The sequence below is a fragment of the Microcoleus sp. Pol11C2 genome (assembly GCF_036701505.1).
Taxonomy (GTDB): domain Bacteria; phylum Cyanobacteriota; class Cyanobacteriia; order Cyanobacteriales; family Microcoleaceae; genus Microcoleus.
Genome location: NZ_JAUBQX010000027.1, coordinates 1 through 57,671, shown reverse-complemented (window position 1 = coordinate 57,671; position 57,671 = coordinate 1). Strand labels below are relative to the sequence as shown.

Here is a 57,671-nt window from a genome sequence, read left to right as displayed (position 1 = left end):
AGAACTAAAATACTGGGATTGCGAATAGCGGCGCGAGCAAACGCTAATAATTGCTTTTGTCCCCCCGAAAGATTGGTTCCGCGTTCCCGCAATTGCGTATCATAACCTTGAGGCAACTGTTCGATTAAACGGGCAACATTGGTCTTTTCTGCTGCTGCTTGAATTTCCTCAATCGAGTAACTTTCTCCCAGGCTGATATTGCTCTTCACATCACCAGCAAATAAAAAGCCATCTTGGATAATTACGCCTATGTGCCTGCGTAACTCTGCTTGAGGCAAATCCCGAATATCGACATGATTAACCAGAATCCGCCCTCGGCTAGGTTCGTAAAGGCGGCAGAGAAGACGAATAATCGAACTTTTGCCCGCACCGGTGGGGCCAACTAATGCTACTTTTTCGCCGGATTTGATGGTGAAATTGAGGTTTTGCAGGACATATTCGTCTTGTTTGTAAGCAAACCACACGTTGTCAAATTGGATTTCTCCCGATTCAGAATTCTGCGATTTGGCATTTTCTCCCCCCCTTAGCAAGGTGGGGTTGGCGGGGGGTGATTGGGGATTGTTAGGCAATAAACGATATTCTGAACTTGCTGGATTTTGATGATTATCTGCCAATTCTCGATCGAACGGAGACAAGTTATAAGCAGTTGCCTCTGGATGGCCAGTTATCAACAACGGTGAATAACCTGCCCTTCTTCCTTCTTCCCTCTTCCCTCTTCCTTCTTCCTTCTTCCTTCTTCCTTCTTCCTTCTTCGCGCTAGTTGGATCTTTAATTTCGATCGGTTCATTGAGAATATCGCTAATCCGTTCGACGGCGGTAAATCCTGCTTGAATTGCAGTGAATTTCTCAGCAAATTGCCGCAGGGGATCGAAGAGACGCTGAGCAAATAAAATAAATGCCGAGAGAGTACCGAAGTTAAGATTACCGGCTAAAACCCTTTCACCCCCCATCCACAAAACGGCTGCAATCGCTACTAAAGCAATCCATTCTAATGTCGCAGATACGGCTGAGTCGTAAAAAATAGTTTTATCAACCGCTTTAATGTAGCGTTTATTGGTGACGCGAAACAATTCTGAGTTGAATCTTTCGCGGCGGAATAGCTGCACTACGCCAATACCAGTCAGGTTTTCTTGCAGTTGGGCGTTGAGATCGGAAAGTTCTTCTCGGGTAGTGTAATTTGCTATGCGATATTGGTACTGAAAATAAATTATGACTGCGGTAATTGGTATCATCATCAGCACCAACATTAAAGCTAGTTGCCACTGCATGGTAAACATGAAAATGGCAATTACTAAAATTGAAAATAAATCGCTGACAATGCCGATCGCCCCTGAAGAGAAAACCTCTCCCAAAGCTTCTACATCGCTGGTGAGGCGAGTCATCAATTTACCTACAGGAGTGCGATCGAAAAATCTGACTGCTAGCGATGTGACGTGGGCGAACAAATCATTTCTAATATCTGTAGTAATTATTTGCCCTACTTTCGTGACTAAATAGCCTTGAACTGATTGCAGTGCTAATCTAAGTGTTATAGTGAGCATCAGCAAAATAGCCAAAATATTCAATGCTGCAGATAGCGACAATCCTCGCAAGAATTCGTAGGTAGGTTCCGAGCGAATTACCGAAATTGCCTGTCCGATTAGAATGGGTTGAATTGCTCCTGAGACTGCTAGCGGTACTAATAGTGCGATCGAAATAACCAACAAGCGTTTGCTGCGGGTTGCGTAAGATGCCAACCTCAGAAATAACCGCCAGTCTGTTTCCTGGCCGGATTTGTTTTTGGTGTCTGCTACTGGTGAGGAAATGGTCATTGATGGCAAAAACTGTACAATATATCTAATTAATAATTGTAACAAAGAGAATCAATATTTTGCATGAATATCAGTAAACAGTAGGTTGGGTTTCGTTCCTCAACCCAGCCCAAATGTTTGTAGCCAGACAAAAATGGTATTATAATCTACTGGGAGAAGTTATATTATCATCATGCAAGAGATAGAGACAGCCCGATTGTATCTCAGACAATTTACGCCAGATGACTTAGATGAGCTGTACCGCATCTACAGCGATTCAGAAGTGATGAAGTATCTGAGCGAAGGCGTCAGAAATAGAGAAGAAACAGCAGCAGATTTATTTCAAATCATCGCAGATTGGGAAAAACACGCTTTCGGTTTGTGGGCTGTTGTCAATAAAGAAAATAACCAATTGATCGGCGACGGGGGGCTTCGCTTTTTAGGCAAAACACCTGAAGTAGAAGTCGGTTACGTGTTAGCAAAAGCGTATTGGGGCAAAGGTTTAGCATCGGAAGTTGCAGCGGCTAGCCTCAAGTATGGATTTGAAGTATTGAAACTAGAAAAAATTGGAGCTGTTGCCCATGCCAAAAACAGATCCTCGCGGCGGGTCATGGAAAAAGTGGGGATGAGATACCAGCATAGCTTCGGCGATTCCGATCGAGTATATTATTCAATCTCGAGAAAAATCTACCAGTCTAAAGTAGTTGAGTTGAGTTGAGAAAGGAAATCCAACCAAAATGTTTGTAGCAAGACTTATTAAAACTGGTATCATAATTTAGTGATATTAATTATATTAATTATGCCAGAAATAGAGACAGCCCGATTGTATCTTAGACAATTTACACCAGACGACTTAGATGAGCTGTACCGCATCTACAGCGATCCGGAAATCATGAAATACCTCACAGGAGTTAGAAGTAGAGAAGCAACAGAAATCGCTATTCATACCATGCTCAAACGTTGGGAAGAAAACAACTTCGGGATGTGGGCCGTAGTACATAAAATAGACGGTAAAATGATTGGTCGCTGCGGACTTGGTTTTCTGGACAAGACACCGGAAGTTGAGCTAGGGTATACCCTCGACAAAGTTTATTGGAATCAAGGATTGGCGACAGAAGCATCTTTTGCTAGTCTAAATTATGGATTTGAAACATTAAAGTTAGACAGGATAGTTGCGATCGCCCGCCCAGAAAATATCGCCTCTCAGCGGGTGATACAAAAAGTTGGCATGAAATATGAAAAAAATGCTCATTATTACGAAACTGATGTAGTATATTATTCTATTTCGCGAGAAACTTACCAGTCCAAAGTATCTTCGTAGGGTGTGCATTGCACACCTTACTACTTTTAAATTACTCACATTGCAATTTGTCATTATTGCTTGATGACAACTACGAAGTCCTTTGCAATTGCTTGTTAACTTTTTGAATTTTCTTAGCAAAATACTCTTGTCTGTGTCCCAATCTTTTAGACACGTCCAACCCTTTTTGATAGGCTTCCAAAGCCTTGTCGTAAGCCTTCATCTCTTGATAAACTTGACCGATATTGTCGTAAGCGTTCATCAAGCCGTAGAAATTGTAAGCCCGCTCTTCTAACAACAACTGCATTTGATAAATCCGCAAAGTCTGCTCCCACTGCTTTTGCGCTCGATAAAGTAAAGCTAATTTATCCAAAGCTTCGCTAGCTTGGGCATACTGTTGAATGGGGACGGCTAAATTGTATGCTTCTTGATAGTATTGAGCTGCTAAATTGATTTGACCTATGGTTTGATAATCGCTGGCGATCGCAATTTTGATCGGTGGTATAGCACTCGGGTTTTGTAAGTTAAGATACACCGATGCTAGTTTTTCCCTGGCTGCGATCGCCTTTAGGGGTTGTTTCGACTGCTGGTAAACGTAGGCCAACTGTCTCAGAGTATCTACCTCAGTTGGAGGAGTTACAGGTTGCGGCGGCGCACCGTTTCCCGCAACTACAGCAGAATTTTGCACAGCAGAATTAGCAGCAAATAAAGCGCGGTTTTCCTGAATTAAAGTTGCCAATTCCTCATACACCGGAGCCGCTTTATCGTAACTCAACCAATTGATGTGAATTAGCCCGATCGCCTTCAAAATCTGACCTTGAGCCAATATATCTTCGTTTTGGCGCGCATTTTCGAGAATTTCTTGGTAAACTTCTACCGTCGGGCCTTTAGCGCGCACCTGCTGAAAAGCTGCAGCGAAGGCGGGGAGCAACTCAGTATTCAGTGCTACTTGGGATTTGACTCCTTTTTGAATTGCTTGCAACCGTTTGGTAATAAGCTGTAGTTCGAGGTTTTTACCGTTACTCCAAGCAACACTTCCCACCCGACTCAAAGCAGCAATTTCCGCCGCCGGCCCGAGATACCTACGCAGCCGCAATTCTCGGAACCAAATTTCAAAAGCACCAGCGCCGTCTCCAGCTTCCAGTTTAGCCGCTGCTTCTAAGTTTAACTGCTCCAAAGCCGCTGTCAGTTCGTCCCGCTGAGTGCTGCTCAAAGATTCGTTAGCGGGAGCTAGGGGATCGGGTGTGGTAATTTCTAGAGGATTAGGGGAAAATTGATCGAGGCCTGGTGGATTAGTTTGGGCGCTAGCAATAGAACCAGCAGACAGCCACAAGAAAAGCAAGCACCCAATTGGCACAGAACTTCTCATTCTCAAAATTTGGTTGCCGCGATTCGGCATCTCTTCTGGAAACATCAAGTTTTGCATATCTACAAAACGGTATAAATTATGTCACAAAGATGGCACAAAAGCAAACTGTTCAACAAGAGCAACAAAATAAAAATTACCGCACTGAGCAATTATGGGGATTTAAAGACGCTGGGCGATCGCATTTTACGCTTATTTAGTCTAGCCCTAATTCTGTTAACTGTTTGCACAGCTTGCGCCCCCCCTCCCGCAGTTGCTAGAGACCGCTCTTTTCCAGAAATGTCCCTAGAATTTTTGGGCGAGTACCAATTGCCAAAAATGAATTTTGAAGGAGCACCAGTCGGCGGTTTGTCAGGAATTACCTACGACCCCAAAGGTATTAGCGCAGTCACTTCCAAAGCTTATCGCTTTTACGCTCTTTCCGACGACCCCAGCGAAAACGGAGAAGCGAGATTTTACAGTCTCAGACTCGACCTCACATCAAGCGATCCAGCCAATATTCGCCTGAAAAAAGTTACTGTTGAAGGCGTTACATCCCTCAAAAAAGCAGACGGTGAAACCTTCTCTTGGGGTTCCATCAATCCCGAAGGCATCGCCCTTTCTCCCCGCAATTCAGTATTTGTCGCCAACGAAGGCGTTACTCATGCTGGCATCCCTCCTTTTCTCGGAGAATTCGACATCAAAACAGGGCAAATGCGGGGAAAATTGCCGATACCAAAGCGCTATATTCCCGATGCCAGCGATGAAAAACAGCAGCAAGGAGTGGTGGACAATTTAGGTTTTGAATCTTTAACCATCGACCCAGAAACCTTTAGTCCTGGCGGCCTCGATCCGTTTCGTTTGTTTGCAGCTACGGAAGCGCCGTTAATGCAAGACTTAGACCCCGAACAAGCAAGCAAACTCCGTATTTTACATTATATCATCGTCGATAAAACGCCGCAATTAGTCTCAGAAAATCTTTACAAGCTCGACCAAGTTCCCATGACTATTTTGAACGGTTTAACAGAATTAGTAACTGTCGGTGGCGGTCCGATTCTGAGTTTAGAACGTTCTTTTGGGCTGTCGGGATACAGCGCTAGGATTTATCAAGTAGCGGTTGGGGCGGCTACAGATACTTCGAGAATCCAGAGTTTTAAAGGGCCAGTGACAATGGTCGAACCTGTTAAGAAAAAGTTGCTGCTAGACTTAAGCGAACTCGGAATTCCCCTGTACAATTTAGAGGGGATGACCCTCGGCCCGCGCTTGCCAGATGGCAGCCAGAGTCTAGTTTTGGTCAGCGATGACAATTTTGATGAAGCGCAGAAAACTCAGTTTATCTTGTTGAGTTTGAAGGGCAAAGGTTAAGTTAGAAGGGCAGGCGAGAAGCCCACCCCACCCCACAAGAAGATTTATTCTTTGTGAAACAGTGATATTGCCTGTTTATGAAAACAGTAGAAGAAAATTAACTTTTTGTGGAACAGGCATCTTGCCTGTTCATAAAAAAGTTAAATCAAATTTCTCCAACTATAAAACCCCCTAATTATGCCAAGTCGTAACACTTTGCACCTGCCAGGGATGGAACTTTCATACCTAGAATGGAAGCCAGAAACAGGTAAAAAAGTTCCGCGTTTGCTGTTGTTACACGGTTTAGCAGATAGTTCGTGTGTCTGGAATAGCTTGGGCAATTATTTCTCCAACCGCTATCATATTGTAGCGCCAGATATGCGCGGCCACGGAGAGAGTAGCAAACCGAAAACAGGCTATACTTTTGAAAGTGCGATCGCAGATTTAGAAGCTTTGATGGTACATCTCAACTGGCCTGACGCACACATTTTAGGACATTCTTGGACGGGAAAACTAGCAGCGATATGGGCGAGGCAAAATCCCGATCGCTTTTGCAGTATGATTTTAGTAGACCCCATCTTCATCACCAAACTGCCCGCCGCGATGAAACTCACCCTGCCAATTGTTTACCGAAAATTAGACTGTCTCAAATGTGTGGGCCCGTTTGCGACTTTAGCCCAAGCAGAAGCAGCAGCAAAACAATCGGGAGAATACGCAGATTGGAGTGACTTGCAGCAAATGGTATTCCAACACCAAATCGAACAAAAATCCGACGGAACCTGGGGCAGTAAATTTGCGATTGCAGCGAGAAATCTGATATTTGCAGAAGTGATGAAAGTTGCGGGTTTAACTGAAAATATTGAGATTCCTACTTTGTTCGTACAGCCGGAAAAAGGCGTAAATCGCATGGCTTGGCAAATGCAGCCATACAAGAGATACTTGAAAAATCTTACGGTTGCAAAAGTACCGGGGAATCACTGGTCTTTTTTGACTGAACCGGAAACTTTTAATCAAACTGTGGCAGATTTTTTAGAGGGCACAAGACAGTGAATTTAGAAATTATCGCACATCGGGGATTTTCGGCGATCGCCCCCGAGAATACTTTAGCAGCTTTTGAACTGGCGATCGCCCGTGGCGCTCATTCGATCGAATTTGACATCCAGCTATCCGCCGACAACGTACCAGTGATTTTTCACGACGCCACATTAGATAGAATCACTGGAGTTTCTGGCAAAGTTAGGGAAACAACCCTGTCTGAATTGCAGACACTTAATGCGGGAAAATGGTTTAGCGATGAATTTTCACAAGAAAAAATCCCTACTTTAAAAGCCGCATTAACCATACTCAAAAAGGTTGACAAATTTCTTTACTTTGATGTCAAACCTCACTGCGAGTGGTCTGACGCAGATGTCGCCGATTTTGTCAACAGTTTTAAGGGTGAAGAAATCCAACACAAATGCGTTATTACCTCTTTTAACGATAAATTTCTGGAACAAGTGCGGCGGCTATCTGGCGATTTGGCGATCGGACACATTGTTGCTAATCTAGAAGCGTACAAAACTCAATTAGCTCAAGCTGTGGCGCATCGGGATAATTTGATTAGCAGTCTATATCGCGTGTTGCTGGAAAACCCTGCACTAATTCAAGAAAGCCGGAGCCAGGGAGTTGACATTGTGGCCTGGACGGTGGACGATCGAGCAGATATGCAAAAGTTAGTTGATTTGGGCATAACGCGGATAGTCACTAATTGTTTGATATAATTTTTAAACCGCAGATGAACGCAGATAAACGCAGATAATAGATGAATTACTTTCGCCAAAGCATCCACGAAATGTCTGGCTACGTGCCGGGGGAACAGCCACCGCTAGGCACAAAAATTATTAAACTAAATTCTAATGAAAATCCCTATCCGCCTTCTCCAAAAGCCTTAAAAGTGCTTCAGGAAATAGACGGAGAAATGCTGCGGCGCTATCCAGATCCAACTGGCAAAATTTTCCGCATTGCTGCTAGTAAAGTTTTTGGAGTGGCTGACGATTGGATTGTTGTAGGTAACGGCAGCGACGATTTATTAAACTTGATAGTTCGCGCTGTGGGCGAATCTGGGAAACAGATTGTTTGTCCCGCGCCCACCTATGTATTGTACCGCACATTGGCAGAAATTCAAGATGCGGAATTTGTCGAAGTTCCTTATCCCGACGACTACAAGTTACCAGTCGATTTGCTAATAGCAGCCCAGGGTGCAGTGACATTTGTAGCCTCGCCAAACAGTCCATCGGGAACGGCCATATCTATTGCAGATTTGGAGAAACTGGCTAATGAGTTATCCGGCATTCTGGTGATCGACGAAGCTTATGTAGATTTCGCCGAAGAAAATGCTTTGGAATTAACAAAAAAATACAGTAATGTTATAGTTTTGAGAACGCTTTCAAAAGGTTATTCCCTCGCAGGATTGAGGTTGGGTTTTGGCATAGCAAATCCGGCGTTGCTGACAGAATTAAATAAAATCAAAGACAGCTATAATGTGGATGCTTTAGCCTATGCAGTGGGGGCGGCTGCGATCGCAGATCAAGACCACAAAATAGCCAACGCCGAAAAGATTAAGGCTTCCAGAGCAAAACTAGCCGTTAGCTTCAAGGAATTAGGCTTTGACGTTTGGCCCTCGCAAACCAACTTTTTGTTAGTGCGGCCACCAAACGGCTATGCAGAAAGAATTTATCAAACACTGAAAGTACGGGGAATATTGATTCGATACTTCAATCAGCCGCGATTAGAAGACAAATTGCGGATTAGTGTAGGTACGGAGGAACAGAATCAAATATTACTTAAAACTTTGAAAGAAATCCTATAACTAACGATCGCACTAAAATTAGTTTCTAGTAATGACTTTAGTCCTCTGATTTTTATGAGGACTTGCATTCCTTACTACACACAGCTTGATTACGGATAATTATTAGGATTATCAATCGCCAACCCTTCTGAATGAGCAATATTCAGCCATCGATTGTCCGCCGAAACAAAAAGCAGTTGAGTATCTGGCACGGAAACGAGAGTAGATTGAACGCGCAAAGCAGACGCCAATTGCACAGAATCATAAGCCCGCAGCGGGTTTTGCATCACCAGTGCGCCCGCTGTTTCTATAAAAGTGCGATCGACTTCAACAACTTCATACTGGTTTTCAAAATCCGTGCGAAAATCTCCCATAAGTTGGTCAACCTCATCGACAGATAGAGTACCCTCTCGTTGACGGCGTGAAAAAGCGCTGCATACCTCCACCCAAGTAATCTGAGAAATCGCGAGAAAGTTACCTGCTGCAGGAACAGTAATGGATTGAATCCAATTACTTCCCAATTCAGGCACATACCGTTTAACCAAAGCGCTGGTGTCTAAGAAATAGGCATTTACCACGGGCCGCGATCCTCGATAACGATTTCAGAAAGAGGTTTCCCCACTCTTCCCTTGAGTTTTTCAAACAGTTCGCGCCGCTTTTGTTCTGCAGCTGCATCTAGCTTAAACTGTTTTGTTGGCAAACCCATCAATTTTCGTAAATCCATCAACTTAATCGCTTTTTCGCGATCGCCCTTGACTTCTTCCTGCGAAACTTCCGCTACAATTGTGATTTGCACAGTTTCCCCATCATTCAATGACACAGAACTCAAGGGACGAAAAACCCCGTTTTCGTAGATAGCAGTAATAGTTTCTGGCATAATTAGCCTCTTAATTAAATGCTTTAACTTATTGTACTTCTTGTAACTACTTCGTTGCCACCACAGCCAAATTCCAAGCCAAGCGCTTCATCAAAGGCAACTTCTTCAAAAACCCATCCAACCCTTCCAACCGAGAGTATTCCGGTTTCAATCTCTCTTGCTCAATGATAATCTTTTTCCAATAACGCTCCTCATTCGGATGCACTTTTTCGATCAAATAAAAGCGTAAAAAAATCCAAAGCGCTGTCAGCCAAAACGTATCGTAAGCCGTCTCCGAAAACAAAGACTTGACAAAATTCACAATATTAATATCCAAAGGAGTTTCATCCTCCGTCCGCACCTCAGTCGCCATCCTGCGGTAAACATTAATCACCGGATTGTGCTTCATCGGGTCCCAAAAGCAAGCTTTTCCCCCAGGCTTTAGCACGCGGTGCATTTCGCGAATTGCCTTTTCTGGTTCCGGTAAATGGTGCAACAAATTAGAAGCGTAAACAATATCAAAACTGTTGTCCGGGAAATCTAGCGCCATTGCATTCACCGTACAGCCGTCTATTTTGACGCCGTTTTTCTCAGCCAATTTCAGGGCAACTTCTACCATGCCCTGAGAATAGTCGGCAGCCACACAATCGGCGCCTTTTTTAGCAAAATAAACACTATTTTCTCCTGCACCGCAGCCTAAATCTAAGAGACGTTTGCCTGTAATATCGCCCATTTGCTGGACGATAAATCTATTTTCTGGGGCAGTGCAAGCTTCAAAATAATCATTGACTCGAATGCCGTCAATATCGATTGTAGATGCCCAAGCATCGTGGAATTGTCGCTCTTTTTTTAAGGTTTCGTCTTGCATTTTTCAATAGTTGGTTATTAGTAAAAACAAGTAATTTTAAACCGCAGATAAACCCGGATTAACGCAGATTAATTGAGAGTTATCTGCTTTGCTCTGGGTTCGTCTGCGGTTGGTTTCAAGAAAAATGGCTGACAGTAAATTTATCAGCGCTGTGCTTCTGCAACAACTTGTTTTCCGATCGCAGTTGGCTGTTCGGAGGATTTTTCAGCACTATGCTGCAATGCCTGATACAGGCGATTTAAAGCGCTGATGTAAGCTTCTGCAGACGCTACGATAATGTCGGTATTTGCTGAGTGACCGGAAAATACTTTGCCTTCGTGGCGCAAGCGAATTGTTACTTCGCCGATCGCATCTATTCCCGCTGTCACCGATTGTACAGAAAACTCGATCAACTCGTTCGGTACGTTTACCACCCGGTTAATTGCCCTGTAAATCGCATCCACAGGCCCAGTGCCGATCGCAGCATCGGTCAATTCTTCGCCTGCCGGATTCCGCACAGTGACGGTTGCTGTCGGCCGGGATTTGTCACCACAAGAAACCTGTACCAATTCTAACCGGAACAGTTCCGGTGCTTGGTGCACTTCGTTATTGGCGATCGCCTCTAAATCCCAATCAGTAATCTCTTTTTTCTTGTCTGCCAAATCTTTAAACTTGACAAAAGCCTTATTTAGCTCATCGTCTGCCATTTCAAAACCCAACTCTTTCAAGCGAGTGTGAAAAGCGTGGCGGCCGGATAATTTACCCAAGACGATTTGATTTTCAGTTAAGCCGATCGACTCAGCGTCCATAATCTCGTATGTCCGCTTATTTTTCAGCACCCCGTCTTGGTGAATTCCCGACTCGTGAGCGAAAGCATTTGCTCCAACAATCGCCTTGTTTGGCTGTACCAACATCCCCGTCAAATTGGAAACCAAGCGGGAAGTTTTGTAAATTTGGCGCGAGTCAATATTTGTCAGCGGTTCCTCAGAATCCGCAGGCCGGCCCAAGAACGGATTATAATATTGGCGCCGCACGTAAAGCGCCATTACCAACTCTTCCAGAGCTGCATTTCCCGCCCGTTCGCCAATCCCGTTAATCGTGCATTCTAACTGTCTGGCGCCATTTTTCACCGCTTCCAAAAAGTTAGCAACAGCCAATCCTAAGTCATTGTGACCGTGCACCGAAATAATTGCGCGATCGATATTCGGCACATTTTCCTTAATTCCCCGAATCAAAGCCCCAAATTCGCTCGGAGTCGTGTAACCGACTGTATCGGGAATGTTAACAGTAGTCGCACCCGCTGCGATCGCCCGTTCTAGAACCTGATACAAAAACTCCGGTTCCGATCGACAAGCATCTTCCGGCGAAAACTCCACATCATCCACAAACGACTTAGCGTAAGCCACCATTTCCGGCACAATTTCCAGAACCTCAGCCCGCGTCTTTTTCAGCTTATACTCCAAGTGAATATCAGACGTAGCCAGAAACGTATGAATTCGCGAATTTACTGCTGGTTTCAGAGCCTCTGCTGCTGTTTTAATATCCTGCTTTCTCGCCCGTGCTAAACCGCAAATTGTCGGCCCATCTTCCGTTCCCACCGATCGGGCTATTTTTTGGACTGCCTCGAAATCTCCCGTGCTGGTGAAAGGGAAACCCGCTTCAATCACATCCACGCCCAATCTCGCTAACTGGCGGGCGATCGTCAGCTTTTCATCCACATTCAGAGATGCACCCGGAGATTGTTCTCCGTCCCGCAAAGTCGTATCGAAAATAATAATCCGGTCTTGACTTGGTTGAGTTTTCATAGCTCTAAAAAGTGTTTTCCTGATTTTTACTTGTCCGTTTTTCTGGATTTTAGCCTCCAGTCACCAGTCCCCTGTCTCGCGCCAATAACGAATAATTAATAACCCCTAACCCATAACTACTGACTAATGACTGCTGACTAATGACTAATGACTAATAACTAATGACTAATGACTAATAACTACTGACTAATAATCCATCTTCTCGATATGTTCCCTAATTTCATTTAGGTCTATATACCTATCTGTAGCATTTCTTAACTCTCTAGCAATCATTCCTTCGGTTGATACCACAGTAATATGAGTATTTTTCGAGCGGAGCAGTTCGATCGCCCGCTCAAAATCCCCATCCCCGCTAAACAGCACAACTTGGTCGTATTGATCCACGGTATTAAACATATCAACCACAATTTCTATGTCTAAATTAGCCTTTTGAGAATATCTGCCCGAAGCATCGTCGTAATATTCCTTAAGAATTTTAGTGCGAACCGTGTAACCTAGACTTATCAAAGCATCTCGAAATCCCCTTTGATCTTGGGGGTCTTTTAGGCCCGTATACCAGAAAGCATTGATCAAGATGACATTCGGCTGCGAAGTTTTGAAATATTCGAGCACCCTGCGAGGATCAAAAAACCAGCCGTTCTTTTGTTGAGCGTAGAACATATTGTTCCCGTCCACAAAAATAGAAAGGCGGTTCATTAAGTTTGTCATAGAAACTTAGACCTAATAATTGTAGAAAGAAGTTAATCTAAATATCACATTTTAGCAACATGGAGCTAACTGAGGCAATAGATTAAACTTCAGAAAACTCCATCTCCCCAGTATTTCATATTTTCGGCTCTACCGCCAGAGGGTTCTTTTAAGCCTGCTTGCATTTGAGCGAGGTTCCCTCAAAAACTATATGCCTAGTAACTCAATACCGGCTGCCGTGTCAAGGTTAATGGCGCCTTCAAACTACCGCCGTACCGCCCTACCGCCAAGCAGGCATACCGAAGCGCATAGCAGTAGATTTTGCTCCCCTGATTTCATAGCGCAGAGTACCTCCGCTCAAGCCTTTTTGCTTTCAAGAGCCCAGCGAGCTAACTCTGTCCGGTTGTGCAGACCTGTTTTGCCCAGCATATTGCTGACGTGGCTTTCGATAGTCCGCTGGCTGACATTCATCACGTCTGCAATCTGGCGGTTTGCCATACCCTGGGCTAGCAACTGTACCACCTTTAACTCAGTGGGAGTCAATTCGACATTGCGGCGCGCCTTAATTTTTGGGCCACTCTCCATACCGGGATTTGAGTGGCGAATCAAGCGGGATGCTGCTTTCAGAGAAGATTCCACTTGGGCTACCAGTTCTTCTGGTTCAAAAGGCTTGACTATATAAACGTCAGCCCCAGTGCTCAAGCCTTTTACTCGGTCTGAACTTTGACCTTTTGCGGACAAGAAAAGAACCGGAATCCAGCTAGTGCGATGGTCTTCCCTGATGTGTTTGACTAAAGTGTAGCCGTCCATTTCCGGCATCATCACATCGCAGATAATCAAGTCAGGAACTTCTTGTTCTAGTTTTTCCAGAGCGTCTCTGCCGTTTTCTGCTGTAATGACGTTGTAACCCCGAAACTCCAAGTAGTCCTTGACGAGCAAGATCAAGTTGGGGTCATCGTCAACCAGCATCAGCCGTTTTTGCTCTCCTGAATTATTGTCCTTTGTCATGTTTATTCCCGCTAAAGTATCCCGCACACTTCCTTGTTTTCACTTCTGTTTTTTTCCGTCAGTCCCCCGCCACCAGGCTGGGGGTGGAGGACGACGGTCGGCTGAAGGGATGGCGGTGAGGGAAAGCGGGGCGGGTATTACCGCTTTCCAACCTATAATTGACGGCTGTTTGTCAGTGTCTTACGACCTGGAATCCAGCCCAAACCTGTAATGCACGATCGCCCTATCAAGATCAGCCTTGATTGATTGGAGACTCCCTAACAGAGCCCAAGTTAAATATTTAATCTCGATCGGTTCAATTTCAGGTTAATGCCCCGGTTTTAAATGATACTTCTGATATAGAGAAATTTAAGCAGACTCCCTACTTACGTATTTAACTGCTTCTAGTGTAGTTTGGCAACCTGCTTAGTGTCTGCCACTGAGAAATTTTTGCACAAAATTTCACAGTTCCTCGGATCGATTTTTTTTACTGTACCTTTTGAGAAACACAAGGAACACGGGAAGCCGCACCAGGAAGACAAGAACCTAACTACAGTTTTATTGAGCTGTAGCAGGTGCGATCGCCGGGACGCCAAACTGTCTCAAATTCTCACCCTTAACCTTAAATTTAACACTTTACCTATAACCCTGTACTTTAAACAGCGCTATACTTAAATGTTTGGCTCCGCCTCAGGAGGCACAGGCAAAGGATGAGTCAAGAAAGCGTATTCTTGAACTACCTTTGAGTTTAGGAGATGTTCCTGAATAATTCTCTCAATGACGGGTGGAGTAACGTCGCGATACCACACTCCGTCTGGATAGACTACCATAATCGGGCCAGACGCGCATACTCGCAGGCAATTGGCTTTCGTGCGAAAGACGCAGGTTGGTCGAGTGGCACTTGGCTTGTCCAACCCCAATTCTTGCAAGCGTTTTTTTAAGTAATTCCACGCCTCCAGACTGGTTTGCCGATCGCAGCACTTGGGCACGGTTTGGTCGGCACAGATAAAAATATGCCGCTCGATTTGAGCGATTCCCAGGCTTTGGACGCAAGCGCTCAAGCCTTGGCTGCAAGATTCCTCGTTATTTTCGGTCATTGTATTCATCAATCAAAAGTAATTGGTTAGCGGTCGAAAGTCATCACCACAGCCCCCACTCCCCCCTCTCCTTCCTCCAACTCATGCTCGGTTCGGGAACCCGTACTGACAACTAAGTTGCGATCGCCCCTGACTAAAGCTAAATTAGCACTCAGGAGTCGAGAGTGCTAATATGTCAGTTGTAAGTAGTCCGCTGTTGCTTTCATCGTGACCCCTGACGACTGACTCACGACAATCTGTAATCTGGAGATTTATTTATGGCAGCAGTATCACTGAGTGTTTCTACCGTTAAACCGTTAGGCGAGCGCGTGTTCGTAAAAGTAAGCGCTAGCGAAGAAAAAACCGCCGGCGGCATCCTTCTGCCCGACACAGCAAAAGAAAAGCCCCAAGTAGGCGAAGTCGCGGCCGTGGGCCCCGGCAAGCGCAACGACGACGGCAGCCGCACTGAAATGGAAGTCAAAGTCGGCGACAAAGTTCTCTACTCGAAGTACGCCGGCACCGACATCAAACTCGGCACAGACGAATACGTCTTGCTTGCAGAAAAAGACATTCTGGCGATCGTTAACTAATTAATCATTAGTCATCAGTCCTTAGTCATCAGTCATTAGTTTAAAGCGAACGCCGCCAAACAACTAATGACACGGGACAAATGACTAAAATCCATAATCCCCAATCCAAAATCTCAAACCCTCAAATCCCCAAAAACTATGGCTAAGCGTATCATCTACAACGAAAATGCACGTCGCGCCCTCGAACGCGGTATGGACATTCTGGCCGAAGCAGTGGCCGTAACCCTCGGCCCCAAAGGCCGTAACGTGGTTCTCGAAAAGAAATTCGGAGCTCCTCAGATCGTCAATGACGGTGTTACCATCGCCAAAGAAATCGAACTAGAAGACCACGTAGAAAATACAGGCGTTGCCCTGATCCGTCAAGCAGCTTCCAAAACCAACGACGCAGCAGGCGACGGTACCACAACTGCTACCGTTTTGGCTCACGCAATGGTCAAAGAAGGTCTGCGTAACGTAGCAGCCGGCGCAAATGCGATCGCCCTCAAGCGCGGTGTGGACAAAGCAACCACGTTTTTGGTAGAAAAAATTGCCGAACACGCCAAACAAGTAGAAGATTCCAAAGCCATCGCTCAAGTCGGCTCCATCTCTGCTGGTAACGACGATGAAGTCGGTCAAATGATTGCTAACGCAATGGACAAGGTGGGCAAGGAAGGCGTGATTTCCCTGGAAGAAGGGAAGTCTATGACCACCGAATTGGAAATCACCGAAGGGATGCGCTTCGACAAAGGCTACATTTCTCCCTACTTCGTCACTGACACCGAACGGATGGAAGCGATTCTAGAAGAACCTTTCATCTTGCTGACAGACAAGAAAATCGCTTTGGTACAAGATTTAGTACCTGTGCTCGAACAAGTAGCTCGTTCCGGCCGCCCGCTGTTGATCATTGCAGAAGACATTGAGAAAGAAGCTCTAGCTACCCTCGTTGTCAACAAACTGCGCGGTGTGTTGAACGTGACTGCTGTTAAAGCACCCGGTTTTGGCGATCGACGCAAAGCCATGTTAGAAGATATCGCCGTATTGACCGGCGGTCAACTAATCACCGAAGATGCCGGTTTGAAACTGGAAAACACCAAGCTCGACATGATCGGCAAAGCTCGCCGCATCACCATTACCAAAGACAGCACCACAATTGTTGCCGAAGGTAACGAAGCCGCCGTCAAGTCCCGCTGCGAACAAATTCGCCGTCAAATGGACGAAACCGAATCTTCCTACGACAAAGAAAAGCTGCAAGAACGTTTGGCCAAATTGGCTGGTGGCGTCGCAGTGATCAAAGTCGGCGCGGCTACCGAAACAGAAATGAAGGATCGCAAACTGCGTCTTGAAGATGCGATCAACGCTACCAAAGCTGCTGTAGAAGAAGGAATTGTTCCTGGTGGCGGTACAACTTTGGCTCACCTGACTCCTCAATTGGAAGAGTGGGCTAATGGCAGTCTGACTGGCGAAGAATTGACCGGTGCTTTGATTGTGGCACGGGCTTTGGCTGCTCCTCTGAAGCGGATTGCTGAAAATGCTGGTTTGAATGGCGCTGTGATTGCTGAGCGCGTCAAAGAAAAGCCATTTAACGTTGGTTTCAACGCAGCGACAAATGAGTTTGTCGATATGTTTGAAGCTGGTATCGTTGACCCTGCGAAGGTGACTCGTTCTGCTCTGCAAAATGCCGCATCTATTGCTGGCATGGTGCTGACAACCGAGTGCATCGTCGTTGACAAGCCTGAACCGAAGGATGGCGCTGCTGCTGCTGGCGCTGGCGGCGGCATGGGCGGCGGCGACTTCGATTACTAAGTCGATCGTTTGATGGGGCGGGCTTTAGGGCTCGCCTTTTTAAGAGACAAAATTGCTGTTTCCTGATGGTGACAGCAATGTTTTTTTGGGGCTGACTAAACTGCTCTACCAGTGTAATAATACTGCTCTAACAGTATAATATTACTGCTCTACTGGTATAATGAAAACAGTGATTACCAGTCAAGCAATTAAATTGCAAGAGGTCAGGCAAATGTCAGCCACTATCACAATTAGCCCCAGCGAAATTCGGCAGATATTTCACCCCCGCACGTCCAGCGCTTCAAAGTTTTGGGAACTGGCTCAAAAAGCACACAATTTAGCTGTAAAAATTGAAGACCGTTGGGAAAAAATTCCTGCTGAAACGCAAGAATTACTCAAAGTTTTTGCGTATGCTTTCATTGAACCCCCTCAAGGAATTAAAGAAAGGTTGCTTAAATTTGTGGGGGTTTTTTCTTTGGCTATCGCTTTACCTTGGATTGTACTTAAAGGTGAACTAGATAGTTTTGTAGCTTATATTAACGCCTTTAATAGACTTATTAATGCGATTTTGAGTGGAGTAGAACGGGAAGATATTGCTTATCAAAAAGCACTATCCGAAGCCCTGGAGGAAACTTTTGCAGGGTTGGAAACTAGCGAGGCGATGACGGCGGAGGAGGCCTGTGAACGGATCAGAGCAATTTCATATCAAGCTCTCGAAGAACTTTGATAAAACTCAGCAAAAACTAATCCGTGATCGCTATCGTAAAAATCAGGCAGGATTAGTAAAATTTGTCGAATTACTCCAAAAATTCCTCAGAATTTTGAGCGTTGACCCCCGTCCCCGTCCACCGTTGGGACATTTAGAACCTTGGCCGAAAGGCAGTAGCCGTGATGGAGGGGAACTGTGGAAGTTGGAGTTTAAAATGCCTCAGCTTCGCGGAGCCGCTGAACAGGGGCGACTTATATATTTGTTAGATATTACAAAACAAGAAGTTGTGTTGCTGTGGATTTACACGCACGCAGAATTTGAAAAACGCCCACCGGATCAGAATCTAAAGCGTTTATTACTCGAAATTATGGATAATTATGAAGTTTCAGATGAAAGTAAAAATTTAGACGACAGTGGAGACGGTGAAACTGGAGAGGACAAAGTTGGAGAGAATAAATCAAATGACAGTTAAGGTGCATAATCAAAATGTGGCTTTTATTACCTTTGAATAACCAGGCACACCAATTATGAAACTTTACCACACTCCCATTTCCCCCAACTCTCGCCGCGTGTGGATCGCCCTCTTAGAAAAAAACCTGGACTTTGAATTAGTAGAAATTCACTTGGACGGCGATCACTTAAATCCAGAATTTGTGGCAATAAATTCTTTTCACCGCATCCCTGTTTTGGTCGATGATGACTTCACAGTCGTCGAGTCTCTAGCAATTCTTGACTATCTAGAAACGAAGTATCCCGAACCGGCAATGCTGCCAAAAGAACCGAAAGATTTGGCAGTTGTGAGGATGGTAGAATTTGTCACGGTTAACGAACTTCTACCGCAACTTTACCCCCTAAGCAGTGAAAAAATGGGACGGGGAACTCCCCAACCGCAGGAAATCGAAAAGGCTAAGGAAAAAGTCAATACTGTGCTGACATTCTTTGAAGGTTTGTTGGACGATCGCCCTTTTTTCGCTAGCAACAGTGTCACGTTTGCCGAGTGCGTTGCCGGCACCGTCGTGCCCTTGCTATCTTGGGGTGGTGTGTCCCTAGACGGCTATCCTAAAATTAAAGCTTGGTGCGATCGACTGCTTGCCCGCCCCTCCTGGCAGCAAACTCAATTCACCGAGGCAGATTTCGCGGCTTTCGCATCTCGGAGACAAAAATTTCTCGCACAATCTGAAGCCTCCTGAACCAATCAATTGTGAAGGGGTCGCTCTTTTTCCTAGCTGTTTTCGCCTGCATCCAAATTCCCATCGCAGCAATGGGGCAGCCCGCCGCCCGATCGAACTACGAAGCAATTAACCCTAAACAGTTCCTTGCCGATCGCAAAATTACCGTCTCCAACCCCAAAGATATCGCAGCAAAACTCTTTAGCAGCGACACAGAATCTGAAGGCAGAAAAAGCGACCAAATTTCTGTTGAATATCCCACGCGAGAAACAGCGGTAATTGTCCAAACCGTCGTCGGTTTAGCTGACGATTCTGTTGCTGGAATGCGGCACCGCATCGAACTCAGACTCAGGCAAAATAAGTGGGAAATTGTCTGGATTGGCCGACAATCGAAGTGTCAACCAAATCGCGGACACCAAGATTGGGCAAGCGGCCTCTGTATTTAGAAAGGTCGATCGGCTTTTTGCTTAAATTTCTTCACCCCGCCTTCGTTGCGAGGAAGCAAGCTAGGACTTTACGCAACCGATGATGAAAAACAGAGGCTCAGAAAGATTCGCTACCGCTGACTCGCGACAGCAATAAGTTATTCCTGGGTAAGTCATGGAAGGAATCTGGGTTCCGCGTTGTTCCCTGGCTGCGCGACAATAACTTAAAACTATTTTCGGTGTCGATCGCTCTTTTAGTCAAAAAGAGCGATCGAACTCAGAAGTTTACTTGCACATGATCAAATTTCCAGCCGAGATGAATCCGGCCACAGGGGCTGAAATCTCAACCCAATTGCGGTCTTCTCCATTCTTATCTTTCACTAACTGGAAATTCGGTACAAGCGTTACTTGACCGTTAGCCGCTACACCACCTTTAACCACAGAAGTCTTGGAAGGCTCGGTGCGGATAGCTAGACCCCTCGGCGCTACGCGAGGTTCTACTTGGCGGCACAGACTTACTGGACCCGTTGCTGGTGCTGGTGCTGGTGCTGGCGCTGGTGCTGGCGCTGGTGCTGGCGCTGGTGCTGGTGCTGGTGCAGGCGCTGGTGCTGGTGCTGGCGCAGGCGCAGGCGCTGGTGCTGGCGCAGGCGCTGGTGCTGGTGCTGGCGCAGGCGCAGGCGCTGGTGCTGGCGCAGGCGCTGGTGTCGCAGCAGGTGCAGGACTTGGACTCGGTGTCGGTGCAGGTGTCGCAGCAGGGGCCGGTGCAGGTGTCGCAGCAGGTGCGGGTGCGGGTGCCGGACTAGGGGAAGTTTGACTAATTGTGCTTGCTGTAGTGCACGAACCTAAATTAGCCTCGTTGTTGGGGTATCCGCTAGCTACATACCCTTTTACGGGAGCGGTAATTGGAATCCAGAGGCGGCCGTCGGAGGCTTTAACAGAAGTAGCGCCTTGGGACAGCGTTACCTGAGTATTAATTGGTACACCGCCAACTCTAGGGGATTTGGGGTCTGGGTTCTGGCGAACGGTCAAACCTTCTTTGGGAGTGACTTGGCGACAAAGGTTGCCAGCCTGGGCTATTTGAAAGGTCGCGCTATCTTCAAAGGAAATATTTTCAGCATCTTGACTGACAGTGGATGTTGATGGGGCGGCAACACCGATGGCATTCGCCTGCAAACTTCCGGCTACGATCGCGATCGCGCCCAGCAATGCAGCGGGTTTATTCCAGCAATTCAAGTTTTTCATCCGTTCAAATCCTCACTTAACCACAATCATTATCTTAATTGCAGGTCAATATAGCAAAAAAATCGATTTATCTTCCACAAAAAATCTTTATATAACTTTTTTATGACCGCAAGTCAAGTTTTATTTATATTATTTAATGTTTGGTGAGTTGAGCGAAGACAAATAAAGCTGCTACGCCGATAAATCACTCATTATGGCAGAGCGGGGGAGGGAGAAGGCGAGAGTGTCCGAGTCGCGGAATGGAATAGCGGCAAAGTCAACAGTCAACAGTTAACAGTTTAAATGCGGGACAGTTTGCTAGGAATCCAAGTCATGTGTTATCCGCCAATATCTTGTCAGGTGTTCGTTAAACCATTTAGCTGTCAGTTGTTGCTGTTGAGTAATATGGGGCTACATTTCAGGTGAATTCTTGGCAGATTCGAGAGCGAGATTGTGCTGTAGATCCTCCCAGATTCTCAGTGACAGGCGATTGGCGCGATCAACCCCATCGTCGTAGTGGGGTGTCGGAAGCCGGATACAGTTCTTCGATAGCTCACATAACTCAACTGTCGATCGTACCTTACTTAAACAGGGCTTAGGCACTCAAGGGCGTTAAATCAAGGGTTTGAGATTGCTTCACTACTTTATCTTCGGACAGAAAATCGTAGTACGTGCGTCCAGGACTATTAAAATTGTGGCAAACAGCGCAAATCGCTAGCATTGACCCGATGGCGGGCGTCAATTTGATAAAATCTTCCAAAACGGAAATTTCTCGGCTTAAGGCACAGTTATGTTTTTGTGGCTAAAGCCACCTCCGGATCAGCGACAGTGGCTGTAGCTGTTTGCAAACGGTTTTGTTCCTGTGGAGACAACCAGCACAAAACCTCCGAACAAAACGAGCCCGCTCAAATCAGAAACCAAATATTTGCGCCAATTCTGATTTAATTATATTGCTATAGCAACCGCCCTCGATGTTTATGAGGTTTTCACTTGCTAAAACTAATGCGGTAGATTCCCTCGGAATGGGAGCATATTAAGGATAGGAAAAATCTTTTTTGGGGAGGGCGATCGGGATTAGCGCACGCACATGGAGAGGAAAAGCCCAACTAATCTCCTCCCTTCTTCCTTCTTGCCGAAATAACTAAAGCCTGCTCTATTCGAGAGTTAAAGCTTTCTTCCTTCTGTTATATAATGACCAAAGCGTTAAATATTTTCTCAGTGACAAAAACTACTAACAAAAAAGACGGCAAATCCTCTAACTATCCCTTTGACGGTCTATCTTTAGACGATCGCAATCCCGACTTCATTAAGCTTCTGTTGCCAATCTGGGAATGGCTGTACCGCTACTATTTTCGCGTACAAAGCGACGGTTGGCACAATGTACCCGCGAGCGGAAAAATGCTTGTTGTCGGTTCTCATAACGGGGGACTCGCCGCTCCAGATATGTTTATGTTCCTATACGAATGGTTCCGCAGGTACGGCACGGAACGCTTGGCCTACGGATTGATGCACCCCACGGTATGGAAGGTTTCCCCAGAGATTGCTAGTATGGGGGTTGAGTGTGGTGCCCTCCAGGCACATCCAAAAATGGCGATCGCAGCTTTACGCAAAAATGCCGCAGTTCTCGTCTATCCGGGCGGCGCCCAAGATGTTTTTCGCCCCCACCACTTGCGCGATCAAATCTACTTTGCGGGACGCAAGGGATTTATCAAATTAGCATTGCGAGAAGAAGTGCCAATTTTACCAATTATATCGCACGGTGCCCACGATACTTTGATAGTGTTGGCAGATTTATACGAACAAGTTAAGCAATTGCATCAATGGGGGATGCCGTGGTTGTTGGGCATCGATCCGGTGGTATTTCCGGTGTATTTGGGATTGCCTTGGGGATTGAGTATTGGGCCTTTGCCGAACTTGCCTTTACCCGTGCAAATTCGGACTCGCGTGTGCGAACCAATTGTATTTGAGAGGTACGGTTCGGAGGCGGCGCGCGATCGCGATTATGTTGATGCTTGTTTCGATTTAGTTACCACTCAAATGCAAGCACAATTAGATTGTTTGGCGGGCAATTGAGAATAGCAGAAGTTCGATCGATCAAACAACCTTCTTACAGCCCTGAATCCCGGTAGAAGACCCCCCCAGCGCTTGGGTTGCGGGTGCGGCCAGGACTGATTTTGGTCAAGATTTCTCTGAGCAGACTTTTTTCCAAAGCAATGACCGAGGTTATGATTATTATTGGCCGAGTTCGATTGCACTTTTCTCCCACTCGCGAGTGTATAATCATAAACTCAATTGACTGCCATCTACCGCAAGATAGATTTTGCAATAAACTCGGCGGTAATTCCGTAAAGTTATGCAACATCCAACTTAAAGCAGATACCGTCTCAGATGCTAGATGCACTGTCTGGCCTCCAGAGATTATTGAAAGTCAATAGTCTGCAATGATACAGCAAGTAGCAACCGCAAAAGCGATGGCTTTCTTCTCTTCAAATGCCGACTACTTGCCCACCTTAAATATATTCCAACTGGATGCTCCAGAAAGTCCACTTTATCTCGGGATTGCCGCGTTCAGGCTCTACCTTACTAGCAGCCATCCTGCGACAAAACCCCCGGTTTCACGCCGCCATGACTAGCCCTGTGGGGGGTTTAGTAGAGCGAATGTTGGAAGCCATGAGCGAAGACAATGAGTTTTCCACGTTTATTTCGCCTGAACAAAAACGGGCGCTGATTATGAGCATCTTTTCAGCTTACTACCACCCGCAAGTTGATAAAGAAATTGTCTTTGACACCAATCGCCTTTGGTGCAGCAAATTGCCATTAATTCGGGAACTATTTCCCGAAGCGAAAGTCATCTGCTGTGTCAGAAACATCGCTTGGATTATGGACAGCATCGAGCTACTGATTCGGCGTAACGCCTTTGGCGTTGCTGAATCGACGTATGAAATCCCACAACCCAACACGAATGTAGAGACGCGAAATTTCGCGTCTCTACAAGGGGAGAGGACATCATGCCAAATTCTTTTCATCCCTCAAATCAGCAACGCCACGCCTTTGATGTTTCCCGGTTATTTAATAATCCAGCGGAACGGGCTACAGTCTACAGTCGCACGGAGGCATTAAGCCAAGGTTCACGTTTAGTGGGTTATGCTTATAACGCCCTTAAAGAAGCATTTTACAGCGAACAGAGTGCCTCTCTCCTCTTGGTTGATTACGAGCTATTAACCATAAACCCGGCTAAAACCATGTCGTTGATTTATCAATTTATTGGTGAAGACCATTTTTAGCATGATTTTGATAGTGTTGAATATCAAGAGCCAGAATTTGATAATAAGCTGAAAACACAAGGGTTACATCAGGTGCGTTCTCAAGTCGAGTTTAAACCTAGAAAAACCATTTTACCACCCGATTTGTTTGAGCGATTTGATGGCTTATCTTTTTGGACAGATGCAACAAATAGCCGCGCCAGCGCCATTGTAGCGAAAGCAAAATTAACATAGATTTTTGACGACTATTGATATCTAAGACCAAGCAAAAACTATCAGGTAATCTACCGTGAACAACCAAATTATTTTCGTAGACTCATCCGTACAAGACTATCAAAGCCTTATTCAAAACGCCGATGCCGCTCAAATTGTCATTTTAAATGACAATTTGAGCGGCATCGAACAAATTACAAACGCCTTAGCCAATCAAAAAGACAGAGACGCCGTGCATATCCTTTCTCACGGCAACCAAGGCAGTTTCAAACTTGGTTCAGACGTGCTAAATGGGAATGCTTTAGAAAAATTTAACACTCAGCTAAAACAGTGGGGAAATGCTCTGACGGAAAATGGCGATATCCTACTTTATGGATGCGACGTAGCAGAGGGAGAATACGGCAAGAATTTTGTCAAGCAATTGAGCGAAATAACTCAAGCGGATGTAGCAGCTTCCGACAACTTGACTGGAAATGCAGCTAAAGGGGGCGACTGGGATTTAGAAATAGTAACGGGCCAAATTGAGTCCGCCGTGCCGTTTAATCGGCAGGCGATGGAAGATTATGACTATACACTGGCAAATTTTAATGTCACAGTGGCAACCGATGATGGCACGGGCACTGTAGCAGGTACTTTAAGCAAAGCAATTTTAGATGCGAATACCGCAGCCGGAGATGACACAATTACTCTCCAAACAAATGTCACGTTTACGCAAATTCCGAATCAGCTAATCGATAGCAATATCGCTTTTATTGGTGGCGGTTTTATAGTCAGTGGAGATGCCAATAACAATAGCATCAATGATACGGGTGACGTTCGCCTCTTCTTTGTGAAGTCTGGAACCGTCAGTTTCACCAACATGACCATGAGGGGGGGTCGTGCCCAGGGCGGAGATGGTAGTGGTGGGGGCGCAGGTATGGGGGGTGGCTTGTTTGTTTATAACGGCACAGTCAGCCTGAATTCTGTCACCTTTTCTAATAACTCTGCCATTGGCGGAAATGGTGGGGTTGGTGGCACGGGCGGCAGTGCTAATTTTGTGCCTCTCAATCCGGCTAATAATGGTGCCAACCAGACTGGCAGCAACGGTGGCCCCGGTGGCAACGGCGGCACCGGCGTCGGTGGCAACGGCGGCGTCGGCGGCACCGGCGGCACTGGCACCGGCGGCACTGGCGGCACCGCCGGCCGCGGTGGCGACGGCACCGGCGGCAACGGCGACTTCGGCGGCGGCGGCGGCACTGGCATCGGCGGCAACGGCGGCTTCGGCGGTGGCAACGGCGGTGGTGGCTTCGGTGGCTACGGCGGCTTCGGCGGCGGCGGTGGCTACGGCAGAGGCGGCAACGCAGGCGGAGGTGGTGGTGGTAGCAACGGCAACGGCGGCTTCGGCGGCAACGGCTACCGCGGCAGAGGTGGCTACGGCGGCGGCGGCGGCTACGGCAGAGGCGGCCTCGGTCCCTTCGGTGGTGGCGCCGGTGGCGGCGGCTTCGTCAATAGCCGCAAGAACGGCGGCGACGGCATGGGGGGTGCAGTATTCATCCGTCAAGGTACTCTCATCCTTGACAGCACCACATTTACCAACAACACTGCTACAGGCGGCATCGGCATCGGCGGCTTCGGTGGCTACGGCAGCTTCGGCAAAGGTGGGGCACTTTTTGCCATGCGTTCTCTCATCAACTTTTATGGTGGCGATCAGGGAATGCCCACCGCGCTACCCACAGTCATCTCATTTGGAGCAACTTTCACCGGCAACACCGCTGCCAACCAAGCTGGCACTCCCGCTGCCAACACCCCCGCCAACGGTCAAGGAGTTAACCAAGATAATAACGATGTTTACGGCAGCATCAACACTGCACCCGTCCTTGCCGATACCACCGTCACCCTCACGAACATCCTAGAAGACTCCAGTGTTCCCACGGGCGCTGTCGGCAACCTCATCTCATCTATTGCTGCTATAGGTACAAACATCACCGACCCCGACATTGGCGCAGTGGCAGGCATCGCCATCACCGCCGCCGACACTAACGGCAGTTGGTTTTACACCATAGATGGAGGTACTACTTGGAACGCGTTGGGCGCAGTATCCAATACCAATGCTCGCCTACTCACCGCCAATGCCAATACCCGCATTTACTTCCAACCCAACGCCAACTACAACGGCACCGTCACCAACGGCATCACCTTCCGCGCCTGGGATACGCTCTCTGGCACTAACGGCGGCACCGCTAATAGCAGCACCAACGGCAGTAGCACAGTCTTCAGCACCGCTACCGACACCGCAGCCATCACCGTTACCCCCGTCAACGACAAACCCAGTTTCAGTAACTTAGGCAATCAAACCCTAACAGCTTGGACAAATACAGTTCAAACCGTCAGTAATTGGGTAAATAGCGTTACTTTCGGCACCGCCGATGAAGCCACTCAAACAGTTAGCAACTACACGGTTACTAACACCGACAACACCCTATTTACAACTCAACCAACTGTAGCAACTAATGGCACGCTGACCTACACTCCCACTGGTAAACCCGGTACTGCCACCGTTAGTGTACAAGTGCAAGATAACGGTGGTACGGAGAATACTGGTGTTGACCTTTCCGACATAGCCACCTTTAATATCACCATTCCCGTACCGAAAGTTAACCTCACTGCCAGCACAAATACTGCCAGCGAAGCCGGGAAAACTGCTATTACCTTTACCGCCACTGCAGAAGGTAACGTCTTCGGCGCTCAAACACTTAACTTTGCATTAACTGGTACTGGTAGCGCTGCTGATTTTACCGCTGCTATTCCCACTCAAATCACGATACCAGATGGAAGTAAGACGGGGCAAGTAACCCTAACAGTTAATGATGATTTAATTGCCGAAGGTGTGGAAACAGCTACTTTAACAATTAGCAACCCGTCAACAGGGATAGGATTAGGTGCTACTACTAACCAAAGTGTGGCAATTACTGATAATGATAATGCTGGCATTACCATCACACCAACCACAGGATTAACTACTACCGAGGCTGGTGGGAAAGCTACATTTACAGTTCAACTCAACAGTCAACCGACGGCAGATGTGACTGTAGGTTTAACCAGCGATAACACCGCCGAAGGAACAGTTTCCCCAACTTCAGTCACTTTCACGAATGCTAATTGGAATACTCCCCAAACAGTCACCGCAACGGGAGTTGATGACAATCTAGTAGATGGGAATAAAGCCTATAACATAGTCACCGCCGCCGCTACCAGTAGCGACACTAATTACAACGGATTTAATCCAGCCGATGTCGCGGTGACTAATACCGATAACGACACCGCCGGATTTACAGTTTCCGCCATTAGTGGAAACACCACAGAAGCCGGAGGGAAAGCAACATTTACCATCCAACTCAACAGTCAACCGACGGCAGATGTGACTGTAGGTTTAACCAGCGATAACACCGCCAAAGGAACAGTTTCCCCAACTTCAGTCACTTTCACGAATGCTAATTGGAATACTCCCCAAACAGTCACCGCAACGGGAGTTGATGACAATCTAGTAGATGGGAATAAAGCCTATAACATAGTCACCGCCGCCGCTACCAGTAGCGACACTAATTACAACGGATTTAATCCAGCCGATGTCGCGGTGACTAATATCGATAACGACGTAACTCCCTTACCAGAAATTCAAGTATTAGACGGTACAACGGATATTGGTGATGGTACGATAGGTGCGATCGACTTTGGCAGTGTCACAGTCGGTGCGACTCTCAACAAAACCTTTACCGTCAAGAATCTTGGTACAGCAGTTTTAAACCTTAGCAACCTGACTTTACCAACCGGATTTAGCATTGTCGGAAATTTACCTGCAACAGTTGCAGCAGGGGGTACAACTAACCTGCAAGTTCAAGTAGATACAACCACAGCAGGAAATAAAACAGGTACGCTGCAATTTGTCAATGATGATAGCGATGAAAATCCCTTTGATTTCCCGATTTCAGCATCAGTCACAGCAACAGCAACTCCAGAAATCCAAGTATTAGACGGAACAACAGATATTGCTGATGGTACCACAAGTACGATCGACTTTGGCAGTGCATTAATTGGCGGAACTCTCAACAAAACCTTTACCGTGAAAAATCTCGGTACAGCAGTTTTAAACCTCAGCAACCTGACTTTACCAACCGGATTTAGCTTAGTCGGAAATTTACCTGCAACAGTTGCAGCAGGGGGTACAACTAACCTGCAAGTTCAAGTAGATACAACCACAGCAGGAAATAAAACAGGTACGCTGCAATTTGTCAATGATGATAGCGATGAAAATCCCTTTGATTTCGCGATTTCAGCATCAGTCACAGCTACACCATTACCGGAAATCCAAGTATTAGACGGAACAACGGATATTGCTGATGGTAGTACAAGTACGATCGACTTTGGCAGTGCATTAATTGGCGGAACTCTCAACAAAACCTTTACCGTCAAAAATCTTGGTACAGCAGCTTTAAACCTTAGCAACCTGACTTTACAAACCGGATTTAGCATTGTCGGAAATTTACCTGCAACTGTTGCAGCCGCTGGTAGTGCGACTTTGCAAGTTCAAGTAGATACAGCCACGGCAGGAAATAAAACAGGTACGTTGCAATTTGCCAATAACGACAGCGATGAAAATCCCTTTGATTTCCCGATTTCAGCATCAGTCACAGCAACAGCATTACCAGAAATCCAAGTATTAGACGGCACAACAGATATAGTTGATGGTACGATAAGTGATCTCGACTTTGGCAGTGCATTAATTGGCGGAACTCTCAACAAAACCTTTACCGTCAAAAATCTTGGTACAGCAGCTTTAAACCTTAGCAACCTGACTTTACCAACCGGATTTAGCATTGTCGGAAATTTACCTGCAACTGTTGCAGCCGCTGGTAGTGCGACTTTGCAAGTTCAAGTAGATACAGCCACGGCAGGAAATAAAACAGGTACGTTGCAATTTGCCAATAACGACAGCGATGAAAATCCCTTTGATTTCCCGATTTCAGCATCAGTCACAGCAACAGCATTACCAGAAATCCAAGTATTAGACGGCACAACAGATATAGTTGATGGTACGATAAGTGATCTCGACTTTGGCAGTGCATTAATTGGCGGCACTCTCAACAAAACCTTTACCGTCAAAAATCTCGGTACAGCAGCTTTAAACCTTAGCAACCTGACTTTACCAACCGGATTTAGCATTGTCGGAAATTTACCTGCAACTGTCGCCGCTGGCGGTACAACTAACCTGCAAGTTCAAGTAGATACAGCCACGGCAGGAAATAAAACAGGTACGTTGCAATTTGCCAATAACGACAGCGATGAAAATCCCTTTGATTTCCCGATTTCAGCATCAGTCACAGCAACAGCATTACCAGAAATCCAAGTATTAGACGGCACAACAGATATAGTTGATGGTACGATAAGTGATCTCGACTTTGGCAGTGCATTAATTGGCGGCACTCTCAACAAAACCTTTACCGTCAAAAATCTCGGTACAGCAGCTTTAAACCTCAGTCATCCTACCCTACCAACCGGATTTAGCATTGTAGGAAATTTACCTGAAACTCTCGCAGCAGGCGATACCACTAGCCTGCAAGTTCAAGTAGATACAGCCACAGCAGGAAATAAAACAGGGACGTTGCAATTTGTCAATAATGACAGCGATGAAAATCCCTTTGATTTCCCGATTTCAGCATCAGTCACAGCTACACCATTACCAGAAATCCAAGTCTTAGACGGTACAACGGATATTGCTGATGGTAGTACAAGTACGATCGACTTTGGTAGTGCATTAATTGGCGACACTCTCAACAAAACCTTTACCGTGAAAAATCTCGGTACAGCAGCTTTAAACCTCAGCAACCTGACTTTACCAACTGGATTTAGCTTAGTCGGAAATTTACCTGCAACTGTCGCCGCCGGCGCGAGTGCAAATGTGCAAGTTCAAGTAGATACAGCCACAGCCGGAAATAAAACAGGTACGTTGCAATTTGTCAATGATGATAATGATGAAAATCCCTTTGATTTCGCGATTTCAGCATCAGTCACAGCATCGGTACCAACCCCAACTCCTGCACCGATACCCACGCCAACGCCTGCACCGGTACCCACGCCAACACCTGCACCAGTACCCACGCCAACTTTTGCACCAGTAACAACCCCAACGCCTGCACCGGTACCCACGCCAACGCCTGCACCGGTACCCACGCCAACTCCTGCACCGGTACCCACGCCAACGCCTGTTAACCTTCCCGATGCAGACTGCATTTGCGACAAAATTGAGTATCCCAATCTCAACCAACCCAACCAACAAATTGATAACATTATCAATGGTGGTGTTCTGCTAATTGGGACTCCCAAAAATGACGCATATTTTGGCAGCAACAGTACCAATATCTTCGATGCTAAAGAAGGCAACGACAACCTGATTGGTGGCGAATTAAAGGATATCTTCAACAGCAATGAAGGCAATGACTTCATTGACGGCAATCAGGGAGACGATATCCTGTTTGGCGGCAAAGAAAACGACATCATTCTTGGTGGTTTTGGCGAAGATGTTATTTTCGGGAATCAGGGCAACGATTCAATTAACGGCAAAGAAGATAATGACTTAATCTTTGGCAATCAAGGCAATGATTTCATCGACGGTGGCAAAGGAAACGATAATTTATTCGGCGGTAAAGCAAACGATTTCATTCTCGGCGGTGAAGGCAATGATACTCTCTACGGACAACTCGGAGATGATACTTTCTGCGGCGGTGCAGGAGATGACCTAGCTTATGGCGGTCAAGGCAATGATTTAATTGACGGCAGCTTGGGCAACGATTCGATTTATGGAGACCTAGGTAACGATACGCTTCTCGGTTGCGAAGGTAATGATATTTTGTTTGGAGGTTTAGGCAACGACAGCTTAAGTGGCGGTTTTGGCAATGACACATTTGTCATAGGATTTAATCAAGGATTTGATATTGTCTCTGATTTTGTCAAAGGTCAGGATCTCATCGGATTGTCGGGAGGTCTGAGTTTTGACCAGTTAGAAATTAGTCAGAACAATAACAGTGCGCTGATTAAATTCAAGGGAAGTGGAGAAGTATTTGCTTCGTTAACTGGAGTCAACGCCACCCTAATTGGTGTTAGCGATTTCCGAATAGTCTGAACCTAAAATAACGCAGATGAATATGATTTCATCTGCGTTTATATCTCTTGATGCTGAAAAAATAGAAGAGGCAAAAATAAGCTCATTCCGTCTCAAGTCTTTCTATTAATTCTGCCTTGTGCCTTCTACTTTCTGCCCGCCGCTGGCTAATTGCCCGATCGCCTTCAGCGCAATACTGGGATGAAAAAGTACAGCCGGGGGCTTAATCATGTGCACAACTTCCAAAAATGCTTGGCAAACTTTAGCATCATCTACAAGCGCTTTTAACACCAACTCCATGTACTCAATAATCAGCCGCGTACCCAAATTTGGTTTCGCACCTGTACTCCCCCGATAGCGGGAATCCTGACTGATAGCAAACGTCCAAGGGATAGTATGTAATTTTGCTAGTTTTTGTTGAAATTGTCGCGCCAAGCCTCTTAAATCGCCTTCTTGATACCGCTCTCTTTGCTTTTGCAAACATTCATCTAGCATCTGAGCATCTAGTGCAGCAACCGTCATTCCCTGTCCGTATATCGGGTTAAAAGCGCAAACTGCATGACCGATAATTATTAAGTTTTCAGGGTAACGACGGAGGCGCTCGTAGTGGCGCAAACGGTTTTCTGTACCTCGATAACTATAAACCGGTGTTATTGCTTCTGCGGCTTTAATTGCATCATAAATTGTCGGGGTTGGCAAAGTGCGGGCAAATTCTAGAAAACCTGCTTCGTCTGCGGGGGGATAATCGCGATCGCCCCCGAAGAGAGTCACCACCCAGCGATTGCCTTCGATCGGAAAAATTCCACCGCCACGGGTGCGAAAGGGCGGTGCGGTTGACATAAATACTGGCGCAGTGTCTGACAATTTACCGCTGCATTTATAGATGCGGCTGGCATAGCCGACAAAAGCATTGATAGTGGTTTCTAGCGGAGGTTCATAGCCCAAACTTTTCAACCATTGAGGTGTTTTGGAAACTTTGCCACCAGCATCGACTACTAAATCTGCATACAAATTCTCTGCATGGATGTTACCAGGGTTGTGGCGATCGCGAAAACGCACCGAGACGCCAGCAACTTCCGTGCGTGAGGCATTCGCCAGCAACCCCGTTACTGTGCCTCCTTCGAGGAAATGCACGTTCGTATTTTCAGCCAACCTGCGGCGAACTTGGCAATCGAGTAAATCCCGACTGAACATAATTAAATCATTTAGATCCGGGCTAAAGTGCGGGGTCCAACCCGCCGGACTAAACCACCCTATCGACCTCGGGTCTAAACTAGGAGCACCAGCAGCTACCAGTTCGTTTTCCAAGCCGGGAAAAAACTCTTCTAGGATGATTTTTCCCCGATTTAAAAGGATGTGAAGATGACGGGATTGAGGAATACCGGGGCGAGGTGCGGGTTTTTCTGGAAAAAAATCTCGTTCAATAATACTTACTCGGTCGAAGTGTTTTGCTAATACTCTAGATGCCAACAGTCCTGCTAAACTGCCGCCAATAATAATTGCATGACTTTCTCGCTGCACTATCGAATCCCTTCAAAGCTAATTTGCTATGGCATTGGTAGATGAATTGTGAACAATTTGTCTGGGTTCCTGTACCAACTCTTAATATCGATCGACCAAATATTTTCCTCTGCCATTATTTTAATCCGACTTACCATTACTACCATCTATCTCGGATGCGCCGCAGCGCACCTTACTCATACCTGAGAACTAACAACTTCACAATTGCCAATTTACATAGCACAAATATTCCTAAAGTGACAGCCGGCCGCAGACATATTTCTACACTTCCAACTGTAGGGGGATGCTTTAGCTCGTCAATAAGGCGATGCTTGCCATTGGGGGCATGAGTCTAAAACTATACATTGGTTAACTTGCGCCAATGAGCGCGCGCACCCACTCCTTAACGAGGAATATACTATGTATCAAAATTTGCCAATAAATCCACAACTGTATAACATCGGGTTCTGGCTGGCCCAAGTGCCAGTAGAGCAGACTACTACAAACACAGCAGAAGACGCAGCACTCCTCTATTCCGGGCCGCAATTTTTTATCGCCTTGATAGCTGGAGTGGTACTCGCCTGCGCTTTCCAACTATTGCTAACAAATTTATCAGTAGCCGCGGGCCTTTCGTACATGGGACAATCCCACGACGACGACCACCACTCGGATAGTGGCAGCTCCCCAGTCCGCCACATCGGCCGAAAAGTAGGCACTTGGACGCTGATTACCGTCACCATCGCCCTATTCTTTGCTTGCTTGCTAGCAGTTAAGCTCAGCTTGATTAGCAGTCCTGGTTTAGGTGCGATCGTCGGTTTAGTCGTGTGGGCCACCTATTTCTCAATGCTTGTTTGGGTGAGTTCCACCACCGTCGGTTCCCTGATAGGTTCCGTCGTCAACACCGCCACATCAGGGTTTCAAGCCATTGTCGGCACCGCAGCCTCGGCCATCGGCGCCAAAGCAGCCAGCAACCAAGTAGTCGCCACCGCCAAAGCAGCAGCAGCAGCAGTGGGCCATGAACTGGGTAGCGCGATCGACCCCACAAGCTTGCGCGAAAACGTTGAAGACTACATCCAAAGCCTCAAACCGCCAGAATTAGACATCAAAGGGATGCGTAGCGAGTTTGAAAAATTGCTTAATGATCCGCAACTAAAAACCATTGCAGCCGAAAATTTGCCGAATCTCGATCGGCAAACTCTCGTAGATTTAGTAAGTTCGCGATCGGACTTATCAAAACGCGACGTAAACCGGATTGTAGACCAACTTCAAGATGCTTGGAAACAAGTAGGAAAACAAGGGCAGCAATCAGACGGCATCGCTCAATTAGTAGACTATCTCAAATCTGCAAAATCGGGAGATTTGGTCTCAGATAAATTGGCAAGTAGGGTAGAAAAAGCCCTCAGCAATCTGGGCGGTCAAAATTCTGGACAAAGCCCGACCATGATGTCCCAAGCAACGACAATGGCAGTCAATGCTTTAATGGGAATAGTATTGGGTCGCACGGATATTTCTGACTTGGATGTTGAAAAAGTAGTCGGTCAGCTCAAAGAAGCTAAAGACAAAGTTACCCAGCAAACTGATAAAATTACCGCTCAAGTCAAAGGCGAACCTGTAACTTACAGCCCAATTCGTGCCGACGTAGAAAACTACCTACTCAACACTTATTCGTGGCAGATGAACCCCCAAGCCATCGAGCGCGAATTTCGGGACGTTCTCTACGATCCTACAGCAGACCCCGGAACTGTGCGCCGCGAATTAGAAAAACTAAAACAGTCTAATTTTGCCGAAATCCTGGCTAGTAGAGGTGTTTTTACCCAAGACAAAATTAAACAAATTTCCCAGGAATTAGAAGCAATTAGACAGCGCGTTTTACAAACCGTGATCTTTGCCGAGGAGCAAGAAAAGTCTCGCGATTTGCAGTGGCGGCTAGAAACTTATTTGAAGCTGACTCCGAAAGAGGAACTGACAGCAGCAGGTATCGGCAGCGATTTCAAAAAAATCTTAGAGGATTCCGACGCTAGTTACGAACAGTTGCGCGATCGGCTTTCTCCTTACACCCGCGACAGTTTCGTGCAAATTCTCAGAGGCCGCGAAAACTTCGGATTCCAGGAAGTAGAACAGATTGTTCAAGAGTTGGAAAGGACGCGAGAGGTAGTTTTAGCAGATGCTAACGGTCTGCAAGAAGCAGCGCAAGCCCGACTAGACAACCAGTGGCAAAGAGTACAAGAATACTTGAAGTCTACGGGCAAAGAAGAACTCAATCCAGAAGGCATCAAGCGCGATTTGAAAACGCTGCTGGACAACCCGGAAGCGGGAATGTGGGCCCTGAGAGCTAGAGCTTCTAAGTTCGATCGCCAAACGTTGGTAAAATTGCTATCTCAGCGGAAAGACCTCAGCGAAGACCAAGTAAATCAGCTTCTCGACAGCACCGAAGAAACTTGGCACGGCGTGCTGCATGCACCGCAAAAGTTGGCCGAAAAAGCTAAGGATCAGTACGACAATACCACCACCGCCCTTGCAGATTACCTTCGCAATACTGGCAAATCAGAACTCAATCCTGAAGGGATTAAGCGGGATTTGACAAAACTCCTGGAAAATCCCAAAGAAGGAGCTTTAGCACTGCGCGGCCGTCTGTCTCAAGTCGATCGCGATACTTTGGTAAAACTGCTTTCTCAGAGACAAGATTTGAGCGAGGAACAAGTCAATCAAATTATCGACCAAGTGCAGGAAACTCTCGGCTCGATTGTGAAAGCACCGCGCCGTTTGGCAAAACGGGTGCAAAGCCAAGTGCACGATTTTCAGAGTGTTTTAGAAGATTATTTGCGTAATACGGGCAAGGATGAATTAAATCCCGAAGCCATCAAGCGCGACTTGCAACTGCTGCTGCATGACCCGAAAGTCGGCGCTTACAGTTTGGGCGAGCGCTTGTCACACATTGATCGAGCTACAGTTGTTTCTCTGCTGTCTCAGCGGCCGGATATTTCTGAAGCAGAAGCCAATCGCATTGTCGATGGAATTTTGTCGGTGCGTGACGAGTTCGCAATGCAAATTCAGAAAATACAGGAGGGTATTCAGTCGGTAATTGACGGGATTCTCGGGAAAATTCGGGATTACCTCAATTCGCTCGATCGCCCTGAACTCAACTACGAAGGCATTACGCGGGACGTGCGGAAGTTATTTGACGATCCGCAAGCCGGATTTGACGCTTTGCGCGATCGGCTGGGTCATTTCAACCGCGATACTTTAGTAGCATTAATGAGTTCCCGCGAGGACATTTCCGAAGCAGATGCCAACCGCTTGATCGACCAAATTGAAAGAAGCCGCAACACCGTATTGCAAAGAGCAGAACGCTTGCAGCAAGAGGCACAGCTTCGCCTCGAAAGCATCAAACTGCAAGCCGAAAAACAAGCCGAAGAAACCCGGAAAGCAGCAGAAGTTGCCTCTTGGTGGCTGTTTTTCACGGCTCTTTCCTCGGCCGCTGCTGCTGCTGGCGCCGGTGCTTTAGCCGTCATCCGATAAAAAAGACTTTAGTTGCGATCGGATTGCCGATAGTGCCTGATATGAGTTTCTACTGATATCAGGCACTAATGTTAGTAAAGGATTTGAACGGGGATTGAGAACGGGTGTATTTAGCTTTTTGGTAGTGTTTAAGGTTATTGGTAAGCCCGCTACTATCGGTTTTTTGAAGATGGTAAAAACCGTGAAGTTATAGATCTTAATTAGCAGTTTTGATTCATTCAAAATAGATAAGTTAAAATCTTAATTTTGGGATTTCCTGATTTTCTATTTTATTTGCAAATGTAAACGAAAAGTCTGTGGATATTAATTACCTCTGCTAGAGCAAATTTTTTCAGTTATGAACGTGGTTCAGGCTTCGACGCTGGATTGGCTTTTCGCTTCATTCCATAACTCCTGCAAGGATTGCTAGAGAACGACAAAAATCAAAAAAGCTGCTGGAATGAGAACCTTTTTGCGCGCAAAACTCGACGCGCCAGTCCGCTGTCGGCTCAATATTTTTTAGGTACAATAATAGTTAGGGTTCTCAACCCAGCACGCCTGTTATCCCAACCGCCCGCCTCCCTGGCTGCGTCAGTATCAAACGCGAACTGTTTTGAGTTTGATCGGCGGTTAATTTTGAAGATGCCGCCGATCGTCAGGTTATAACTTGTAGGTCATAGGTTGTGCATAATATGGAACTAAAGCTGTGAAAATACTACACTGACTGTGGGGGGCAACATACCGGATACCTTGGAACTACCAAGGGCTTTGCCAAGTCAGCCCAGAAAAGTCCAAACACGCAGGCCCTGCGATCGCCAATGCTAAACAACCTACGTCTCAAACCTCTCCTGGCTAGTTGCCTAGTAGCACCGTGAGGAGGGCGACGCCATGCAACTCCGAAAAAAAACACTATTAATCATCGGTGCAGCGCTGATCAGCCTGATTGTGGTTCTCTATGCCACTGCATCAACTATTTTGCTGCATGATTTTCACAACCTGGAGGCACAGTACGTCCGCCAGGATGTCGCACGGGCTTTGGACGCATTAGATGATGACTTGTCGAATTTAGACACCAGCGCCCAAGATTACGCCGAGTGGGACGATACTTACTCTTTCGTCCAAACACGGAACGAAAATTTTGTCAAGTCAAATTTCGTCGATTCGACATTTATTTACTTGAGACTAAACTTCTTGGTACTGCTGGACTCCAACGGTAAGACGATCTTCAGCAAAGGTTTCGACCTTAAATCCCAAACCGAAATCCCGATTCCCGACAGCTTAAAACAGCACTTGACCGAGGCGCTACTAGACTCATCGACAGTCGATGGCGATCGTCCCGCCGCCAAAACAGGCGTTCTCACCCTGCCAGAAGCCAGGCTGCTGATTGCCGCCAAGCCCATCTTCAACAGCAACGCCCAAGGCCCGTCGCGGGGGACGCTGATCTTGGGACGCTACCTCGACAGCAGCGAAATAGGTTTGCTTTCAGAACTGACTCACCTGTCAGTGGATTTTAGATTGCCGAGCTTAGATTTTAAAGTGGGAGCCGCGAACTACTTCGGGCACAGCGCCAAGGCGCTGGCTCGATCGAGGCAGGAGTTGGAAAATGTCAAACTCAAAATTTCCAACCTCAAATCAGTAGAAATTTTAGTCGAGCCACTCAGCGACACCTTAGTCGCAGGATACGCCCTGATTCGCGACATCCACGGCAACCTAGCGCTGCTGCTGCGAGTAGAAACAGATCGCATCATCTACGGCCAAGGTCAGGCCACCTTGGAGCTGTTTACCTTATCAATACTGGCAGTAGGTTTAATATTTAGCGCCATCACCCTGCTGTTGCTAGAAAAATTAGTCTTGGCGAGATTGGCTTCCTTGAGCACCAGCGTCAGCAACATCGCAGCCAACGGCGATCCAAGCTTGAGAGTTCCTATGGCCGGAGAAGATGAACTCGCAAGCTTGGCCGACGCCATCAACCGAATGCTAGAAGCATTGGGCAATTCTCAAGTCGAACGTAATGAAAGCGAAGACCGCTATCGGTTGATGGCCGAAAACTCAACCGACATGATCACCAGACACGACCCCACAGGCGTGTTTGTTTACGTCTCGCCCGCCAGCAGGGCTTTGCTGGGATACGAACCTTCGGAACTCATCGGCCGCGTCCCCAAGGATTATTTTCACCCCGACGATTTAGAAACCATTGCCAAAGCTCACTGGAAAGTCCTGGCGCTCCCAGTTACTTACACCGTCAGCTACCGCATCCGCCGCAAAGACGGCAAATACATTTGGTTTGAAACCACCGGCCGCACGATCAGTGATCCCCAAACCGGCGAAGTCCAAGAAATTATCGGCATTTCCCGCGACATCAGCGTGCGGAAGCAAACAGAACAAGAACTGCGAGAAAGCGAAGCTGCAATCAAAGCTTTGTACCAAGTGACTTCGGCTCCCCGTACAGACCCGCTCAACCACCTCTCTACCTTTGATTTGCGCCTCCAAGAACTGCTGGGAATGGGATGTCGGCATTTAGGCCTGGCGGTGGGAATTTTGTCCTGCATTCAAGGCGACAACTATCAAATAATGGCTGTTGAGTGTCCCGACGGGTCGATCGTCAAAGACCAAATCTATGATCTGGAAAAAACTTTCTGCGTCGCTACGGCAATGGCAAAAGAACCGATTTACTTTGAGTCGGTGCGATTTTCGGGTTTTTCCTTCAACACGCACGATCGAGCCTTCCCAATCGAAGCTTACATGGGCATTCCCGTCACTGTGGCAGGTGAAGTTTACGGAACTCTGTGCTTCTTTTCTCCGACTCCTGTGACAGAACCGTTCCGAGCTGTAGACAGAGAGTTGATGAAACTGATGGCTCAGTGGGTGGGAAGCGAACTCGAACGCCAGCAAACCGACGTAGATTTGGCAAAAGCTCGCGATCAAGCACTGGCGGCTACTAGAGCCAAAAGCGAATTTTTAGCCACCATGAGCCACGAAATTCGCACTCCGATGAATGGAGTCATCGGCATGACCGGTTTGCTGCTGGATACCCCCTTAACTCGCGAACAGCGCGATTTTGTAGAAACTATCCGTAGCAGCGGCGATGCCTTGCTGACGCTGATCAACGATATTCTAGATTTCTCGAAAATTGAGTCGGGCAAATTGGACTTGGAGGAACATCCGTTTGACATCCGCACTTGCATTGAGGAATCTTTAGACTTGGTAGCTGCCAAGGCGGCAGAAAAAAAACTGGAAGTGGGTTACTTGATCGATCGTACAGTACCGGCAACGGCGATCGGCGATAGCACCCGCTTGAGGCAAATTTTAATCAACTTGCTCAGTAATGCGGTTAAATTTACCGACGCTGGAGAAGTGGTGGTTTCGGTGACTGCCAAAAAGATTTCAGTGCCGGCGGCTAAGGCTAAAGAACCGCCATTAATTGCTGGCGAACCGGTAGCAATTAACCCAGCATACGAAATACATTTTGCGGTCAAAGATACCGGTATTGGCATTCCGAGCGATCGCATGGATCGGCTATTTAAATCTTTCAGCCAGGTTGATTCTTCAACGAGCCGGCAGTACGGCGGTACCGGATTGGGTTTGGCAATTAGCAAGCGTTTAGCCGAAATGATGGGCGGCCGGATGTGGGTGGAAAGTATGGGTAGTGTCGCGGGCAATCCTCCGGCCCATTTTAGATCATCGGCAGTTTTTGATTTGGGATGGGCAGAATCTTGCGAAATTGCCGAAAAATATGGCTATGGCAAATCTGTACTCAGCAACAAGCCGAGCGGTCAAAATACGAAATCCGTTGGCTCTACTTTTTATTTTAGTACGATCGTTTCTGGCTGCAAGAATTCCTTACCAGTTAACTTGAGCAATTCTCAACCTGAATTAAGTGGTAAGCGAGTCTTAATTGTCGATGACAATGCTACCAACCGCAGAATTTTGACTCTCCAAGCTCAGTCTTGGGGAATGGTGGCTAGGGCTTCAGCTTCGGCTCGTTTGGCTTTAGATTGGCTGGCTGCTAAAGAGATGTTTGACTTGGCAGTTTTGGATATGCAAATGCCGGAAATGGACGGGTTAGCTTTAGCGGAGCAAATTCGCAGATATCCTGATTGCGAAAGGTTGCCGTTAGTGATGCTAACTTCGATCGGCCGGCAAGAAATTCACCCCCCTGCTATGGAGATGGATTTTGCTGCTTTTTTGAATAAACCCATCAAACAATCTCAGCTTTACAATGTTTTAATCAATATTTTTGGAGAACAGACAACGGAATTTAAAGGGCAGCGCACTAGCGGGGCTTTCTTGCAAAGCATACCCGTGCTGGCAGAGAACTTACCCCTGCGGATTCTGTTGGCTGACGATCATTTGGTGAATCAGAAGGTGGCTTTGCAAATTTTACAGCGGATGGGGTATCGCGCGGATGTGGCGGGAAACGGTATCGAAGTACTCGAAGCTTTGCGCCGCCAGCCTTACGATGTGGTGCTGATGGATGTGCAAATGCCGGAAATGGACGGACTGGAAACTACCCGCCACATCCGCGAGCAATTTTCAGCAGATTTAACTTTAGAAAATCCCACGGGAGAATCAGAAGTTTCAGTAACAAATGAGCAATCTAATAATCTAGACTCGACCCAAAATCCCACGGGAAAATCAGAAGTTTCCGCAAATGATGAGCAATCTAATAATCGAAAATCCCGAATCCAAAATCCAAAATTGACTGATGAGGAATCTAACAATCGAAAATCGAAAATCGAAAATCGAAAATCGACGAGGCCTTGGATCGTGGCGATGACGGCAAATGCGATGCAGGGCGATCGCGAAGAGTGTATGGCTGCGGGGATGGACGACTATTTGAGCAAGCCGATCGCAATTGAGCAGTTGGTGCGAGCTTTGATCGCGTGTAAATCTCGCTCTAACTCTGCATTTGATCGTCTGCAGCCGATTGTTTGTTTGGATGCCCAGGCGGAACAGATCGAAGGAACGAGTGAATTACAAGTGCGATCGAATGTGGCTGTTGCGGGAAATCCACAACTGACAATTACCAATTCGCCGGCAGTCGTTGATTGGGGTGCATCAAATCTCGATCGGGCTTTGTCACATAGCCACGATTCCCTGAGTGCCAAGATTATAGAGGGACTGCGAGAAGTGGAAGCTTTGGACGAGGTGATCGAGATTTACCTCGAAACAGCTCCCGAACTGCTGCGAGGCATCTCTATGGCTCTGTCCAACGCCGATCCGCTGGCTTTGCGGCGATCGGCTCACTCTTTGAAATCGATTAGCGGTACTCTCGGTGCTTTTCGCTTGTTTGAGCTGTGCGAGGAACTCGAAATCATGGGCCGCATGGGAACAAATGCTAACCAGCCTTTACCCGATCCGGCCTGCGCGCTTTTAGAACAGGTTGAGGCAGAGTATCAAAGAGTCGAAACAGCGTTAAAAATAGAAATGCAGTACAGCGAAACAAGGACAGAATAATTAACAAGTCATAACTAACTATTGTTCGTGGGTGGGGGAGGGTTTTTGATATGGTTGGTTTTAGGCCTAGGCATTGATGGTTGGTGAAACCCTCCCTAGGATTACAAGCTGTAGCGATCCGCTAAATCTCTGGCTGCTTGTCGGTGTTTTTCTACCAAACTCGGCGGGGAAAGCACTTGCGCGCTATCCATATATCTGTTCACCCACAGACTGAATTCGTTCAAGGAGCGATCGGGCAAATCGATCTGATAATCCACATAAACCACTTTGCCAAAACTATCCCTCGGACCTTCTTTAATCTTTTGTCGCGGATGCCGCCGATCGCCCTCTAAAATAAATCCAACTACTTTCTCAAAAAACCGCACCTTCACTTTTTCTAACTTCAGCGTACCCTGCAATTCGGCCTGCTGTTGCTCTGGATTGCCCAAGAACAGCCCCCAGCCGTTTTTTAACAACTTTTGAGCTATTTTCAAACGTTGTTCCTGTACTGCCAAACCGCGCCCTTCTACATCGATAATTTCGCAGCAGTCAGTAAAGCGATTCACCCGTTCTACGCTTAAGTGTCCGTTTTCGCAATCTTCGCAAATCATGTACCAAGCGATATCGTGATAGATCAGTTGCAGGGGCCAGATGCGCCGGAAACCGACTTGGCCTTTACCGTAATAATCGCTTTGACGGTAAAGTTCGATCGCCTGGCCTCGAACAATTGCTGTTTCTACGATGTCTAGTTTGTGAAATAGGGTATTCCGATATTCTTGGCGATCGAGCATTTCTACAGGATCGGTGTAAATAATCGCACGATTTAGGTGTTCGCGCACCGGATAAAACAACTGACCTTTGAGTTCGATATCTAGTCCGCGCAACAGTTTAGTGAGTTTTTCACAAATTTGGCGGGCTTGGGGATTTCCCTGATATTTGGCTTGAGATGCTATTGCTTGAAATGCGAATAGTAGTTCTTCGCGATTCATTGCGCCGGTGCCGAGATAGTAGCCGAAGCGATACATTCGTTTGTCCAGGATTCCGTAGCGGCGCAAAGTTTCTAAGTCTTTGCGAATTGTGGGAGTTGCGGGATAGTTTTCGGGAAATTCGATGCTGAATTCGGCGGCCATTTTCTGCAATTGAGATTGCACTTCTAGCAAAGCATCGTGATATTTACTGTCGGATGTTTCGGTGTCCGAGTGTCCGATTCCGGGATGGTTTACTAATGTGGCGATTAGAAGCATGATGCGATCGAACGTTAGTTTGTCGGCGTAGGGGTGAGGGGTTGGTTTTTTGGCCATGATGGGTGGATGCGGGTAAGTTGCTGAAAAGTCAAGTAAAAGACAATATTCACATAAAAATATATAAATGTCTGAAAGCCCTTATTTCGATAGCTTTAGGTTGTGAAAAAAGTTTGATAAATATTGTGAATCTGAAGACATGAAGCTGGCTCGGCTGATATATTGAGTTGAGTAGAACTTAAGCAGTTAGGCTACTTGGGACACTACCAGCAGCATTCAGGTGGGCATTGACCGCCTTAAAATTGAATTTATGTCTGCATACACTGCGATCGCCTTTGCACCCGTTCAAGGCTTTATCGAGAAATCCCGCAAACTCCGAGATTTGTATGGGGCCTCGCTGATTTTATCTTTTTTGAGTTTTAAGCTCGTACAAAAAGCAGAGTCTTTAGGACTTAACGTGATTTCCCCTGGATTGCCTACTATACAAGAAGGAATGCCAAACCGAATTCTCATTAAGGGAAAATTTGAGCGCAATGACGTCCAAAATACTCTCTTAAAAGAATGGCAAGAAATCTTAAAGGTTTGTCGCGAGTGGATAGAAGACAATCTTGATATCCCAAAAGACCAATATTACTGGTCGCAAACAGAAGATAAAAAAGGCAGACAAAAAGGAGAGTGGGAACGGTGGGGAAGCTATACCTGGGAAATTTTTTGGGGCTACGGTGAATCTGACAAAGAAGCCATCAAAAAGGCAATGGATGACTTGGAGACTCGCAAGCTAAAGCGAGATTGGACAGCTATCAACTGGATGGGTGAAAGTTCGAGTCTGACTGGGACAGATGCGATCGCATGGCATCAACTAGGTAAAGAGTCAAAAGAACCAGGGCGATCGCTCAAGGAAACTGAGCAACGACAACTCAAACAATTCTATCATCGCCTCGCTTGGATTTTGGACGATCCTTACTCTCGAAATCATCTAGCTAGACAGCGAACGAAAGAGTCCATTCCCTCAGATGAAAAACTGGAAAAATACTTTCAGGAAGACAGCAGCGGCAAGTTTATTGCTGCGGGCGAAAAGTTAAGTATTCCAGAACTGGTGAAGCGTTTAGTAACTCTACCCAAGCTTGCTAAAAAAATTGGCATGGAAGAATTGGATGAAGGCTTCAAGGATATTTTCCGAGACGCCGGATATTGGACAGGCTGGTTTATGGGCGATGGCGACCAGGTTGGAGATAAGCTTAAAGAACTTGCCACGCGCCCTGAAAATGATGAAAATAAACAAGAAGATGACCTCAAAAGCTTCACTGAGTTAATGAGGAATTGGGGAAAAGATTTTCAGAATAAAAAAGATTTATTTCCTGAAGGTAAGGGGCGTGTCATCTATGCTGGTGGCGATGACTTTCTCGGAGTGCTTTACAGTGAGAAAACTGATAGACAAGAAAAGCCTGAGAAAGTGAAACCGATAGAGGCTTTGAATTGGTTGTTAACGCTAGAAGACCACTGGAAAGATCATCAAAACACTATTAAGCAGGAATTTAATCTTGATTTTACCTATAGTGTAGGTTTTGTTTGGGCGGGGCATCAGGTTCCACAGCGAGATATTTTGCAACACTGTCGGGAGGCGGAAAAACGGGCAAAAAGTTTGGGGCGCGATCGCGTTACACTTCGAGTAGTTTTTAACAGCGGTCAATTTGTGCAGTGGACTTGTCCTTGGGACTATATTCATGTGTTGAGGAATTATCACGATCGAGATGGTAAAACTTGGGGGGAAAAACCCAACTGGACTCACATCTACAACGATTGGGCGCAACTAAAAGCACGCCATGCAATTCGACTTCAAGAAATGGAAGAGCTTTCTATCAACAAGGAACTAGCTCTTGCTCTATTCAATTTATATTTCGATAACGCCGGAGAGCAGTTTAAGCAAGAAAGGAAATGGATCGATTTGGCAGGGGATAACTCTGACTCTGCGATCGTGAATTGGATCGATGACCTTGTTCAAGTGGGATGGCAGCTATGTCGAAATTCCAATATTTAATTACGGTTTCCCCTTTGGGATTCATGTATGGCAGTGCGGGAGCTTTTCTGTCTCCAGAGAATCTAGTCGGGCGATCGGGTAGTAAGTTTCCACCGGATAGCGCCGCGATCGCGGGACTGTTTTTGAATGCCAATCGCGAACAGAAGTTTGCTTCTCACCAAGAGCTTAGAGATAACCTCGTAATTTCAGGCCCTTTTTGGGCAAAACAGGATACACCTAAACAATTCTACGTGCCGATTCCCTGGCATCAAGTAATTGCTGAAAAAGAGGATGATGAATGGGTTTTTGTGAAAAAGAAATCTGATGAACCAGGGATTGTTCAAGCAGATGAGGATAAATGGTGTCTGGGTCAGCATCAGTGGGAGCGCCAGAACAAAGATTTGAAACCAGAATATAGTTGGCAGTCGATTGATGCCTGGAATTTACCCGCCGAAGAACTGCGAGAAAGAAAAGCGATCGCCAAAGCACCGTGGGAATTTGTCTCGTTTCTGCATCCCAAAATCAAGGCCCAGGAGCGTCACGTGGTAGAAAAGAACGGACTTTTCTTAGAAAGCGCCGTGCAGATTCCTGAAGATTACTGCTTAGTATATCTCTCTAACTATGAAATACCTAATGGGTGGTATCGATTGGGCGGTGAAGGGCATCTGGTGGAAATTGAAAGTCACTTTCTCTCAGAAAAACACAAAATCAATCGATTACTTAACCCTAAAAATAAAATTCAACAAGCCTTTGCTCTGATTACACCTGGAGTCTGGGGGTCGAATAAATTATCCTACCGTTACCCTCACCATCCCAGTTTTCCTCGGCAAGGACTCAAAATGTTGACCGATAAACCAGTGCCCTACCGCTATCGCATCGGTCATTCCAGGAAAGAGGAAGAAACAGAAGGTGAGGGCTCGCGCTACGATTCCAAGAAAACCGGGCGACTGGGCCGGGGACGCTACGCCGTTCCAGCAGGAAGCGTTTATGTTTTCAAACATCCCCTCGAACTTACTTGGTGGGATTTCCCTGATGAGTGGTTCCCAAAAGAAGGATTTCACCTCAAACATTTGGGGTGTGGTTTGTGTTTACCCATTGATATTCAAGGATTACCGCAATGTACCGCAAAGCTTACGGAGTAATTGAAACCCTTGCACCTGTCCATGTTGGGGCAACCGCAGGGGAAGAAACTGGCAATCTCAACCTGATTTTTCGCGATCAGTTTACGCAAACAGGGATTATTCCAGGCAGTTCTATTCGGGGACGGTTTCGCGCAGATTTAAGAGATAGGGAACCGGGCGAAGAACAACTATGGTACGGACATGAAGCCGTTGATGGTCGTTCTGATGGCGGGACAACCGAAGCACTTGTGAAGTTTGAATATGCTTCACTGGTTTGGTTCCCCGTGTTCTGTCCTGGCCAGCCTGTAGTTTGGGTAAGTTGCCCTCTACTGTTGAAACGGTTTAAACGCATTGCAGGCGTGACAGCAGATATTCCTGAACCTTACACGGCACAGAAAGGTTTACAGGGTCGGCCAATGAAAGACCGAGGCAAAATTCTCTTTTTCAATCTAGGGTTTCTTGAAATTGAGCATGAGGAGGATTTATCAGCTTGGATTCCCGCGGGGACGACAGATTTAGATGCTAATAAGTTAGTTGTGGTTCACGATAACGATATTGCGATGCTGCACGATATGGCACTGTATCGCCAGAGTCGCGTCAAATTGGGATCGAAAGAAAAACCCAACGAAAAAAAAGTTGATGGTGGTGCTTTTTTCAATACTGAAGCTTTGCCAGAAGGAAGTATTTTAGTATTTCCGATCGCGTTGAAGCAAACCGATTGGAAACCCTTTGGCGAAAATGAGAATTCATCAGAGTTATATTTCGGTGGTTTGGAATCAATTGGTTTTGGTCGTTGTCTTGTATCGCTTTCAGGAGATTATCAGTAATGGGTTGGAAATCTTACGAACTCGATCGCGCTGCTCAAAAGCTAGTGCTCAACGCACGGGAGCGCGATCCAAAATCCCTCAATCAGTCCCATAATATGCGAATGGCTGTAGCTTATGGGTTAGAGCGCTTTTGGGGCGAACACTTGCGACTTAAAGGTAAAGAAGAAAACAAATCAATTTTCTGGAAAGAAACTTGGGATGCTCTAGAAACAATCATGGAGAAGGGAGGGGTGACGATTCCCAACGAGCCTTTACATCCTGATAGTAATGGCAAGATTCCGACTAGAGAAATTCAGGCGATGTCTGAAAGTCTCTGGGCATTGCCTGTGGAAGATCAGCGAGTGGCGATCGCAGTTTTGACTCAATTATGCGATTGTCTTGTGTGGTGGACGCAACGCTATAAAGTTCGGGAGGGCCGTCAATGAAATTGATTCCTAATGCACACAAAAAGATTCCCATGATGTTTCGGGCACAGGTGCAAGGGCGATCGCAACTGCAATATCTCGATCCTGACAAGAAAAGGGCAGGCGAACCACAAGATGTTGAAAGGTGGGCAGATGAATGGACTGACAAAGCTGAGTTTATTTCTGCGGAAGATGCACAAGACGTACAGACTGAGACCTACGGAGCAAAATCTTATCAAATCTCTTGGCGGTTTCTCACCAATGGCGGGCAAGATGATGGAATGCTTCGTCCTGTAATCGGTGCTTCAGGGATGCCCTTTTATCCTGGTAGCAGTATGAAAGGAGCGTTTCGCCAAGCTTGCGAACAAGCGGAAAAAGCAGGTGATATACCACTAGGAACCTGTAATAATTATTGTGGCGATGAGTCTGAAATTACACCAGGTATTTTGCGCTTTCAGGGCGCTTATCCTACTAATGATTGGACACAAGGGTTACTAGACTTAGTTCATCCTCAACAGGGTTGGCAAGTTATGACTCGCGATACTGATGAGAAACCAAGAGGCGAGAGTGCATACGCTCAAGTTTCTCTTTACCAGCCGACCCTAAGATTTGCTATCTCCTGTTCTCAACCGCTATCATGCGATCGGTGGCAGCAAATTTGGCAAATTTGGGAAGCAGCCATCGCCGCGGGATTAGGTTCAAAAGTCTCTACAGGTTACGGACAAATTACCAAAACTTCTCACCCGATTGTTTATCGGGCAAAACTCAAAGGACAAGGACAAGCTGCTAAACGGATTGATGGTACCGGAGAGTTTCGTCCTAACATTTTTCGAGCTGCACTGCGCGGTCATGCCTTAAGGATTTTTGGTGGCCTAACAGATAGTAAAGCCGCAGAAGAATTAGTACAAAACTTGTTTGGAGGTATCCAGCAAAAAGAAGCAAACGTGGGGTTGCTTGGGTTCCAATTTCATGCTTCTAAATTAGAAGTAAAATCTTTTGGTTCTGGGAAGTATGCTCAACCTGCCTACGAAGTTGAGGGAGAACTGATTTGGTTTTTAGCTAAACCATTAGCTGACCCCGAACAAGAATCTCTTCTAAAAAAGTTGGTTGGCAAGTTAATGCAGTTTGCAATGGTTATGGGAGGATTTGGTAAATCATGGCGACGAGTGGATCACCGCAAATTTTTTGAAGAATATTACGAAAATAGCTACAAAGCATTGATTGGTTGTCACTGGCAATGGTTAGGAGAGAATACACAATCACGAAATGTGCAGGTTAGCCGATTAGAGAAGGTAGGTGAATTTTTAGAGATAGTCCGACAAATAGCTAGAGAGTGGATACAATCTCAAAACAAGCGGCTACGACAAACTGAATGGGCAAAAAATTGGCGAGAAGCTTGGCATCCAAGTAATGTTCAGGTTTGGGGTAGAATTGCAGACAATACTGATGAAAGTGCGGCCGTGCGCTGGTTTCACGAACCCTACCAACAAAAAATACCAGGCATTCAGCGAGAAGGATCAATTTATCCATCATCTGTAATAGGAAAAATTGGGCAAATTAGTCTGATCTGGCATCGACTTTACCCTTTAATCGTTGTTAAAAATAATCCCGAAAATCCGAGAAAGCCGATTATTAAACCAACTCCTCGCTATTTGGAACTTATCGCGCTTTTTCCAGATGGTTCAAAAGAGTCAAATGATTTTTTGGATTTTCTGAATACCAAACCTGATGGATTTAACCTACTGTGGGGAGGAGAGCAAGAATGAATATTTGGATTGTCACAATCGGTAGCAGTGATGTGCAACTTGAGAGCAATAAAATAATTCGTGAAAAGGGCCTAACTGAGAAGCAAAGAAGCCATAAGGTTTGGTATGAATGGTATGATGAGGCGATTAAGGAAGAGTGCCACGATATACTTTTTGTACCCAAGAAATCTTATAATGAGAGTGATGATGATGAGTTTTACCGGATTGAAGCCAGAGTTTTGGGGACGGTTTATGAGTCAAGTTCTTTGAATGTACAAGATGAAATTTGGTCGTATCTAACCTTTCCCCTGCTAGATAATTTTGTGGGAGAGTTCAAAATATCTCACCCAGATGCGATCGCTATTATACTAACAGATCAATCTGAGATTTTCAAAGATAAGAAAGCGAGACAGAAAACGAAATGTGCTTACTGGCAAGATACCTGCAAGTTGGAGCCAATTTTGAAGAGGTATTTTCTGGATAAATTCCCCGAAGCAAAATGCGAACCAGTTTTTTTATCTCCGACATCTGCGGATAAAGGACTAGATGATTGGAACTACGTTCTCGACTTGGTTCGTGAAAAGCTACGCACTTTTAAGTTTGATGGTGAAGAAATCAAAAATGAAGAAATTAAGACGGTATATGTTAGCCATCAAGCAGGAACTCCAGCTATTTCATCGGCTGTACAGTTTGTCACGTTGGCACGGTTTAGAAATAATGTCGAGTTTTTAGTTAGCAATGAGTATAATCTAGAAACTCGTAAGATCCCTCGTTCTGCTTATCTCGGAGCTATTCAACTACAGGAGGCAAAAGCACTTTTGGAGCGGCATGATTATGCAGGTGTTCGGGATATTTTGGGGCTGACAAAAATAGCTCCAAATAACCCTAAAGAGAAACGCATCAAAGATTTACTAGATGCAGGAGAACAGTGGAATTTTGCTGAATTTCAAAAATTCAAGAAAATTTTAGCCGATCGCAAATTGTTACCAGTCCCTAATTTTCCGTGGTATCAGTCAGGATTTGAATCTATGTATCTCGCTTGGGTTCGCTTGGAACAAGGCAGTACGGTTGATGCGTTATTTCATAGCTTCCGTGCTGCTGAAGGCTCGATTATTAAGTGGGCGGAAAAGCGTTTTCGTTCTCACATCGTTCAAGATCCAAAATATGGACTTCAAATTCAGATTTCCATTTGTCAAGAATTACCTAACTACTTAAATGCACTGTCTAAAAATCTGCAAAAAAACTTTCAAGATCGGCGCAATTTAGGACTGTATGGCGATCAACTTTATGAGTTGCTAAAACAAGCTCGACCTGATTGGCAAAACCATCCAGACATTAAAACAGTTTGGGAAGTTGCTAAAAAAGAACGCAATAATTGCTTTCATCGTCTAGAAGGTTTACAAGAATCAGAGGTTTTTGCTGCTTGGGATACTCAAAATAAAGATGAGTGGAAACAGCGGATTTTAAGCTGCATGAATTTTATTGCCAAACAAGATTTGCTAGAAGAATTTACATCTCTTGAAGAAGCTAGTTTGATGGCGAAAGTGCATAAGGAATTAGTAGGGGCGATCGCCCCTAACAACATTCAAACCTAAAATTGGTATATCGCAGCATCCGGTTTTATGCGGTGTCGCGTCATACTTTGGGAGAGGTGGAAGTTTTGGGAGTGGGAGCGCTGGTGACAAAAGCACCGGGGTCAGTGATTATTTAGCTAATGCTGCGAGGCTGGCAGTAAATTAACTCAAACGACCTTTTTCCGTCGCGAGCCTCGCAGCTTTACGGGGCAAGGATTTCAGCGATTATTTTGAGCGAACACAGGTTTAAGTTCCACACAAAATATCTGAGCCTCGCAAATGACCTCTAGACACCTTGCACTGTCTTGGGTGTATCATAGAGGACTCCCCACTCGTTGGGGAAACTAATTGAATGGAAACTGAGATAATACCAGGATTCACTTTAGAGAGACGATGAATTCTCCCCACTCGTTGGGGAAACTAATTGAATGGAAACATTTGAGTCTATTACTAGCTCGAAAATTTGATCATGTTCTCCCCACTCGTTGGGGAAACTAATTGAATGGAAACTATTGAATCAACTCTTTTAACTCAGGTCTTCTTTCTACCTCCCCACTCGTTGGGGAAACTAATTGAATGGAAACAATCTAAAGCTGCGAAATCAAGAAGCTCTTTTTTCTCTTCTCCCCACTCGTTGGGGAAACTAATTGAATGGAAACTTCTGGCAACTTGCCTGCTATCTTCTCCCATTTCTGCTCCCCACTCGTTGGGGAAACTAATTGAATGGAAACTCAATGACTGCCCACGGCGTCCCGGCTGATTTATCTCCCCACTCGTTGGGGAAACTAATTGAATGGAAACGCTATTCCTTGCGGGTATTCTTGGGCAATATAGCACTCTCCCCACTCGTTGGGGAAACTAATTGAATGGAAACACCGGAATACTAACTTGACCGTCCATTCCGAATAAAATCTCCCCACTCGTTGGGGAAACTAATTGAATGGAAACCCCCGCGCCGCGTCAAATCCTGCAATCAGCGCATTAACAGCCTCCCCACTCGCTGGGGAAACTAATTGAATGGAAATGCACGAGTGTTGGCATCGTGATCTGTTGTATCTCCAAAAACTCCCCACCCGCTGGGAAAACTAATTGAATGGAAACTGCCGGCGTACCGCGTCGATTAGCGCCTGGACTTCATTAGTAGCCTCCCCACTCGTTGGGGAAACTAATTGAATGGAAACATTAACCCAGCTAACTTAAAGGGTTTATAGTCAAATTGTTTCTCCCCACTTGTTGGGGAAACTAATTGAATGGAAACAAGTTGATCGCGACTTCTTCGATAGCCCAAGTACCTCGTTCAACTCCCCACTCGTTGGGGAAACTAATTGAATGGAAACGCTAAAACAAAATTAGTGGAAGTCTTCTATTAATGCGACAGTTTAAGGGAAACCATAAATAGCTGTTGACAAAAGACTAGATTTCTAATAGCCTAATTTTGGGGGACGCCTCTACCGCATAGAGTGAACGTCCTTAAGGCATCGTCCTATCCCCCAGCCGAAGGGTTACGGCACTGTCTAGCAAGTTAACTTGTCACTTGCTAGAAATACATAGCTAAGACAAAGTGTGTCGAAGTCTTCTATTAATGCGGAATCGAAGGAGGCTTCGACCCCCCCGACACCGCAAACAGAAATTCAAAAATCAGAGCCTTCTGTAGTGCCAAAAGCTCCAAATTTTTAACCTCTGGAAAACTCCAAAGACAAACTTTTACAACTCAAATTTCTGCAATCAATCCGAGTTGCGAAGAATTAACAAGCACAAAAAAAAGCCCCGTAATCGGGGCAAAATATAACTATTCTCAGTCGTTGGGTGGGGGCGGGTTTATTATATTGTTGGTTTCTGACATAGATGGTTGGTGAAATCCGGTCCTACGAGAATTTGGGCACACGCGATCGCTTATTTTCGAGTTACCAAAACCCAATCGTCCGCTGTTTTGACAATCTCAGCATTCTGCAAACCTAAATGTTTTAAAACAGGTTTTTCTAACAGAAAATAAGGTTGAGGAAGAGATTGCCATTTCTGTTTGAGCGTTGGCGCGTCGGCGACAATAACTTGGCGTTGACTGTAAAAATTCAGCGATGGACGACCCAAGCGGTGAGAAGTAAACACTTGTTGACCCGCCGGACTTCCTGTGCGGACAATTTCGGCGATCGGCTTAACCGGATAATCCTCCGCCAGTTCCCACACCCAGTTATCTGAAGCCACCAATACCAGCAGCGTCAGGTAAGTTCCCCAAATTAAAACTAATATAAACTGCCGGTCTTTGCGGTGCAGCAACACTGCAGCCATTGTCATTGTCAAACCTACAACCATCAGCATTAACTGCAAATCACGCTCGGGAGGCATAATTTGTCCCCCGAGCCGTACCCAGCCACTGAAGTACACGCAACCGACGACAGCAACTACACCCAGCATTGCCAAAATCGCGGGATGAGGCAACAAAGAAATAGCATCAAAACGTTCTTCTGCTTCCTCTTTGACTGGCTCTGGCGGCAGCCACAGTTGCTCCCAAACTTCAGCGATATAACTGCCAACGGCAAGAGCAAAAGCTGGATAAATTGGCAAAACATACCACGGCAATTTAGTAGTCATCACAGAAATAGCCAGTAGATATACTCCAGTCCAAACCAATACTAATTTTGGCCCGGGAAAACTGCGATTTTCCCAACTCAAACGCAGCCCTTGCAGCCAAAATAACTGCCAGGGCCAAGCTAATTTTAAAATTTCTAAAAGATAATACCAGGGCGGGCCTTTGTGACTGCTCACAGGTTCCGAAATGCGCCGGAAAGATTCGTTAACTAAATTAGCGTGGATGAAATATTGGCCGTAGTGCAGCCATTGGGCAAAATACCAAGCCGCTACTGGCAATGTTCCGATCGCCAATCCGCCCCAAAGATACCCAGAAGTGAGGAGTCGCGGAGTATCCCAAAGCAAAAAAATACAGCCGATCCCAGCCAGCAGCAGCCCCAACATGACGCCCTTAGTCAGGCAAATGAGTCCGAACCCAATTCCCGCTCCCAAAGCGTAGCGCAAGTCGCGGCGCGATCGTAGCAAACACCACATCGCCGCCAGCAAAAAACACAAAACTGCTCCATCCAACATCGCCAAACGTCCATGCCGCACCACCGGTAACAGCGTCAGATACACTAGGGCAGAAAAAATGGCGATCGAACGCGGAGGAAACAACTCCCTGCCAATGGCGTAAAGCAAGGGCACTGAAGTGGCTGTCAGCATCGCCGGTACCAACCTCGCCGTCAATTCGCTGACACCGCCTGCTGCAAAACACAGCCCGATTAGCCAGTGTACCAGCGGCGGTTTGTTCAAATAAGGCATAGAGTCGATCGTCGGATACAGCCAATTTAAGTTGCCACGCCAAATTTCGCGACTTACCTGCGCTGCAATGCCTTCATCCCAATCCCGCAAAGCCACGCCGCCCAGATTCAGCCCGAAAATCAGCACTGCAGCCAACAGAAAAGCCAGCATCCACACTTTGTCTGTCAAGCTGTCATTCCAGCGATTTTTCGGTTTGCGGCCCAGGAATGGAAAGATTTCTGACATAAGTTAAGAGAGTTTTGAGCGTCCCAAACTGAAGGTAAACTTAGACAGCAGTTATTTGCGACTAGGAAAATACCATGAACTTGCCTGTAATTATAGATATTATCATTGGCTTAGTCTTTATCTACCTGACTTTAAGCTTGCTAGCTTCGGAAATTCAGGAACTGATTGCTACTGTTTGGCAGTGGCGGGCGGAACATTTAAAGAAGTCGATCGAAGTGCTAATTTCTGGAGGCAGCGAAGGCGCGAAAGATCCCCTGCAACTTAAGAGAGTTGGACACTTGGCTCATTCGATTTACGCCAATCCGATTATCAAGGATTTGAATCAGGGAGCCAAAGGGCTTTTATCAGAGGGATTCCGCTCTGTTACGCACCGCATGGGGAATTTGTACCACGGAGTTACGGGTACTAAAAATGTTTTCGGCAATAAATCCAGTGGGCCTTCTTATATTCCAGCCGAGTGTTTTTCTGCTAGCCTTTTGGAGACTTTAAAGGTTTCTAGTTTGCTCAGCTCTATTTCTAAAACCCGATTGGAAAGATTTAAAAATTTACAATTAGCACAAATTCAACAGATTGGAGAAAATCTGAGTTTGCCGGATGCTACTAAACCGATTATTGAGCAAGAATTTAGGTGGCTGAATGCGGAGTTCAATCGAGTTGTTGAAGATTATCAAAACAATTTAGCAAATTTGAACAACAGCTTAGATCGGATGTCGGAAAAGCTAGGATTTTATATTAAGGATTCTCAGGTTTATCTACCAGAAACCGAGCTGGCAGGGAGAGAATTTCAGAGGCAGATGGCATTTGTAAAGGCTCGTTTTGACAGCAAAATTGAGCGGGTGGCGCTGCTGGGGCAACTGCAACCGAGTTTCAGCAATCTGTTAAATACTGTTAAAAAAAGTCAAGATACGGTAGCAGAAATTATGGATATCCAAGAAGAGAGTCCGATTTATCAACAAATTCAAGAAACCTTGGACAGTATGCCAGAATCTTTGAAACGTAGCCTTTATATTTTAGCGCAGCGCGCTGAAAAAAGCGGCGGAGATACTCAAGAGCAGTTGCAGCGGTTTCAGAAAGAAATTGAAATTTGGTTTGACCAATCGATGGAGCGTGCTTCTGGTGTTTACAAGCGGAATGCCAGAGGGGTAGCGATTTTGCTCGGAACTGCGATCGCTGTCGCTGCTAATGCTGATAGCATTCATATTATTAATCGGTTGTCGAAGGATTCGATGTTGCGATCGACTGTTAATTTGTACGCTGAGCAGTTGGTGGCAAATAATGCTAAGACTAAATCAAATAATTTAACCAGTCTTGCAAAAGTTCAAAATGATGTCGATCGAGCTTTGGATCAGGTAGCTCTGCCTTTTGGATGGAGCGAACAGAACAGCTTAGAACGAGATAAGCAGGGGAATTTATTGTGGCCGGCTTTGATTGCAAAATTGTTTGGCTGGATATTGAGCGGCGTAGCTATTTCTATGGGGGCTGCTTTTTGGTTTGAGGCGCTCAATAAGATTATTAATATTCGCAATGCAGGGAAAAAACCGCCATCTTCCACAGAATCTTGAGGGGTGCAGTTGCGAGGCCAATTTACTAAGTGTCATACCCTTTTAGATTTTAGATTTTAGATGGGGGAATGACTGAAGACTATCGAGGTTTGAAGCACGGGCTGACAGTTGGATTCTTTTTTGAAGGTGGTATCACGGATAGGATACCGGATTGATCGGTAATTGCGCGTTTGCCGGAAGTAAGGGAAAACACGCAGAATATAAATTCCGTGCGATCGCGGATGGCAGTGCAGCAGAAATAGGGGAAACTAATAGATAGGTTAAATAAGAATGGGCGAAATAAACAAGGTCGCTGGCAGTTTCAGAAGCTCTGACTCCAAGGCTGTATCTACCGCTAAACACACTCTTGGAGGACGGAATATGTTAACTTCTTTCAGGGAAACGACTCCCGCCTTGGAATACGCAAATCCCCCATCCAAAAGCTTTGTAGTCAATGACTCCAGCATCAATGAAGGTGGATATTTTGTTTCCAGAATTTTGGCTGGGGAATCTGACTGCATCGAGAAATTTACCTCGGCACTTCAAAAATATGCCTCTATCCTTAGAGAGATTGACAAAGTTGGCTCGACTTCAGATGGCAGCTCGGGCAAACTGCAATTAGGCTTTGTTATCCTCAGTTCAGATTACCTGGAACCATACAAAAGTCAATTGCCAAAATCGCATAGTTCTCTGACTCAAAACAGCGGACTTGGTTCGTGTTATGCCGATCGAGATAGTGATACACTCAGCAACGGCGGTGGGCGCGATCGACTGTTTGCTCATTAAGGAGAGTGATTTAATGGAGGGTATGGAACGTACCGAGGGCGACTGAACCCGAATGCAATTGTAATTAGGTAGGCAGGGGCGATCGAAATCAACGATTTAATCTGACTCAATTTGCAATCATATCAATTCGCGCTGAATAATTTGAATCACGTTTGTAGTGAAGATGGCAGTCGTCACAGTGTCGGTAGCACGCCATAAGCCAATTGATTTCTAGCGATGGGTTCCACTTAATATTAGACCGTTTTGACTGTTAGTAAATGCGACCAAACCTCGTGGTAATCAGTATTTGGGTGTATCGCAAACCTAGCAACTTCAAAGCATATAGAATTATTCAAAATCTACATAATTCAGTTTTACCTTGGATGAAATACAGCTAGGTAAACTGTAGTGCCTTGTGCCTATACGTAAAATCTCACAATCAAATAAAAACTACTAAATATAAGAGGAGGTATTCGGGGGTGAATTACCTCCACTATTTCTGCATCCCTCAACTCAGGCTACTATTAGCAAAATAAGGTTAAAAAAAAATTGGATAATAGCACCTAGATTTATTTCAATATTCCCGATTAATATTGCGATCTATTCCCATAGATAGAGGCTCCAATTTCCATTTTAGTCACGAGGCAAAAGGCAAATACCGAGCAAAATAAATCAATAATTTTTTTTTAAAATGACACCAATTTCCCAATTGGGTGTTAAGATATAATCAAATAAGCCTGATGAGATAACTCCGGGGTGTATCTACTAATAATGCCCTTAATGGAGTCTCCAATATGAGTTCTACATTCGCTAAAGTTAACTCACAATCTGCTTTTGAAAAAATGCCACCGCGCTGCTTAGTCTTCATTGACTCCGGCGTAAAAGATTACGAGTCAATAACAGCGGGAGTGCTGCCGGGACAGCAGGTAGTAATACTCGATAGCACCAAAAACGGCATCGAACAAATCACCTCTGAAATTGAAAAATATGCCTCGACTAACGGGGCGATAGACTCGGTTCACATTATTTCTCACGGCAGTTCAGGCAGCCTACAACTAGGCAATACCGCTCTGGGTTCAGATAACATAGAGCAATAC

The 57,671-nt window shown here is 46.0% G+C and carries 39 protein-coding genes and 1 CRISPR repeat array (1 of these 40 running past the window's edge); of the genes, 26 read left to right on the top strand and 13 right to left on the bottom strand.

The window, feature by feature from the left end; translation table 11 throughout:
* A protein-coding gene (locus tag QUA42_RS16710; RefSeq protein ID WP_333138348.1) for an ABC transporter ATP-binding protein crosses the window boundary here: on the bottom strand, positions 1 to 1,811 show its 5' portion. It extends 241 nt beyond the left edge of the window; only the first 1,811 of its 2,052 coding nucleotides appear in the window; its start codon is at positions 1,809 to 1,811; the stop codon falls past the left edge of the window.
* A gap of 172 nt (positions 1,812 to 1,983) precedes the next feature.
* Here QUA42_RS16710 and QUA42_RS16705 point away from each other — a divergent pair, with 172 nt between their 5' ends.
* Both QUA42_RS16705 and QUA42_RS16700 read left to right on the top strand, forming a co-directional pair.
* On the top strand, positions 1,984 to 2,508 hold the full coding sequence (locus tag QUA42_RS16705; protein WP_333138346.1) for a GNAT family N-acetyltransferase: 525 nt from the start codon (positions 1,984 to 1,986) through the stop codon (positions 2,506 to 2,508).
* Between the two features lie 81 nt (positions 2,509 to 2,589).
* The gene (locus QUA42_RS16700) at positions 2,590 to 3,111 is read left to right on the top strand and encodes a GNAT family N-acetyltransferase (protein ID WP_333138344.1); all 522 of its coding nucleotides are present in this window, start codon (positions 2,590 to 2,592) and stop codon (positions 3,109 to 3,111) included.
* A 70-nt stretch (positions 3,112 to 3,181) separates the two neighbouring features.
* Here the strand turns inward: QUA42_RS16700 and QUA42_RS16695 are convergent, their stop codons facing one another.
* Positions 3,182 to 4,516 carry a tetratricopeptide repeat protein gene (locus tag QUA42_RS16695; RefSeq protein WP_333138342.1) on the bottom strand — a complete coding sequence of 445 codons (1,335 nt, stop codon included), beginning with the start codon at positions 4,514 to 4,516 and terminating at the stop codon, positions 3,182 to 3,184.
* A 21-nt stretch (positions 4,517 to 4,537) separates the two neighbouring features.
* Between QUA42_RS16695 and QUA42_RS16690 the strand changes: the two genes are divergently transcribed.
* From QUA42_RS16690 to hisC, 4 genes are all read left to right on the top strand, one after another.
* Positions 4,538 to 5,800 carry an esterase-like activity of phytase family protein gene (locus QUA42_RS16690; RefSeq protein WP_333138340.1) on the top strand — a complete coding sequence of 421 codons (1,263 nt, stop codon included), beginning with the start codon at positions 4,538 to 4,540 and terminating at the stop codon, positions 5,798 to 5,800.
* 177 nt (positions 5,801 to 5,977) lie between these two features.
* Positions 5,978 to 6,829, top strand: a complete 852-nt coding sequence (locus QUA42_RS16685) for an alpha/beta hydrolase (RefSeq protein WP_333138338.1) — start codon at positions 5,978 to 5,980, stop codon at positions 6,827 to 6,829.
* Positions 6,826 to 7,539, top strand: coding sequence for a glycerophosphodiester phosphodiesterase family protein (locus QUA42_RS16680; protein WP_333138336.1), 714 nt, complete (start codon positions 6,826 to 6,828; stop codon positions 7,537 to 7,539). Before QUA42_RS16685 ends, QUA42_RS16680 begins: the two co-directional genes overlap by 4 nt.
* Positions 7,540 to 7,580: 41 nt before the next feature.
* Positions 7,581 to 8,627 carry a histidinol-phosphate transaminase gene (hisC, locus tag QUA42_RS16675; protein ID WP_333138334.1) on the top strand — a complete coding sequence of 349 codons (1,047 nt, stop codon included), beginning with the start codon at positions 7,581 to 7,583 and terminating at the stop codon, positions 8,625 to 8,627.
* A gap of 89 nt (positions 8,628 to 8,716) precedes the next feature.
* Here the strand turns inward: hisC and QUA42_RS16670 are convergent, their stop codons facing one another.
* The 7 genes from QUA42_RS16670 to QUA42_RS16640 all read right to left on the bottom strand — a co-directional run bounded on the left by QUA42_RS16670 (position 8,717) and on the right by QUA42_RS16640 (position 14,885).
* Positions 8,717 to 9,184: a type II toxin-antitoxin system VapC family toxin gene (locus QUA42_RS16670; RefSeq protein ID WP_333138332.1), complete on the bottom strand. Its 468-nt coding sequence runs from the start codon at positions 9,182 to 9,184 to the stop codon at positions 8,717 to 8,719.
* Complete coding sequence (locus tag QUA42_RS16665) at positions 9,178 to 9,483, bottom strand: antitoxin family protein (protein ID WP_333138330.1); 306 nt, start codon at positions 9,481 to 9,483, stop codon at positions 9,178 to 9,180. The genes QUA42_RS16670 and QUA42_RS16665 overlap by 7 nt, the downstream gene beginning before the upstream one ends.
* Positions 9,484 to 9,529: 46 nt before the next feature.
* Positions 9,530 to 10,330 (bottom strand): class I SAM-dependent methyltransferase, encoded by an 801-nt coding sequence (locus QUA42_RS16660; RefSeq protein ID WP_333138328.1) that lies wholly within the window; start codon positions 10,328 to 10,330, stop codon positions 9,530 to 9,532.
* A 143-nt stretch (positions 10,331 to 10,473) separates the two neighbouring features.
* Positions 10,474 to 12,114, bottom strand: coding sequence for a 2-isopropylmalate synthase (locus QUA42_RS16655; protein WP_333138326.1), 1,641 nt, complete (start codon positions 12,112 to 12,114; stop codon positions 10,474 to 10,476).
* Positions 12,115 to 12,300: 186 nt separating this feature from the next.
* On the bottom strand, positions 12,301 to 12,822 hold the full coding sequence (locus QUA42_RS16650) for a LabA-like NYN domain-containing protein (RefSeq protein ID WP_006633075.1): 522 nt from the start codon (positions 12,820 to 12,822) through the stop codon (positions 12,301 to 12,303).
* Between the two features lie 336 nt (positions 12,823 to 13,158).
* Complete coding sequence (locus tag QUA42_RS16645; RefSeq protein ID WP_333138324.1) at positions 13,159 to 13,809, bottom strand: response regulator transcription factor; 651 nt, start codon at positions 13,807 to 13,809, stop codon at positions 13,159 to 13,161.
* Between the two features lie 650 nt (positions 13,810 to 14,459).
* The gene (locus QUA42_RS16640; RefSeq protein ID WP_333138322.1) at positions 14,460 to 14,885 is read right to left on the bottom strand and encodes a ferredoxin; all 426 of its coding nucleotides are present in this window, start codon (positions 14,883 to 14,885) and stop codon (positions 14,460 to 14,462) included.
* Positions 14,886 to 15,142: 257 nt separating this feature from the next.
* Here QUA42_RS16640 and groES point away from each other — a divergent pair, with 257 nt between their 5' ends.
* From groES to QUA42_RS16610, 6 genes are all read left to right on the top strand, one after another.
* Complete coding sequence (gene groES, locus QUA42_RS16635; protein WP_006633072.1) at positions 15,143 to 15,454, top strand: co-chaperone GroES; 312 nt, start codon at positions 15,143 to 15,145, stop codon at positions 15,452 to 15,454.
* Positions 15,455 to 15,592: 138 nt separating this feature from the next.
* Positions 15,593 to 17,236 (top strand): chaperonin GroEL, encoded by a 1,644-nt coding sequence (groL, locus tag QUA42_RS16630; protein WP_190663847.1) that lies wholly within the window; start codon positions 15,593 to 15,595, stop codon positions 17,234 to 17,236.
* A 211-nt stretch (positions 17,237 to 17,447) separates the two neighbouring features.
* Positions 17,448 to 17,942 (top strand): hypothetical protein, encoded by a 495-nt coding sequence (locus tag QUA42_RS16625; RefSeq protein ID WP_333138319.1) that lies wholly within the window; start codon positions 17,448 to 17,450, stop codon positions 17,940 to 17,942.
* Positions 17,896 to 18,396, top strand: coding sequence for a hypothetical protein (locus QUA42_RS16620; protein ID WP_333138317.1), 501 nt, complete (start codon positions 17,896 to 17,898; stop codon positions 18,394 to 18,396). The genes QUA42_RS16625 and QUA42_RS16620 overlap by 47 nt, the downstream gene beginning before the upstream one ends.
* 55 nt (positions 18,397 to 18,451) lie before the next feature.
* Positions 18,452 to 19,114, top strand: coding sequence for a glutathione S-transferase family protein (locus QUA42_RS16615; protein ID WP_333138316.1), 663 nt, complete (start codon positions 18,452 to 18,454; stop codon positions 19,112 to 19,114).
* An 11-nt stretch (positions 19,115 to 19,125) separates the two neighbouring features.
* Positions 19,126 to 19,539, top strand: coding sequence for a hypothetical protein (locus QUA42_RS16610; RefSeq protein ID WP_333138314.1), 414 nt, complete (start codon positions 19,126 to 19,128; stop codon positions 19,537 to 19,539).
* A 264-nt stretch (positions 19,540 to 19,803) separates the two neighbouring features.
* On the opposite strand, the gene QUA42_RS16605 is transcribed toward QUA42_RS16610, so the two are convergent.
* Complete coding sequence (locus QUA42_RS16605; RefSeq protein ID WP_333138312.1) at positions 19,804 to 20,760, bottom strand: SH3 domain-containing protein; 957 nt, start codon at positions 20,758 to 20,760, stop codon at positions 19,804 to 19,806.
* A 1,170-nt stretch (positions 20,761 to 21,930) separates the two neighbouring features.
* Here QUA42_RS16605 and QUA42_RS16600 point away from each other — a divergent pair.
* The 3 genes from QUA42_RS16600 (at position 21,931) to QUA42_RS16590 (ending at position 31,371) form a co-directional block, all read left to right on the top strand.
* Entirely contained in the window at positions 21,931 to 22,812 is an 882-nt protein-coding gene (locus QUA42_RS16600; RefSeq protein ID WP_333138310.1) for a glycerol acyltransferase, read from the top strand.
* Between the two features lie 456 nt (positions 22,813 to 23,268).
* Entirely contained in the window at positions 23,269 to 23,859 is a 591-nt protein-coding gene (locus QUA42_RS16595) for a sulfotransferase (protein ID WP_333138308.1), read from the top strand.
* A gap of 432 nt (positions 23,860 to 24,291) precedes the next feature.
* On the top strand, positions 24,292 to 31,371 hold the full coding sequence (locus tag QUA42_RS16590; RefSeq protein ID WP_333138306.1) for a choice-of-anchor D domain-containing protein: 7,080 nt from the start codon (positions 24,292 to 24,294) through the stop codon (positions 31,369 to 31,371).
* Positions 31,372 to 31,476: 105 nt separating this feature from the next.
* Here QUA42_RS16590 and QUA42_RS16585 read toward each other — a convergent pair whose 3' ends face one another.
* Positions 31,477 to 32,871, bottom strand: a complete 1,395-nt coding sequence (locus QUA42_RS16585) for a 2-polyprenyl-6-methoxyphenol hydroxylase-like oxidoreductase (RefSeq protein WP_333138304.1) — start codon at positions 32,869 to 32,871, stop codon at positions 31,477 to 31,479.
* 399 nt (positions 32,872 to 33,270) lie between these two features.
* Here QUA42_RS16585 and QUA42_RS16580 point away from each other — a divergent pair, with 399 nt between their 5' ends.
* Together QUA42_RS16580 and QUA42_RS16575 are read left to right on the top strand one after the other, a co-directional pair.
* Positions 33,271 to 36,369, top strand: coding sequence for an MFS transporter (locus QUA42_RS16580; protein ID WP_333138302.1), 3,099 nt, complete (start codon positions 33,271 to 33,273; stop codon positions 36,367 to 36,369).
* Positions 36,370 to 37,236: 867 nt separating this feature from the next.
* Positions 37,237 to 41,805 (top strand): response regulator, encoded by a 4,569-nt coding sequence (locus QUA42_RS16575; RefSeq protein ID WP_333138300.1) that lies wholly within the window; start codon positions 37,237 to 37,239, stop codon positions 41,803 to 41,805.
* A 101-nt stretch (positions 41,806 to 41,906) separates the two neighbouring features.
* Here QUA42_RS16575 and QUA42_RS16570 read toward each other — a convergent pair whose 3' ends face one another.
* The gene (locus QUA42_RS16570) at positions 41,907 to 43,085 is read right to left on the bottom strand and encodes a WYL domain-containing protein (protein WP_333138298.1); all 1,179 of its coding nucleotides are present in this window, start codon (positions 43,083 to 43,085) and stop codon (positions 41,907 to 41,909) included.
* A 250-nt stretch (positions 43,086 to 43,335) separates the two neighbouring features.
* On the opposite strand from QUA42_RS16570, the gene QUA42_RS16565 reads away from it, so the two are divergent.
* Genes QUA42_RS16565 through QUA42_RS16540 form a run of 6 tightly spaced genes read left to right on the top strand, consistent with a single transcriptional unit; the run spans position 43,336 to position 50,734 of the window.
* Entirely contained in the window at positions 43,336 to 45,063 is a 1,728-nt protein-coding gene (locus QUA42_RS16565; RefSeq protein ID WP_333138296.1) for a Cas10/Cmr2 second palm domain-containing protein, read from the top strand.
* Positions 45,042 to 46,184, top strand: coding sequence for a type III-B CRISPR module-associated Cmr3 family protein (locus tag QUA42_RS16560; RefSeq protein ID WP_333138294.1), 1,143 nt, complete (start codon positions 45,042 to 45,044; stop codon positions 46,182 to 46,184). The genes QUA42_RS16565 and QUA42_RS16560 overlap by 22 nt, the downstream gene beginning before the upstream one ends.
* Positions 46,160 to 46,990 (top strand): RAMP superfamily CRISPR-associated protein, encoded by an 831-nt coding sequence (locus QUA42_RS16555; protein WP_333038472.1) that lies wholly within the window; start codon positions 46,160 to 46,162, stop codon positions 46,988 to 46,990. The genes QUA42_RS16560 and QUA42_RS16555 overlap by 25 nt, the downstream gene beginning before the upstream one ends.
* Positions 46,990 to 47,415: a hypothetical protein gene (locus QUA42_RS16550; RefSeq protein ID WP_006634503.1), complete on the top strand. Its 426-nt coding sequence runs from the start codon at positions 46,990 to 46,992 to the stop codon at positions 47,413 to 47,415. The genes QUA42_RS16555 and QUA42_RS16550 overlap by 1 nt, the downstream gene beginning before the upstream one ends.
* Positions 47,412 to 49,160 (top strand): RAMP superfamily protein, encoded by a 1,749-nt coding sequence (locus tag QUA42_RS16545; protein ID WP_333138292.1) that lies wholly within the window; start codon positions 47,412 to 47,414, stop codon positions 49,158 to 49,160. The genes QUA42_RS16550 and QUA42_RS16545 overlap by 4 nt, the downstream gene beginning before the upstream one ends.
* The gene (locus QUA42_RS16540) at positions 49,157 to 50,734 is read left to right on the top strand and encodes a hypothetical protein (RefSeq protein ID WP_333138290.1); all 1,578 of its coding nucleotides are present in this window, start codon (positions 49,157 to 49,159) and stop codon (positions 50,732 to 50,734) included. The genes QUA42_RS16545 and QUA42_RS16540 overlap by 4 nt, the downstream gene beginning before the upstream one ends.
* A 303-nt stretch (positions 50,735 to 51,037) precedes the next feature.
* A CRISPR array of direct repeats spans positions 51,038 to 52,050; the repeat unit is 36 nt; unit sequence CTCCCCACTCGTTGGGGAAACTAATTGAATGGAAAC.
* Between the two features lie 556 nt (positions 52,051 to 52,606).
* On the opposite strand, the gene QUA42_RS16535 is transcribed toward QUA42_RS16540, so the two are convergent.
* Complete coding sequence (locus QUA42_RS16535) at positions 52,607 to 54,268, bottom strand: glycosyltransferase family 39 protein (protein ID WP_333138288.1); 1,662 nt, start codon at positions 54,266 to 54,268, stop codon at positions 52,607 to 52,609.
* A 74-nt stretch (positions 54,269 to 54,342) separates the two neighbouring features.
* On the opposite strand from QUA42_RS16535, the gene QUA42_RS16530 reads away from it, so the two are divergent.
* The 3 genes from QUA42_RS16530 to QUA42_RS16520 form a co-directional block, all read left to right on the top strand.
* A complete protein-coding gene (locus QUA42_RS16530; protein ID WP_333138286.1) occupies positions 54,343 to 55,830 on the top strand; it encodes a hypothetical protein in 1,488 nt (495 codons plus the stop codon).
* A 360-nt stretch (positions 55,831 to 56,190) separates the two neighbouring features.
* The gene (locus QUA42_RS16525; RefSeq protein WP_333138284.1) at positions 56,191 to 56,595 is read left to right on the top strand and encodes a DUF4347 domain-containing protein; all 405 of its coding nucleotides are present in this window, start codon (positions 56,191 to 56,193) and stop codon (positions 56,593 to 56,595) included.
* Between the two features lie 773 nt (positions 56,596 to 57,368).
* A partial coding sequence (locus QUA42_RS16520) for a DUF4347 domain-containing protein (RefSeq protein ID WP_333138282.1) occupies positions 57,369 to 57,671 on the top strand: 303 nt, incomplete at its 3' end.

Coding starts and splice junctions, on each gene's coding strand:
- QUA42_RS16705 (WP_333138346.1), top strand. CDS start 1,984: ATGCAAGAGATAGAGACAGCCCGATTGTATCTCAGACAATTTACGCCA.
- QUA42_RS16700 (WP_333138344.1), top strand. CDS start 2,590: ATGCCAGAAATAGAGACAGCCCGATTGTATCTTAGACAATTTACACCA.
- QUA42_RS16695 (WP_333138342.1), bottom strand. CDS start 4,516: ATGCAAAACTTGATGTTTCCAGAAGAGATGCCGAATCGCGGCAACCAA.
- QUA42_RS16690 (WP_333138340.1), top strand. CDS start 4,538: ATGTCACAAAGATGGCACAAAAGCAAACTGTTCAACAAGAGCAACAAA.
- QUA42_RS16685 (WP_333138338.1), top strand. CDS start 5,978: ATGCCAAGTCGTAACACTTTGCACCTGCCAGGGATGGAACTTTCATAC.
- hisC (WP_333138334.1), top strand. CDS start 7,581: ATGAATTACTTTCGCCAAAGCATCCACGAAATGTCTGGCTACGTGCCG.
- QUA42_RS16665 (WP_333138330.1), bottom strand. CDS start 9,483: ATGCCAGAAACTATTACTGCTATCTACGAAAACGGGGTTTTTCGTCCC.
- QUA42_RS16660 (WP_333138328.1), bottom strand. CDS start 10,330: ATGCAAGACGAAACCTTAAAAAAAGAGCGACAATTCCACGATGCTTGG.
- QUA42_RS16655 (WP_333138326.1), bottom strand. CDS start 12,114: ATGAAAACTCAACCAAGTCAAGACCGGATTATTATTTTCGATACGACT.
- QUA42_RS16650 (WP_006633075.1), bottom strand. CDS start 12,822: ATGACAAACTTAATGAACCGCCTTTCTATTTTTGTGGACGGGAACAAT.
- QUA42_RS16645 (WP_333138324.1), bottom strand. CDS start 13,809: ATGACAAAGGACAATAATTCAGGAGAGCAAAAACGGCTGATGCTGGTT.
- QUA42_RS16640 (WP_333138322.1), bottom strand. CDS start 14,885: ATGACCGAAAATAACGAGGAATCTTGCAGCCAAGGCTTGAGCGCTTGC.
- groES (WP_006633072.1), top strand. CDS start 15,143: ATGGCAGCAGTATCACTGAGTGTTTCTACCGTTAAACCGTTAGGCGAG.
- groL (WP_190663847.1), top strand. CDS start 15,593: ATGGCTAAGCGTATCATCTACAACGAAAATGCACGTCGCGCCCTCGAA.
- QUA42_RS16625 (WP_333138319.1), top strand. CDS start 17,448: ATGTCAGCCACTATCACAATTAGCCCCAGCGAAATTCGGCAGATATTT.
- QUA42_RS16615 (WP_333138316.1), top strand. CDS start 18,452: ATGAAACTTTACCACACTCCCATTTCCCCCAACTCTCGCCGCGTGTGG.
- QUA42_RS16605 (WP_333138312.1), bottom strand. CDS start 20,760: ATGAAAAACTTGAATTGCTGGAATAAACCCGCTGCATTGCTGGGCGCG.
- QUA42_RS16600 (WP_333138310.1), top strand. CDS start 21,931: ATGACCAAAGCGTTAAATATTTTCTCAGTGACAAAAACTACTAACAAA.
- QUA42_RS16595 (WP_333138308.1), top strand. CDS start 23,269: ATGCTCCAGAAAGTCCACTTTATCTCGGGATTGCCGCGTTCAGGCTCT.
- QUA42_RS16580 (WP_333138302.1), top strand. CDS start 33,271: ATGTATCAAAATTTGCCAATAAATCCACAACTGTATAACATCGGGTTC.
- QUA42_RS16575 (WP_333138300.1), top strand. CDS start 37,237: ATGCAACTCCGAAAAAAAACACTATTAATCATCGGTGCAGCGCTGATC.
- QUA42_RS16570 (WP_333138298.1), bottom strand. CDS start 43,085: ATGGCCAAAAAACCAACCCCTCACCCCTACGCCGACAAACTAACGTTC.
- QUA42_RS16565 (WP_333138296.1), top strand. CDS start 43,336: ATGTCTGCATACACTGCGATCGCCTTTGCACCCGTTCAAGGCTTTATC.
- QUA42_RS16560 (WP_333138294.1), top strand. CDS start 45,042: ATGTCGAAATTCCAATATTTAATTACGGTTTCCCCTTTGGGATTCATG.
- QUA42_RS16555 (WP_333038472.1), top strand. CDS start 46,160: ATGTACCGCAAAGCTTACGGAGTAATTGAAACCCTTGCACCTGTCCAT.
- QUA42_RS16550 (WP_006634503.1), top strand. CDS start 46,990: ATGGGTTGGAAATCTTACGAACTCGATCGCGCTGCTCAAAAGCTAGTG.
- QUA42_RS16545 (WP_333138292.1), top strand. CDS start 47,412: ATGAAATTGATTCCTAATGCACACAAAAAGATTCCCATGATGTTTCGG.
- QUA42_RS16540 (WP_333138290.1), top strand. CDS start 49,157: ATGAATATTTGGATTGTCACAATCGGTAGCAGTGATGTGCAACTTGAG.
- QUA42_RS16535 (WP_333138288.1), bottom strand. CDS start 54,268: ATGTCAGAAATCTTTCCATTCCTGGGCCGCAAACCGAAAAATCGCTGG.
- QUA42_RS16530 (WP_333138286.1), top strand. CDS start 54,343: ATGAACTTGCCTGTAATTATAGATATTATCATTGGCTTAGTCTTTATC.
- QUA42_RS16525 (WP_333138284.1), top strand. CDS start 56,191: ATGTTAACTTCTTTCAGGGAAACGACTCCCGCCTTGGAATACGCAAAT.